General features: G+C 46.6%; 55 protein-coding genes and 3 pseudogenes (1 of these 58 cut by a window edge). 7 read left to right on the top strand and 51 right to left on the bottom strand.

Going from position 1 to position 54,735, the window contains the following annotated elements; translation table 11 throughout:
* The 4 genes from H8S44_RS06830 to H8S44_RS06845 all read right to left on the bottom strand — a co-directional run.
* On the bottom strand, positions 1 to 495 hold the 5' end (the start) of the coding sequence (locus H8S44_RS06830) for an FtsK/SpoIIIE domain-containing protein (RefSeq protein WP_186871835.1). 741 nt of this gene lie to the left of the window's left edge; only the first 495 of its 1,236 coding nucleotides appear in the window; the start codon lies at positions 493 to 495; its stop codon lies beyond the left edge, outside the window.
* On the bottom strand, positions 492 to 848 hold the full coding sequence (locus H8S44_RS06835) for a hypothetical protein (protein WP_186871836.1): 357 nt from the start codon (positions 846 to 848) through the stop codon (positions 492 to 494). The genes H8S44_RS06830 and H8S44_RS06835 overlap by 4 nt, the downstream gene beginning before the upstream one ends.
* 250 nt (positions 849 to 1,098) lie before the next feature.
* Positions 1,099 to 1,593: a hypothetical protein gene (locus H8S44_RS06840; RefSeq protein ID WP_186871837.1), complete on the bottom strand. Its 495-nt coding sequence runs from the start codon at positions 1,591 to 1,593 to the stop codon at positions 1,099 to 1,101.
* A gap of 14 nt (positions 1,594 to 1,607) precedes the next feature.
* Positions 1,608 to 1,787, bottom strand: coding sequence for a YlcI/YnfO family protein (locus H8S44_RS06845; protein WP_118482341.1), 180 nt, complete (start codon positions 1,785 to 1,787; stop codon positions 1,608 to 1,610).
* A 138-nt stretch (positions 1,788 to 1,925) separates the two neighbouring features.
* On the opposite strand from H8S44_RS06845, the gene H8S44_RS06850 reads away from it, so the two are divergent.
* Both H8S44_RS06850 and H8S44_RS06855 read left to right on the top strand, forming a co-directional pair.
* Entirely contained in the window at positions 1,926 to 3,362 is a 1,437-nt protein-coding gene (locus tag H8S44_RS06850; RefSeq protein ID WP_186871838.1) for a DUF6994 family protein, read from the top strand.
* Between the two features lie 17 nt (positions 3,363 to 3,379).
* Positions 3,380 to 4,147: a hypothetical protein gene (locus H8S44_RS06855; RefSeq protein ID WP_186871839.1), complete on the top strand. Its 768-nt coding sequence runs from the start codon at positions 3,380 to 3,382 to the stop codon at positions 4,145 to 4,147.
* Positions 4,148 to 4,386: 239 nt separating this feature from the next.
* Here H8S44_RS06855 and H8S44_RS06860 read toward each other — a convergent pair whose 3' ends face one another.
* From H8S44_RS06860 to H8S44_RS06895, 8 genes are all read right to left on the bottom strand, one after another.
* Positions 4,387 to 5,589 carry a class I SAM-dependent rRNA methyltransferase gene (locus H8S44_RS06860; RefSeq protein ID WP_186871840.1) on the bottom strand — a complete coding sequence of 401 codons (1,203 nt, stop codon included), beginning with the start codon at positions 5,587 to 5,589 and terminating at the stop codon, positions 4,387 to 4,389.
* 4 nt (positions 5,590 to 5,593) lie between these two features.
* Positions 5,594 to 6,235: an endonuclease III domain-containing protein gene (locus tag H8S44_RS06865; protein ID WP_186871841.1), complete on the bottom strand. Its 642-nt coding sequence runs from the start codon at positions 6,233 to 6,235 to the stop codon at positions 5,594 to 5,596.
* A 71-nt stretch (positions 6,236 to 6,306) separates the two neighbouring features.
* On the bottom strand, positions 6,307 to 7,290 hold the full coding sequence (locus H8S44_RS06870; RefSeq protein WP_279288086.1) for an aldo/keto reductase: 984 nt from the start codon (positions 7,288 to 7,290) through the stop codon (positions 6,307 to 6,309).
* A gap of 315 nt (positions 7,291 to 7,605) precedes the next feature.
* On the bottom strand, positions 7,606 to 7,881 hold the full coding sequence (locus H8S44_RS06875; protein WP_186871843.1) for a hypothetical protein: 276 nt from the start codon (positions 7,879 to 7,881) through the stop codon (positions 7,606 to 7,608).
* A 20-nt stretch (positions 7,882 to 7,901) separates the two neighbouring features.
* Positions 7,902 to 8,483 (bottom strand): InlB B-repeat-containing protein, encoded by a 582-nt coding sequence (locus H8S44_RS06880; protein WP_186871844.1) that lies wholly within the window; start codon positions 8,481 to 8,483, stop codon positions 7,902 to 7,904.
* Between the two features lie 34 nt (positions 8,484 to 8,517).
* Positions 8,518 to 9,600, bottom strand: a complete 1,083-nt coding sequence (locus H8S44_RS06885; protein WP_186871845.1) for a galactose/methyl galactoside ABC transporter permease MglC — start codon at positions 9,598 to 9,600, stop codon at positions 8,518 to 8,520.
* A gap of 14 nt (positions 9,601 to 9,614) precedes the next feature.
* The gene (locus tag H8S44_RS06890) at positions 9,615 to 11,114 is read right to left on the bottom strand and encodes a sugar ABC transporter ATP-binding protein (protein ID WP_186871846.1); all 1,500 of its coding nucleotides are present in this window, start codon (positions 11,112 to 11,114) and stop codon (positions 9,615 to 9,617) included.
* 98 nt (positions 11,115 to 11,212) lie between these two features.
* Positions 11,213 to 12,385: a galactose ABC transporter substrate-binding protein gene (locus H8S44_RS06895; protein ID WP_186871847.1), complete on the bottom strand. Its 1,173-nt coding sequence runs from the start codon at positions 12,383 to 12,385 to the stop codon at positions 11,213 to 11,215.
* 214 nt (positions 12,386 to 12,599) lie between these two features.
* Between H8S44_RS06895 and H8S44_RS06900 the strand changes: the two genes are divergently transcribed.
* Positions 12,600 to 13,880, top strand: coding sequence for a galactokinase (locus H8S44_RS06900; RefSeq protein WP_186871848.1), 1,281 nt, complete (start codon positions 12,600 to 12,602; stop codon positions 13,878 to 13,880).
* Between the two features lie 14 nt (positions 13,881 to 13,894).
* Here H8S44_RS06900 and H8S44_RS06905 read toward each other — a convergent pair whose 3' ends face one another.
* The 16 genes and pseudogenes from H8S44_RS06905 to H8S44_RS06975 all read right to left on the bottom strand — a co-directional run bounded on the left by H8S44_RS06905 (position 13,895) and on the right by H8S44_RS06975 (position 28,764).
* The gene (locus tag H8S44_RS06905) at positions 13,895 to 15,202 is read right to left on the bottom strand and encodes an ATP-binding protein (RefSeq protein WP_186871849.1); all 1,308 of its coding nucleotides are present in this window, start codon (positions 15,200 to 15,202) and stop codon (positions 13,895 to 13,897) included.
* A gap of 139 nt (positions 15,203 to 15,341) precedes the next feature.
* Positions 15,342 to 15,590: a DUF5685 family protein gene (locus H8S44_RS16835; protein ID WP_243167495.1), complete on the bottom strand. Its 249-nt coding sequence runs from the start codon at positions 15,588 to 15,590 to the stop codon at positions 15,342 to 15,344.
* Positions 15,591 to 15,641: 51 nt separating this feature from the next.
* Positions 15,642 to 17,147, bottom strand: coding sequence for a GH25 family lysozyme (locus H8S44_RS06910; protein WP_186871850.1), 1,506 nt, complete (start codon positions 17,145 to 17,147; stop codon positions 15,642 to 15,644).
* Positions 17,148 to 17,161: 14 nt separating this feature from the next.
* A complete protein-coding gene (locus H8S44_RS06915) occupies positions 17,162 to 19,330 on the bottom strand; it encodes a M56 family metallopeptidase (protein WP_186871851.1) in 2,169 nt (722 codons plus the stop codon).
* A 4-nt stretch (positions 19,331 to 19,334) separates the two neighbouring features.
* A complete protein-coding gene (locus H8S44_RS06920) occupies positions 19,335 to 19,706 on the bottom strand; it encodes a BlaI/MecI/CopY family transcriptional regulator (RefSeq protein WP_158363241.1) in 372 nt (123 codons plus the stop codon).
* A 691-nt stretch (positions 19,707 to 20,397) separates the two neighbouring features.
* Positions 20,398 to 21,048, bottom strand: a complete 651-nt coding sequence (locus H8S44_RS06925) for a helix-turn-helix domain-containing protein (protein WP_186871852.1) — start codon at positions 21,046 to 21,048, stop codon at positions 20,398 to 20,400.
* A gap of 523 nt (positions 21,049 to 21,571) precedes the next feature.
* Positions 21,572 to 22,531, bottom strand: a complete 960-nt coding sequence (locus tag H8S44_RS06930) for an Rpn family recombination-promoting nuclease/putative transposase (protein WP_243167497.1) — start codon at positions 22,529 to 22,531, stop codon at positions 21,572 to 21,574.
* A 366-nt stretch (positions 22,532 to 22,897) separates the two neighbouring features.
* Complete coding sequence (locus H8S44_RS06935; protein WP_186871853.1) at positions 22,898 to 24,142, bottom strand: site-specific integrase; 1,245 nt, start codon at positions 24,140 to 24,142, stop codon at positions 22,898 to 22,900.
* 176 nt (positions 24,143 to 24,318) lie between these two features.
* Positions 24,319 to 24,486 (bottom strand): annotated as a pseudogene (locus H8S44_RS06940) (SDR family NAD(P)-dependent oxidoreductase); the annotation flags it as partial.
* Between the two features lie 153 nt (positions 24,487 to 24,639).
* Positions 24,640 to 24,798 (bottom strand): annotated as a pseudogene (locus H8S44_RS06945) (rubredoxin).
* 75 nt (positions 24,799 to 24,873) lie between these two features.
* On the bottom strand, positions 24,874 to 25,620 hold the full coding sequence (gene yaaA, locus H8S44_RS06950) for a peroxide stress protein YaaA (RefSeq protein ID WP_005421606.1): 747 nt from the start codon (positions 25,618 to 25,620) through the stop codon (positions 24,874 to 24,876).
* A complete protein-coding gene (bcp, locus tag H8S44_RS06955) occupies positions 25,620 to 26,075 on the bottom strand; it encodes a thioredoxin-dependent thiol peroxidase (RefSeq protein WP_186871854.1) in 456 nt (151 codons plus the stop codon). Before bcp ends, yaaA begins: the two co-directional genes overlap by 1 nt.
* Positions 26,076 to 26,078: 3 nt before the next feature.
* Positions 26,079 to 26,291, bottom strand: a complete 213-nt coding sequence (locus H8S44_RS06960) for a DUF6219 family protein (protein ID WP_005421604.1) — start codon at positions 26,289 to 26,291, stop codon at positions 26,079 to 26,081.
* Positions 26,292 to 27,075: 784 nt separating this feature from the next.
* On the bottom strand, positions 27,076 to 27,678 hold the full coding sequence (locus H8S44_RS06965; RefSeq protein WP_186871855.1) for a Type 1 glutamine amidotransferase-like domain-containing protein: 603 nt from the start codon (positions 27,676 to 27,678) through the stop codon (positions 27,076 to 27,078).
* A 165-nt stretch (positions 27,679 to 27,843) separates the two neighbouring features.
* Positions 27,844 to 28,086, bottom strand: a complete 243-nt coding sequence (locus H8S44_RS06970; RefSeq protein WP_186871856.1) for a sporulation initiation factor Spo0A C-terminal domain-containing protein — start codon at positions 28,084 to 28,086, stop codon at positions 27,844 to 27,846.
* A gap of 243 nt (positions 28,087 to 28,329) precedes the next feature.
* Complete coding sequence (locus tag H8S44_RS06975; RefSeq protein ID WP_186871857.1) at positions 28,330 to 28,764, bottom strand: bacteriohemerythrin; 435 nt, start codon at positions 28,762 to 28,764, stop codon at positions 28,330 to 28,332.
* A 255-nt stretch (positions 28,765 to 29,019) separates the two neighbouring features.
* Here H8S44_RS06975 and H8S44_RS06980 point away from each other — a divergent pair, with 255 nt between their 5' ends.
* On the top strand, positions 29,020 to 29,190 hold the full coding sequence (locus H8S44_RS06980) for a toxin-antitoxin system protein (protein ID WP_186871858.1): 171 nt from the start codon (positions 29,020 to 29,022) through the stop codon (positions 29,188 to 29,190).
* A 295-nt stretch (positions 29,191 to 29,485) separates the two neighbouring features.
* Here H8S44_RS06980 and H8S44_RS06985 read toward each other — a convergent pair whose 3' ends face one another.
* From H8S44_RS06985 to H8S44_RS07025, 9 genes are all read right to left on the bottom strand, one after another.
* Positions 29,486 to 29,815, bottom strand: a complete 330-nt coding sequence (locus tag H8S44_RS06985; protein ID WP_186871859.1) for a type II toxin-antitoxin system RelE/ParE family toxin — start codon at positions 29,813 to 29,815, stop codon at positions 29,486 to 29,488.
* Entirely contained in the window at positions 29,812 to 30,120 is a 309-nt protein-coding gene (locus H8S44_RS06990) for a type II toxin-antitoxin system RelB/DinJ family antitoxin (protein ID WP_186871860.1), read from the bottom strand. The genes H8S44_RS06985 and H8S44_RS06990 overlap by 4 nt, the downstream gene beginning before the upstream one ends.
* Positions 30,121 to 30,192: 72 nt before the next feature.
* The gene (locus H8S44_RS06995) at positions 30,193 to 30,900 is read right to left on the bottom strand and encodes a DNA cytosine methyltransferase (protein WP_330593413.1); all 708 of its coding nucleotides are present in this window, start codon (positions 30,898 to 30,900) and stop codon (positions 30,193 to 30,195) included.
* Between the two features lie 105 nt (positions 30,901 to 31,005).
* Entirely contained in the window at positions 31,006 to 32,679 is a 1,674-nt protein-coding gene (locus H8S44_RS07000) for a recombinase family protein (protein ID WP_002604471.1), read from the bottom strand.
* A gap of 77 nt (positions 32,680 to 32,756) precedes the next feature.
* The gene (locus H8S44_RS07005; RefSeq protein WP_002604472.1) at positions 32,757 to 32,930 is read right to left on the bottom strand and encodes a transposon-encoded TnpW family protein; all 174 of its coding nucleotides are present in this window, start codon (positions 32,928 to 32,930) and stop codon (positions 32,757 to 32,759) included.
* Positions 32,931 to 33,388: 458 nt separating this feature from the next.
* Positions 33,389 to 33,631 (bottom strand): helix-turn-helix domain-containing protein, encoded by a 243-nt coding sequence (locus H8S44_RS07010; protein WP_002604473.1) that lies wholly within the window; start codon positions 33,629 to 33,631, stop codon positions 33,389 to 33,391.
* A complete protein-coding gene (locus H8S44_RS07015; protein WP_002604474.1) occupies positions 33,615 to 34,052 on the bottom strand; it encodes a sigma-70 family RNA polymerase sigma factor in 438 nt (145 codons plus the stop codon). Before H8S44_RS07015 ends, H8S44_RS07010 begins: the two co-directional genes overlap by 17 nt.
* Positions 34,053 to 34,521: 469 nt before the next feature.
* Complete coding sequence (gene rlmN, locus H8S44_RS07020) at positions 34,522 to 35,508, bottom strand: 23S rRNA (adenine(2503)-C(2))-methyltransferase RlmN (RefSeq protein WP_006774449.1); 987 nt, start codon at positions 35,506 to 35,508, stop codon at positions 34,522 to 34,524.
* Positions 35,509 to 35,524: 16 nt separating this feature from the next.
* The gene (locus H8S44_RS07025) at positions 35,525 to 35,710 is read right to left on the bottom strand and encodes a cysteine-rich KTR domain-containing protein (protein ID WP_003431289.1); all 186 of its coding nucleotides are present in this window, start codon (positions 35,708 to 35,710) and stop codon (positions 35,525 to 35,527) included.
* Between the two features lie 398 nt (positions 35,711 to 36,108).
* Here H8S44_RS07025 and H8S44_RS07030 point away from each other — a divergent pair, with 398 nt between their 5' ends.
* The 3 genes from H8S44_RS07030 (at position 36,109) to H8S44_RS07040 (ending at position 38,291) form a co-directional block, all read left to right on the top strand.
* Positions 36,109 to 36,465, top strand: a complete 357-nt coding sequence (locus H8S44_RS07030; RefSeq protein WP_002584957.1) for a helix-turn-helix transcriptional regulator — start codon at positions 36,109 to 36,111, stop codon at positions 36,463 to 36,465.
* A 201-nt stretch (positions 36,466 to 36,666) separates the two neighbouring features.
* Entirely contained in the window at positions 36,667 to 36,996 is a 330-nt protein-coding gene (locus H8S44_RS07035; protein WP_002584958.1) for a plasmid mobilization protein, read from the top strand.
* Positions 36,957 to 38,291, top strand: a complete 1,335-nt coding sequence (locus H8S44_RS07040; RefSeq protein ID WP_021749504.1) for a relaxase/mobilization nuclease domain-containing protein — start codon at positions 36,957 to 36,959, stop codon at positions 38,289 to 38,291. The genes H8S44_RS07035 and H8S44_RS07040 overlap by 40 nt, the downstream gene beginning before the upstream one ends.
* Before the next feature lie 201 nt (positions 38,292 to 38,492).
* Here the strand turns inward: H8S44_RS07040 and H8S44_RS07045 are convergent, their stop codons facing one another.
* The 14 genes and pseudogenes from H8S44_RS07045 to H8S44_RS07110 form a co-directional block, all read right to left on the bottom strand.
* Positions 38,493 to 38,702 carry a transposon-transfer assisting family protein gene (locus H8S44_RS07045; RefSeq protein ID WP_002584960.1) on the bottom strand — a complete coding sequence of 70 codons (210 nt, stop codon included), beginning with the start codon at positions 38,700 to 38,702 and terminating at the stop codon, positions 38,493 to 38,495.
* Between the two features lie 4 nt (positions 38,703 to 38,706).
* Complete coding sequence (locus H8S44_RS07050; protein WP_021749503.1) at positions 38,707 to 42,057, bottom strand: YodL domain-containing protein; 3,351 nt, start codon at positions 42,055 to 42,057, stop codon at positions 38,707 to 38,709.
* 124 nt (positions 42,058 to 42,181) lie between these two features.
* The gene (locus H8S44_RS07055) at positions 42,182 to 42,550 is read right to left on the bottom strand and encodes a cysteine-rich VLP domain-containing protein (protein ID WP_002584962.1); all 369 of its coding nucleotides are present in this window, start codon (positions 42,548 to 42,550) and stop codon (positions 42,182 to 42,184) included.
* On the bottom strand, positions 42,547 to 44,622 hold the full coding sequence (locus H8S44_RS07060) for a type IA DNA topoisomerase (RefSeq protein WP_021749501.1): 2,076 nt from the start codon (positions 44,620 to 44,622) through the stop codon (positions 42,547 to 42,549). Before H8S44_RS07060 ends, H8S44_RS07055 begins: the two co-directional genes overlap by 4 nt.
* The gene (locus H8S44_RS07065; protein ID WP_021749500.1) at positions 44,619 to 45,350 is read right to left on the bottom strand and encodes a DUF4366 domain-containing protein; all 732 of its coding nucleotides are present in this window, start codon (positions 45,348 to 45,350) and stop codon (positions 44,619 to 44,621) included. The genes H8S44_RS07060 and H8S44_RS07065 overlap by 4 nt, the downstream gene beginning before the upstream one ends.
* Positions 45,340 to 45,606, bottom strand: coding sequence for a DUF4315 family protein (locus H8S44_RS07070; protein WP_007709576.1), 267 nt, complete (start codon positions 45,604 to 45,606; stop codon positions 45,340 to 45,342). Before H8S44_RS07070 ends, H8S44_RS07065 begins: the two co-directional genes overlap by 11 nt.
* Positions 45,607 to 45,627: 21 nt before the next feature.
* Positions 45,628 to 47,595, bottom strand: coding sequence for a C40 family peptidase (locus tag H8S44_RS07075; RefSeq protein WP_021749499.1), 1,968 nt, complete (start codon positions 47,593 to 47,595; stop codon positions 45,628 to 45,630).
* Positions 47,592 to 48,548 carry a DNA-methyltransferase gene (locus H8S44_RS07080; protein ID WP_021749498.1) on the bottom strand — a complete coding sequence of 319 codons (957 nt, stop codon included), beginning with the start codon at positions 48,546 to 48,548 and terminating at the stop codon, positions 47,592 to 47,594. The genes H8S44_RS07075 and H8S44_RS07080 overlap by 4 nt, the downstream gene beginning before the upstream one ends.
* The gene (locus H8S44_RS07085) at positions 48,545 to 50,941 is read right to left on the bottom strand and encodes a VirB4-like conjugal transfer ATPase, CD1110 family (protein WP_036630487.1); all 2,397 of its coding nucleotides are present in this window, start codon (positions 50,939 to 50,941) and stop codon (positions 48,545 to 48,547) included. Before H8S44_RS07085 ends, H8S44_RS07080 begins: the two co-directional genes overlap by 4 nt.
* On the bottom strand, positions 50,901 to 51,293 hold the full coding sequence (locus H8S44_RS07090) for a PrgI family protein (RefSeq protein ID WP_006774460.1): 393 nt from the start codon (positions 51,291 to 51,293) through the stop codon (positions 50,901 to 50,903). Before H8S44_RS07090 ends, H8S44_RS07085 begins: the two co-directional genes overlap by 41 nt.
* Before the next feature lies 1 nt (position 51,294).
* Positions 51,295 to 52,191 carry a radical SAM protein gene (locus H8S44_RS07095; RefSeq protein ID WP_181974208.1) on the bottom strand — a complete coding sequence of 299 codons (897 nt, stop codon included), beginning with the start codon at positions 52,189 to 52,191 and terminating at the stop codon, positions 51,295 to 51,297.
* Positions 52,192 to 52,207: 16 nt separating this feature from the next.
* The gene (locus H8S44_RS07100) at positions 52,208 to 53,059 is read right to left on the bottom strand and encodes a VirB6/TrbL-like conjugal transfer protein, CD1112 family (RefSeq protein WP_021749495.1); all 852 of its coding nucleotides are present in this window, start codon (positions 53,057 to 53,059) and stop codon (positions 52,208 to 52,210) included.
* An 82-nt stretch (positions 53,060 to 53,141) separates the two neighbouring features.
* Positions 53,142 to 53,225, bottom strand: a pseudogene (locus tag H8S44_RS07105) (Maff2 family mobile element protein); the annotation flags it as partial.
* A gap of 91 nt (positions 53,226 to 53,316) precedes the next feature.
* Positions 53,317 to 54,735, bottom strand: a 1,419-nt coding sequence (locus tag H8S44_RS07110; RefSeq protein WP_186997533.1) for a recombinase family protein, incomplete at its 5' end; no start/stop codon positions are given.

Below are 54,735 nucleotides of genomic sequence, written 5' to 3' on the forward strand. Positions count from 1 at the left end.
AGACGAAATAACAAGAGCTTTTTCCTGCTCTAATTCAAACAGATATTCTATGTAGCCCCTTTTTTCATATATGTTTAGGCATACCTTTTCCAGACGGTCAGCTAACCCTGTTTCCAGTCCCCGTAGATTGATTTGGTTTCCAGACAGCCGGAAGCGGATATGCAGCGTATTAGAAGCTGTGTCCATACACCAATCCGTTTGCGGGTAAAATGTGTACACTCTCTTTCTTCCCCGAAATGCAGTTTCATATAATTGATTTTCTTCGATATGCTTCTGGATAAGGCAGGAAATTTTTCCCGCCTTGTAGAAGTTGGTATGTCGTACTACTGTAAAGAACATGACCAAAATCAGAAGCATGACAGCCAATGCGATTGCAAAACTTATGTTTCTGGTTACTACATAAGCTGTCAAAAAGATAACCATGAGAAACATATACAGGCTACAGCACCATTTTAACCACCAAAAGGAATGGGCGGTTACTCTGTGGTATTTCATGCCTGCGCATCTCCCTTATTTACCCGCAGTCTGGGTGGATTGACAATCTCAATCTGGTCAGCTACGGCACTGATTTTGATTTCATTGCTTCTAAAATCCTGCCAGAGTTTCGCATCCAGATTGTTAAAGATAACCGGAGTCGGTTTTCCGTTAAATTCTACAGACGGAACAGTCTCTTTTACTTTAACCACGAACTTTTCCCACTGTCTTGTAGAAATAACCGGGTAGCCGATAGCTTCCAGTTCATTTGTACGTTTTCCATCTGCATAGACATAGACTTCTTTCGGTTCTCCGATTAACATCAGTTCTCCAAAGGTTTCATTAAAATCAAAAACTACTTCACTTAATCTCATGTATGTATCCTCCAAAATTTGAATTTTTCTAAGTCGCGCAACTTATGAATCGGATTATAGCGGAAAATGAAGCCGTTGGATATTACAAGACAAGTAGAAGCGGAAAGGCGCATAAAATAAGAGCTTTTCCCAAAAAGGAAATTCAGAGTGATGAAAAAACGTGATAAACAGGTGGATTTTTTTACAGACCATGTAAAAAGATGTGAAAGAAAAATGCACGCTGATGATTCAACGTGCATGAAACAGATATTTATGAGTCTTTTTTCTTGCGTTTTGTAACTTTTCTTCTGCAATAAGTACCAAGCCAGTATTTTTGTTCGATACCAAGTTGTCCTAGTATCTCGTTACACTGATCTATGCTCCTGTCACGACACTGGGTTAAAAGAAATGTATAAGCATAGTCTCTTTTGTTAAAACGATTGAATCCCAGTCCAAGACTATAAAGCAGGGCTTGTGCCATCATTAAATCTAATTTGTAGGCAATACAAACCGTAATAAGCGTATTTCTCTGTGGCGGGTCTTTTTCATCAATCTGTTTCTTTAACCGATAAAGCATATTTTCACTTAATCCTGTCTTATCAGCAAAAGATTTATAGGTCTCATTTTCAAGGACATCACTAATCAGTGCGCTAAATGGTTTGTTGTATCTGGTTGAATTTTCATAGTCTTTAAGAAACAGACTTTCCAGACGTACCCATTCTTTGTAATCGTATCCTGCAATCATTTGGTCATTTGTTGTAGACATATTGTATCCCCCTTTCACTGGTTTTTAGAAGTATCCATATCATTTAAGGCATATTCACACGCCTGAATGACAAAACTGGAAAATGTCACATCCTGATTGACGATTGCTTTATCTATTCTATCAATTAGTTCTACGGGGAAGCGTATAGTCTTATTTTCTGATTCTTTTCGGTTTGGTTTTAGTTGAAAAGCCATAAGCATTACCTCCTGTCATTACTATCATATTGCTAATCACTATATAAATAAGCATTGCGTATTGCATTGCAAAATATGTTGCAAATTACATTGCAAATTAAATTCAGTATGGTAGAATTGACAAAAAGGAGGGTTCGCATGGTTTACAGATATGATTACGATGTAAAAAATAATTTGATTGATTTACTGGAAACAAAGCAAGACTTTGCCGGTGTACTGGAAATGCCATACTATTTAGAAAAGTATCATCAAGAAACAAGCACAGCAAGACAGAATTTGCAAAGATTCCTGATTTACAAACTGTCATATTATTTGAATGATTCTGATTTAAAACAATTTGATTGCGATGTATGTGAAGAAATGACTACTTCTTATCTGAAAACATATCATTGGCTTGACGGATACCGGAGTGAGCAACAACCATCTACGGCGGTCAAATATGAAGTAACAAACGGGGATATAACCTATAGAGGAGATACCATGACCAGTGCATGGATTCCCATGGAAAATTATATTCAGTTAAAAATGTCTGGTCAGATTAAAATGCAAGGGAATATGTGGGAACTTTATTTTCTTAGGAATATGGAAAAAGTAAGATTGTCACCGGAAGCCGGACGTTTTTTGCAATTAACGCATTCTATTGGTAATTTTATACCTGTTCCGAGAGGATTTAATACTGGACGGAGTGGAGAATATGCTAAATGGGATTCATGGGATTTAACACTGGCACAGATATTCCAATGGTACACGGATAATTCTGATATGGCGACTATTTGTAATCATGGAGCATTAGAGCATTTGTTTACCTATGCAAAAAATAAAGAATCGACTATTCAGTATTGTGAAGCATGGTTACAACTATTTGGAACATGGAAAAATTTTGTGAAAGAAAATTATTTAGAAGCATTTGTAGATAAAAAAGGAGTGCCGAAGAAATTTTTTCCGGGACATTCCTTAGAGAACCCGCTTCCGAAAACCTTAAAAGAATATGAGACATTTTTTCAAACGGTAAACAAGTGCATTGAACAGCGAGGAAAACAGATTGCCAATTTTCTTATGAATAGAGAAAATGGAGCAGAATCAATGGGTAAAGGGGCTTCAACATTCAGTTTTTCAGATTTACAAAATGCGAAAGAGACTTTTCTGGAATATGTATACAGTTTTTTGTCGATAAGTACCTGGAAACTTAAACTTCTGGGATTTTTCCTGTTCTATATCATTTTCAGTCCGGTTATGATTAAAATGGAAGTGCATTCACTTTATCAAGTGATTTTTTCTGTTGCTGTTATAATTTTTCTTGCATTTCTTATCATTTATTTTTCTTTAGGGGCTATGTATAAGTGTCCTACTTGTAAGAAACGGTTTGTGTTAAAACGGATAGAAAAAAATCTGGTTAGTTCGGAACGTATCTCTATTTTGCAGGAAGTAAAAACAAGAAATCGTAATGGAAATGTTGTTGGAACGCAGGAGCAATATATTCCGGGAACCAAAAGAATATACGAGATTCATTATGTCTGCAAAAATTGTGGCGAAGATTGTTACAGACAATATGAAAAAGAAACACCCAACGTATAAAGGAGATTTGACAATTTATGAAATTAACCAGAAGATTAGGCTTCCTTATGCTGACAGGAATACTTGCAAGCTGTACTGCCTGTGGTTCTGAAACAACCCCTGTACCTGTGAAAGAGAGTATTCAGGAAGAAACAGACAACAGTGTTAGCAGTTCCGAAGAAACACCAGTTTCGGAAAGTGCGGAAAATTCTGATACGCAGGAATTAAAATTAGACCACACCTATGTAACACAGTTTGGAACGGTAAACGCAGTATCATATCCCTGTTTTTTGTTTGATTATCTGGGAAATTGGACGGTAACGAATGAAGAGGTATCGCAGACTGATGAAACAGTGGTGCTTACAAACGAAAGAGGTTCAACCATAACATATACTTATATCGGTGGTGTTGCAGAAGGACAGTTAGGGTCTGGTTCGGCAACTGATATGACAAGGATTGAGCTTTCTGCTGTGGCAGATTCCCAGTTTATTCCCGGTTATGTGGATGCAAGAAATTATGAGGATTTAGGGAAATTTGTAGTAGCTGAAACTAAAATCACAGGTACAATGGATATGCTTACAGATTCAGATTTTGTAGATACGGATGGAGCAGTTTCTTTTGCTGTTTTGCCGGAAAACAGAACCGGGACAGAAGAAACAACAGATCTTCCTTTGCGTGTTCAAAATACATTCTGGTATAGTGGCTATGTTTCATTCACAGCACAAGCACCAGACGGACAGTTCACAGAAGCGGAACAGACAGAGGTCATTGCTATATTGTCAAGTTTCAGAGTAGAGGATAATTAAGTATCAAGTTGAATGAAGTGGTATCAGACCGGAGATAAGGAAAAATAATATATAAGGGATATTCCAAGAGAGTGATTTGGGATATCCCTTTTTACATCTGCATACCCTTTGATTTACACCATTTACTACACCATCTGGCTATAAAATTACACCATTTTCCGATAAATTACGATAGTTTCACATTTTTAACAAATGCGCTGTAAACCGTATAAACCAAGGATTTCTGCCATTTTGAAAGATTACTTTTCATCTACCACCTGGAAGATGATAAACTTCAGATAATAAGACTCGTCTGCCGCCCAGAGAATCGGATGATCCGGGGCCTGGGTCCGGTATTCCACCTGACGAATCCGCTTGTGTACGCTCTTTGCCGCCTGGGCAATGGTCTGGGTAAACAGCTCGTAGCTCATGAAATGAGAGCAGGAACAGGTAGCCAGAAAGCCGCCGTCCTTCACCAGCTTCAGGCCCCGCATATTGATTTCCCGATAACCCTTGGTGGCATTCTTAACGGAATTCCGGGACTTGGTAAAGGCGGGCGGATCGAGAATCACCACATCGAACTTTTCACCCTTCTTCTCCAGTTCCGGCAGCAGATCGAAGACGTCCGCGCATGTAAAACGCACCGTATTCTCCAGTCCGTTCAGCTTCGCGTTCAGATCTGCCTGATGGACGCCAAGCTCCGACGCATCCACGCCAATGACCTCTTTTGCTCCGGCCAGCCCCGCATTCAGGGCAAAGGATCCTGTATGGGTAAAGCAGTCCAGCACCCGGGCGTCCTTGCAAAGCTTCTGAATGGCCAGACGGTTGTATTTCTGATCCAGAAAAAAGCCTGTCTTCTGGCCATCTTTCACATCGACCAGATAGCGAACGCCATTTTCCACGATCTCCACATTGGTGTCAAAGGGTTCGCCGATGAAGCCCTTCACACGTTCCATGCCCTCTTTTTCCCGTTCCTTGGCGTCGCTTCGCTCATAGATGCCGCGAATCTCCACGCCATCCTCGGCCAGTACATCCTTTAATTCCTCAATAATCGTTTCTTTCATCCGGTCGATACCCAGCGCCAGTGCCTGTACCACCAGCACATCCGAGAACTTATCTACGACCATACCCGGAATCCAGTCTGCCTCGCCGAAGATCACACGGCAGCTGCTGGTATCCACAGTCTTTTTCCGGTACTCCCATGCCGTTTTTACACGGTTGTGTAAAAATTCCCGGTCAATCTCCTGCTCCGGATTTCTCGTCATCATGCGGACGCGGATTTTGGAATGGCGGTTAATAAAGCCCTTTCCCAGACCATAACCGTCAAAATCCCGTACTATCACCAGATCTCCATCCTCAAAATGCCCCATGACGGACTCGATTTCATTATCGTAAATCCATGCTCCGCCCGCCTTTAAGGCACGGCCTTCGCCCTTCTTCAGGGTCGCGATTGCATATTCCATAATTTTACTCCTCTACTCCATTCTTTGCGCAGATATCCTTTAAACAGCAGCGGTCACAATAGGGCTTCGTCCGCGCCGTACAGACTTCTCTGCCGTGATTCACCAGCCGATGGCAGAAGTCGCTGCCTTCCTCTGGCGGAATCAGCTTCCACAGAGCCATTTCCACTTTTTTAGGATCCCTGACGCCATCCACCAGCCCCATCCGGTTCACCAGCCGGATACAGTGGGTATCGGTGACAATGGCAGGCTTGCCAAAGACATCGCCCATGATCAGATTAGCGCTTTTTCGTCCTACCCCGGGCAGCGCAAGAAGCTCGTCAAAGGTAGTCGGCACATTTCCGCCGTACTTTTCCTCCAGTACCTTCATACAAGCGCTGATGTCCCGGGCCTTGCTGTGTCCCAGACCGCAGGGCTTCACGATGGCCTCGATATCCTCCACCGGAGCCGCCGCAAGAGACTTCACATCCGGATATTTTTCATAAAGCTTTTCCACTACCACATTGACCCGTGCGTCGGTACACTGGGCTGCCAGGCGCACACTGACCAGCAGCTTCCAGGCCTGGTCATAGTCCAGGGTACAGTCCGCGTCCGGATATTCCTTCTTCAACCGGTCGATGACAGTAAGCGCAAGTTCCTGTTTTGTCATAATTATCTGTCGTCTCCTTTATCGCTTGTACCCCGCCGTCCTTTTCGGATTGCGGGGTATTCGCTTTTTTGTTAAATATAGTCTATGATTCTTAATTCTTCCTCTGTAAAATGCGTATTTTCCAACGCCTTAATATTATCGAGAATCTGCTCCGGTCTAGACGCGCCGATCAGCACGCTGGTCACGATACCGTCCCTCAGAATCCAGGCAAGAGCCATTTCCGCCAGGGTCTGACCGCGTTCTGCCGCCAGATCATTCAGCTTCCGGATCTGTCCCAGCCGCTCCTCAGTCAATGCGGTTTCCTTCAGGAACCGGCCGTCCGTGCGGATCCGGCTATCCTCGGGAATTCCATGGAGATACCGGTCCGTCAGCATGCCCTGAGCCAATGGGCTGAAAGCGATGATACCCTTATGAAGCTTCGCCGCCGTCTCCTTCAGACCGTTCTGCTCGATGGTTCGATCAAAGATGGAATAGCGGTTCTGGTTGATAATAAACGGACAATGCAGTTCCTTTAAAACGGCCTCTGCCTGGGCCAGTTTCTCTCCGTTATAATTGGACAGTCCCACGTACAAAGCCTTACCGCTCCGCACAATCTGCGCCAGAGCCTCCATGGTCTCCTCCAGAGGCGTCTCCGGATCCATCCGGTGATGGTAGAAAATATCCACATAGTCCAGCCCAAGACGCTTCAAGCTCTGGTCGAGACTTGCAATCAGGTACTTGCGGCTGCCCCAGTTGCCGTAAGGTCCCGGCCACATATCGTAACCGGCCTTGGTACTGATGATCAGTTCATCCCGGTAAGCGCTCAGCTCGTCCTTTAGAATCAGTCCCAGGTTTTTCTCGGCACTGCCCGGCTCCGGTCCGTAATTATTGGCCAGGTCAAAATGGGTAATGCCGTGATCAAAGGCCGTAAAGCAGAGCTTTTTCATATTTTCATAACAGGCAGTGTCTCCGAAGTTATGCCAGAAGCCCAAGGACACTGCCGGTAACAACAGTCCGCTGTCCCCGCAGCGGTGATAGGGAATCGTCTCATATCGTTTTTCATTTGCCTGATACATCAAAAAGCCCTCCTCTTTCTATTCTGTAATTCAGTATACTTGATACACCGGGAAATTTCCAGCCCCAAAGTAAGTTGAAAAAGAATGTGACATGGTATTTCCTATAGAGTAAAAAAGAATGTGCCGTTGGCACATTCTCGCGCCGAGGCGCGGTTGCCTTGGCAACCATCTACCACTGCGCCGAGTGCGCATCCCCCCGGAGGGTTTTTTGCTCTATAGGAAGCATAACTTTCGTGTTTTAACGTGACACGGTATTTCCTATAGAGCAAAAAAGCCGACCGCGGGTTTCACCGCAGCCGACTCTTTATTTCCATATTATTCACTTTTATTCTCATCGGATCCATCTTCCGTGTTCTGAGGATCTTCTTCCGTTTCCGGCACCGCTGTCCGGCCTTTTACCGTCTTCCAGCTGCTGTACAGTCCCCAGCCCGCTAAGCCTGCGCCCACAATCGCAAAAAAGATCGTAAACACAATCATCAGCGGTTTTTCCGAACCGGCTGTGGGAAGCTCACTGAATAGCTGCCAGGCCAGATACAACAGGTACACGCCTCCCAGCGCATAGACAGCCACCCTCGCTTTGTCTCGATTCATTGATCGTCTCCTTTTCCGTCTTAGTCCATCGGAATCCACCGGGCCGTCAGCACATGCTCGCCGGTCATGGTTACTGTGGTATCCGCCTGAATCACAACACCGCTGTAAATCCAGCCATCAAAGCGGAATCCCTCTTTTTCCGGTACCGGAAGCTCCCCGTAGGGCTCGCCGTAGGTCACTGTTTTATCCGGTATAAAAGCCTCACCGTCTGCCTTTCCTCCGTCCAAGTCAAACTTCACCGTCACCTCTGCCGGTGTCCAGACCGCATAGAGAGTCTGATCGTTTTCCACTTTGTCCTCGGAAAAATTCCATTCCTTCGCCAGGCTCTCATCTTCTGAGGTAATCCAGCCACAGAAAGTATAACCGGGCTTCAAAGGCGTCTCCGGCTCCTCTGCCAGTTCCCCATGCTTCAGCCGCTGGGCGGCGATCTCCGATCCGCCTTTTGTATCAAAGGTCACATTGTAACCCCCATGGGTGGCGAACCAGAACACCAGAATCACCACGCAACAAATCGCGCCTATAATAAATCCGTCTAAAATACGGATGGGGACATCCTTACTTCTGTAGATGCCCCTTCCGAACCATTTCTTATCTTCTGCCATAGATTTCTGTCAGTTGTCCTTTTCTGAAAATGGATTACTTACGCACCAGATACTTTCTCATATCAATGGAGCAGGCAATCAGGATAATCAGACCCTTGATGATATACTGCAGGTTCTGGTTGATGGAAAGGAACTGCAGCGCTACAAAGATAATACGAAGCAGGAATACTCCCATTACTACGCCGCTGATCTTACCGGTACCACCAACAAAGGAAACGCCGCCGATAACGCAGGCCGCGATTGCGTCACACTCGTAGTTCAGACCGGTACCTGCCTGGTTAGAACCGATACGGGCGGACTCAATAAATCCGGTAATACCATACATACAGCCTGCCAGGGTATGTACCAGAATGGTAGTCTTCATAACATTGACGCCGGATACGTTTGCAGCCTCCGGGCTGGAACCTACCGCGAACATATTCTTACCGAAGGTTGTCTTATTCCACATGAACCACATGAAAATAACAACTACGATTGCGTAGAATACATAATTCGGAATTGGAACGCCTGCCACAGACAGGTGGCTTCCGGTTACAAAATCTTTGAAGGACTGGTCAAGTCCGGAAAGCGGCTGACCATTGTTGCCGTTAATCATAATGTACATCAGCAGGCAGCCGTATACGATCAGCTGTGTTGCCAGTGTTACGATGAACGGATGCAGTGAGAATTTCGCCACGAAGAAACCATTGACCCAGCCTACCAGACCGCCCACTGCGATGGCAATCAGAATAACCAGCCAAATCGGCATAACCGGAAGATCCGGGAACATTTTTGTGGCATAAGTTACAGACTGCAGCAGGGATGCGGAAATACATGCGGTCAGACCTACTACTCGTCCGGCAGAAAGGTCTGTACCGGTCAGTACGATACAACCAGCAATACCGCAGGCAATGGGAATATTTGCCGCAGAAAGTGAAATAATATTGACGATAGAATCCGGCTTCAGGAAATAGCTGTTCTTCGCCTGTGTGTAAATAATCGCCACAAGAATCAGAATATACATGGCGTTGTTGATCAGTGTCTCTTTCCAGAAGGTTTTCTTATCCTTGCTGTCCAATGCCTGATAACTGGAAATCTTTGCGTTCCAGCTGGATTTCATATTAGAAAAAACGTTCATATCGCGCCGCCCCCTTATACGTATTTCGCAGCATGAGTCATAATCTCTTCCTGCGTCGTCTCACTTGCATTTACTTCGCCTGCCAGCCGTCCGCCGGACATAACCAGGATCCGGTCGCAGATACCAAGAAGCTCCGGCATCTCAGAGGATACCACGATGACACATTTGCCCTTATTGGCCAGGTCTATGATAAGCTGGTAGATCTCGTACTTCGCTCCTACGTCAATTCCTCGGGTAGGCTCGTCCAGAAGCAGTACTTCCGGCTCGGTCAGAAGCCAGCGTCCCAGAATAACCTTCTGCTGATTTCCACCGGACAGGGAACGAATCTTCGTCTCCTGGGTCGGGGTCTTCGTATGCATAGCATCAATGGACCACTGGGTATCCTTCTTCATGGACTTTTCATCCAGCCAGAACCCCATGCGCAGATGCTTCTTTAAGCTGGAAATAACGGTGTTCTCCCGGATATTCAGGATACCAAAGATACCGGTGGCACGACGTTCCTCCGTCAGCATGGCAAAACCATTTTTGATGGACTCCCGGGCATTGCGGTTCTTTACTTCTTTGCCATAAAGCTTTATCGTTCCGGAATGGCGGGTAGCGATACCAAAGATATTCTCCAGGGTCTCTGTTCTTCCGCTGCCGTCCAGACCTGCCAGACCTACGATCTCTCCCTTTCTTACATTGAAAGATACATCCTTCAGCAGGGAATACTGAGCTGTCAGATTCTCTACCTCCAGCGCAATCTCACCCGGCGTATTGGTCTTCGGCGGGAACTGGTTGGTCAGCTCACGGCCTACCATCAGACGGATAATCTCATCGGTAGTCAGCTCACTCGACGGACGGGTTGCCACATACTGACCATCCCGCATGATGGTAACTTCATCAGAAATCCGTAAAATCTCTGCCATCTTATGGGAAATATAGATAATGCCGCAGCCTCTGTCACGCAGCATATTTATAATCTCGAATAAATGCTCTACCTCCTGCTCTGTCAGTGAAGAAGTAGGCTCGTCAAATACGATGACCTTGGAATTATAGGAAACGGCTTTCGCAATCTCCACCATCTGTCTCTGGGATACCGGCATGGTACTCATAATCCGCTTCGGATCCACGTCAATGCCCAGTTCCTTAAAAACAGCCTTCGTATCATCGTATATTTTTTTCTCATTTACCATGACGCCTGCAATCTTGGGATAACGTCCCAGCCACAGGTTGTCCATTACATTACGCTTCAGTGCCTGATTCAGCTCCTGATGCACCATTGCCACACCGTTTTCCAGTGCTTCCTTCGAATTCTTGAAATTAATTTCTTTGCCTTCCAGAAAAATCTGTCCGCTATTCTTGGCATACATACCAAACAAGCATTTCATCAGGGTGGATTTTCCTGCGCCGTTTTCTCCCATCAGCGCGTGGACGGTTCCCCTCTTCACTGTCAAAGAAACATGATCCAGCGCCTTGACACCGGGGAATTCTTTACAGATGTCTGTCATTTGTAAGAGAACATCATGCTCCATACTCTTCCTCCCATCTCGTTGACACAAAGGCGGACGTAACTTACGGCCGCCTTTGTTGTATCCTTACTTTGCTATCTTTTTCAATCGTTTCCTGTGATTTACTCTCCTGTGTACGGTGCGTACGGAACGTAAATCTTGTTGCTGATCTCTGCGTCTGCATTGTAGCTGTCAGTTCCGTCTGTCAGAGCTGCGCCCTTAGCTGCGTTCTGAGCCATGATGGAGATACAGTCTGCCATACCCTCTGCGTCCTGCTTGATGGTACCAACCATCTTGCCGTCGCTGATAAGCTGCTTCGCTGCGTCTGTAGCGTCTACGCCGAATACCGGAATCAGAGTGGAATCAGCTGTTCCCAGGTTATATCCCTTATCGTTCAGTGCGGAGATAACGCCCTCAGCCATACCGTCGTTGTTGCAGATAACCAGCTCGATCATGTTGCCGTTACCCTCGTTGTACTGGGACAGGTTGGTGGTCATGTAGTTATTTGCAGCGGTTGCGCTCCATGCGCCATCCTGGTCTACCTGATACTTGTCTGTGTTGGTCGGGTCGAAGTACTCAAGCTCCGGCTTACCAGCCTCGGTAAGAACTGCGTTAGCGTCCTCTACTGCGAACTGAGTACGGTAAATAGCCTCTGCGTTACCAAGCTGACCCATCATCATAGCGTAGGAAATCTTGCCGTCGCCGTTCAGGTCAACCTTGTCAAAGTTCTCAACCAGGTAATCGCCGATCATCTTGCCCTGCATATGTCCTGCTTCCGGAGCGTCTGTTCCAACGAATGCGCACTTGTCATAGGAACCAAGAACCTGTCCTGCTGTAGCATCATCCTCAACTGCTCTGTTGAAGAAGATCAGGTCAACGCCCTTAGCGGATGCCTTATCAACAACTGCCTGGGAAGCGTCTACAGAACCGGAGGTAACGATGTTTACGATCAGGATGTTTGCGCCCTGTGCAAGAGCGGTATCGATCTGCTCGTTCTGTGTGGTCTGGTTGTTGTTTGCGTCATAGTTCTGATACTTTACTCCAAGGCTGTCCAGCTTCGCATCCAGTGCGGTACGAACAGAAGAGATATATGTGTCAGAGTAGGTGTAATAGAATACTGCGATGTTAGCGTCGGAGAGATCTCCGGTTGCCTCTGCAGCGTCTGCTACATCCCCTGCTTCTGCCTCTGCAGTAGCGTCAGCTGCCGGAGTGTCCTCCTTCTTGCCGCCGCAGCCTGCCAGCATGGATAATGCCATAGCGCCGCATAATACAACTGCTAAAAGTTTCTTTTTCATAGTGAATCCTCCCTTTAATATGGTTGCAGTTACGAACTACATTGAAATTATAACATAATCCCAAATAAATCAAATGTATTTTTTTACTTTTTTAGGTTAATATTTTACGTTTTGAAGTTTGATTTCTGTTGGTTTTCCCAGTGATTGACAAGCAATTCAAAATCGTTTACTATGAAATCATGTATAAATTTCACATAATATAAGGAGAGTTCTAATGAAAACAACGGGAGAAGTAAAAAATCTGTTACAAAACCGGGAGTTGGATTCCACATTACTGGACATTTACCTGGACGAAAGCCGTCTGGATTATCAGCGTCAGCGTTACATCGACGCCCTGACACGCTATGAGGAGCTGTATGGGACCGGAGAAATCGCTATCTTCAGCGCGCCGGGCCGCAGCGAGATCGGCGGCAATCACACCGACCATCAGCACGGTGAAGTACTGGCTGCCTCTATTAACCTGGACGCCATCGCCATCACCGCGCCGCTGGCAGAGCCGGTTGTCCGCGTGGTATCTGACGGTTACGACATGATTACCGTATCCCTGGACGATCTGGGGGTAAAGGATGAGCTGATGGGAACCACCGATTCCCTGATCCGCGGCGTGCTGGAAGGAATCAAAAACCATGGCGGCAAAATCGGCGGCTTCCAGGCCTATGTGACCAGCGATGTACTGATTGGCGCAGGCCTGTCCTCCTCTGCCGCTTTCGAAACCATCATCGGAACCATTGTATCCGGCCTCTACAATGAGATGAAGCTTTCCCCGGTTGATATTGCCATCATCGGCCAGTATGCGGAGAATGTCCACTTTGGCAAACCCTCCGGCCTCATGGATCAGATGGCCAGCTCTGTGGGTAATCTGGTACATATTGATTTCGCGGATGTGGCTCATCCGGTCATCGAAAACGTAAGCTGCGACCTGGCGAAATACGGCTATAGCCTGTGTATCACCGACACCAAGGGCTCCCATGCGGACCTGACCCCGGATTATGCAGCCGTTCCCGCTGAGATGCGCGCCGTAGCTGCTGTACTCGGTCAGGAGCTTCTGCATGGTATTACTCTGGAGCAGCTTTTCTCCCATGCTGCAGAGATTCGTGAAAAGACCGGCGACCGCGCTTACTTACGCGCCATTCACTTCGTAACGGAAAATGTGCGGGTGCAGGAAGAGGTGGCTGCTCTGAAGGCAGAAGACTTCGACGCTTTCCTGAAAACCGTAAAGGCCTCCGGCGATTCCTCCTTCAAGTATCTCCAGAACGTATACACCAACCACGACACTACCCACCAGAACGTGTCTGTGGCCCTGGCAGTCAGCGACGCCATTCTCGGTAGCAACGGCGTCAGCCGTGTCCACGGCGGCGGCTTTGCCGGAACTATCCAGGCTTTCGTGAAGAATGAGGCTGTAGCCGGGTACAAGGCTGCCCTTGACGGTGTATTCGGCGAAGGCGCCTGCGATGTACTGATGATTCGGAAGTACGGCGGAATGCAGGTTCTGTAAATCCAGATTCTGAGTCAAAAAACGATGGGCTCCGGTTTCCATGCCGGTTGGCCCATCGTTTTTTTGTTGTCCTCAAAGCCAAAGTTTTTAGTAGAGAGCTTAATCGCATAAGCGGGTTTGTGGGTATCCATATAGACCTTTAAGCTCTTGGCTCTGGTGTTATCGGCAGATTTGACTTCAATGGGAATGAGCTGCCCGTCACGCTGAATGATAAAATCAACCTCTGCCCCCCGCTCTGACTCCCAATAATAAGTGTGATAGCTGTTTATGGAGAGCTGCACATTGACATAGTTCTCCGCCATACCGCCCTTAAAATCGTTAATTTCCTCGACCATATAAAGAATGTCATTGGCAGCTAAATCCTTCTTTGCACAAAGTAATCCCAAGTCAGACACATAAATCTTAAACGCATCAATATCACGATAGTTTTCCAGCGGCTTTTTGATTTGCTCCACCTTGTAAACCCTTGACACGATGCCAGACAGGCAAAGCCATTCGATCGCATTTTCAAATTCAGAAGCCCGTCCGCCCTTCTTAATCAGCTTATATTGGAAACGCGTATTCTTCTTGGAGAGCTGAACGGTAATATTGTCATAGGCAAGCCTTGTTTTCTTGATTTCGTTCAGGTTGTTATATTTGCTCATATCATTCAAATAGCTTACAAGTATCGTATCCTGCGTATGACGGACAAGAATGTAATCCTTCGTCTCCGCAAACTGCATCACGCACTCCGGCATACCGCCGACCACAAGATATTGACGGTAAAGCTGCATTGCGGCGTCATGCAAAGCAGATGGCAGCGGTGTATCGGTTTGGAAGGACTCTTTTATCTGTTCCACTAAATCGTTCTTACCGAGAGCCAACATAAATTCTTCCATATCCATAGGATAAAGCGTTTTCATATCAACCTTTCCTACGGGGAAAGAGAATTTCGCTCTGCCCACCGCAACGCTGAGCAGGCTGCCTGCGACAATAATGTGGTAATCCGGAGCATCCTCGCAAAAATATTTGAGAGAAGTCAACGCCCTTTCACAGAGCTGCACCTCATCAAAAACGATCAGAGTCTTTTCTGTGACGATGGTCTGACCTGCGATATGAGATAAAATCGGTATCAGATAATCTGGACTGATGTTTTCTTCAAAAGTTTTGTTCAACTTTGGATTCGTTTCAAAGTTGAAATAAGCCACATTTTCATAGTGGGTGCGCCCGAACTCCAGAATGGAATAGGTTTTTCCGACCTGTCTTGCACCCTGTAAAATAAGGGGCTTGCGGTGTTCGTTTTCTTTCCACGCTTTCAAGAAGCCCATAATCTTTCTATACATAATCCGTCCTCCTTAAAGGTACTGACCATAGCATAGCAGATATTCATGTAAAAATCAGCGTAATTTTCTTTAGTTTTCACACTAATAAGCACGATTATTTTCAATAATATATCACAATATGACACGAATACCGTGATTTCTACACTCTACATTTAAAGAATAAAAAGTTTCTCAAGGGATGTACAGGACAGCGGAATTCCTCCGTTATCTCTTCCGGTTCATATAAAGAAGAAAGGAACAGAACCACAAAAGCCATATCGTAATTCAGCATCATACCGGACATCTGTCCGTATCGCTCCCGCAGCACCCGGCAGAGCCCGCAGTATATGTTCTGATATCGGGCAATTTCTTCTTTGCCGCAAAATTCAAGGTTTGTGACCTGTTCCAACCCTTAATTTTTTATAAACTGCATGATGGATTTTTTATATTTTACTGCTTATTACTCCACCACATTCAGATAGCTGCTTACGCAATACAGAGTCTGTCCATTGTATTCCACCCTGGACCATCCATAATCTGTATTGATTCCGGTCCGCACAAAGACTTCGCCTGCAGTGACCGTTGCCACCACAACCGCATCCGGATTCGTCACGCTAGGAAGCTTCCGCAGGTTTACTTCGATCTTCGGTGTCACATTTTCCGAAACCTTCGTAAATTTCGTCTTCAATCCGTCATCCGGCTCCTTCACCGGCGTCTGATGGGATAAATCCGTCGTCAGATAGTTGGATACTGCATAATAGCGTTCGCCGTCAATGAGAAGCCGGGACCAGCCGCTGTCACTGATGCCGGTTCTGGTGGCCGTCTCTCCATTGGTCAGGGTCCGAAGTACCGTACTGTCGGAGCCCTGGCTGGGCATATCACGCAGGTTGGTCACGTCTTTAGACGTAACTGTTTCTTCTACCTCCTGAAACTTCATCAGTGCCTCCACATCCGCCTCGGCCTCTTCCGGTGCTTCCTGGTTCTGTGCCTGGGCGCTGCTCTCATATCCGAAATACGCCACATTGGCGTCCACCGGCTTTGGAACGCCTGCTACCGTACCATTGTTGGTATACTGCCACATGGCATGCGTGCCGCTGTAGCTGGATGTAGCTGTCTGGGGATAGGGCGCCGCCGGATACTGGGATACCCAGATCTTAAAGCTCTTGTCAATCCGGGAGGTTTCCCATTTCAAATCTTCTTCCATTTCGTTTTTGGAAGCGTAAAACACCGGGGTGTAGCCCTGCTTGTAAATCTCATTCAGAAAGGCAATGGCACAGTCGGTCCGCTCCGTTTTGGTAAGACTGTACAGCCGGTTCTCCGGATTTCCAAACCCCTCGCAGTTGTAGGCTACCGGGTAGGTAATGGGATACTGGGAAATGATATCTGCTGCCCACTGTGCTTCCTCCACTGCTTCTGCTTCCGATACTGCTGTGGAGAAAAAGTAAGCACCTATTTTGATTCCGTTTGCCGACGCTTCCTGCATGTTATACCGGGCATTGCTGTCCTCCACAATCTCTCCGCTGCTCTGGGTACGATAGCCCACCCGTATCATGGCAAAATCGATGCCTGCATCTGCAACTGCTTTCCAGTCAATAGTTCCCTGAAACCGGGAAACATCAATACCAAGGGTCACTTCATCCGTTTCTGCTGCATGTTCGGAAATCAGAATTTTTGAAACTGCCGTTTCTGCCCCGGTCTCATCGGGAGTCAGATTCTCCGTGCTCTGCGGATCTTCATAATCCAGCTCCTCTTTATCCACTACTTCCTCTTCCGTATCGGCAATGACCTGAACTTCCTCGGCTTTTTCCGGTTCTTCCTTTTCACCCCGGAAAATCAGAAAATACAGAACAACACATAGTCCCAGCACACACAGGATGGCCGCCAGAACTGCAAGCACAGTTCGTACGGAAAAACCACTCTCCTCCTCATCCCATTCATTAAAATCCTGTCTGCTTTCTCTTTTCATACGTCTTGTCTCCTCTATTCTTCTATAATTTCTACCGGGAGAAAATACGGCGAATAACTCCGTACATAATCCTCCGGACGTTCGGAGTTTTCTACATATAAGTCTCCAAACAGCTTGACCGACTTCACGAAAGCCCCCAGATCCATCCCGCAGGCATACATCTGTCCATCTGTTTTTCGGATGAACGTCGTATAGGAATGTATGCAGTCTTTTTCAGAACTGCCATACGGGTTCATTCCCATCCACTCTGCCGGATCAAACACATTCTGGCGGGTGCTCAGAAAATCGGTCCAGACCATTTCCACATCTGTACAGGCCATATAGGGTTCCTCCAGATAGTCCTCTCCTTCTGTGGCACATTGTCCCCAGACATTACAGCCCCACAGCCACAGACGATTCTCTTCATCGATGGCCGCCGCAGTGGCAAGGCCACAGACCGTATACCTGGCGTTCTCCACCATCAGCCTGGGTTCCTCTGCGAACAGACTGCCAAGCCCTTCGGTTCCGGTGGTAGCCTGCATCCGTCCCCACCACCAGACCTTTTTGTCCTCCGTCAGCACAGAGATACATTCCTGACCTGCGGAAGCATAGGTGACATGCTCCATCAGAAGCTGAGGTTCCATTGTCAGATTCAGCCAGGGATTCCATGGTTCATTTTCTTTCATGGGAAGCCGGAGTGCCCCCCAGGTATTGGCTCCCTGTCCATACAGATTTCCATCCTCTGTTATCCAGATCACAAAGGTACTGTTCACATTCGCATCCACATGCACCACATGCTCCGCTATTTTCACCGGCTCCGTATAGGTCACATCCAGGTTATTGATATCGCTTTCCTTTGTGATGCCCAGCTGCCAGCTGTCATTTTCCCCGGTTCCCCAAAGGGTACCGTTCTCATCAATATAGTAATGATTAAAACCTGTAAACCGATCCGTAATATAAGAGCTTTTCGCATCCTTCTGCCGGTTCAGCGCCTGCAGATCGTCCGTGGGATAAGTTCCTGCGATGACTTCCTCTTCCTCCCAGTTCACAGGCGTCTGCTCCGCAGCTGCCTCTACCGGAATCTCTTTGACAGATACCGTAATCCCCATTTCCAGAAGTCCTACCCCCAGAAGCGCCAGCAGGAATGGAATGAAGCCTCCACGCCAGTTTCGGAAAACGAACAGATTATTCATCCGCTTCTTTATATCCTTTTTCCGAAGGGCAAAGGGAACCAGGGCAGGTGCCGGTTTTCCTGTGCTGTACCTGGCTGCCTTTAAAATAGTTTCGCCGTACTGCTTCTTTTCTTCCGGTTTCATTTCCCTGGTGACCCGTTCATCACAGACATACTCCACGTCCCGGAATGCCAGTTTTTTCATCACCCAGAAAACCGGATTGAACCAGTACAGATCGCAGACCAGAAGCAGGATGGCCTTGTACCAGGAATCCCTGTATTTCAGATGCATGAGCTCGTGCCGCAAAACCAGTGGCATTTCCTCTTCTTCAAAGAGTTCTGGCGGAAATACCAGTTTTTTCCGGAAATATCCAAAGGTCACAGGGGTAGGAAGCTGCTCCTTCCAGAGAAGCTCCGGCACTTTTTTGATATGATAGCTTCTGCACCAGCTTCTCACAAGACCTGTCACTTTCTCATCCTGACAGGTTCTGGAATCTTCAAAAAAGAAATCCCTAAGCAGGTAATACTGCAGAATATGATAAAACAGCAGCACCAGGAAGCCCAAAAGCCAGATACCGGACAGAATCAGCGTTTTCTGCTTCCACAGAAAACCAGAAAAAGCTTCCTGCTTCTCTGCTTTCGCTTCTTCAGATATGTGATTCTTTTCTGAGACCGCTGCTTGTTCTTTGTCACCCTCTGACGCTGACTGCACCGAAGCAGTATCAGCGGATGGCATCTGTGCATAAGTCGATTCTCCATTTAGGAAAATCTCTTCCTCCGCTTCCCTGTCTGTCCGGGAAGCATCATCCGTTTCCACTTCCAGCTGAACCTGCCAGCCTTTCCAGGACTGATTCAGATCCTCAAGATGGAACTCCACCGGAAGCAGCATCCGTATACACACAAGCAGCCACAGCCATTTCCGCCAAAGATGCCCCGATTTCCAGGAAAAACGTCCATCCAGCAGCCACAAAATCAGAATCAAAGCATCCAGTACAAGAAGATTCTGCAATGCATAGATAAAAGACTCTCTCATAGCGCTACCTCTTGACCTTGCTTTCCAGAAATTCCATCAGCTCTTTTGCATCTTCTTCACTGAGTTCCTCTCCATCATAAAGAGCAGCAGCAAAATTTTTCAGAGAACCCTGAAACATCTGCTTCAAAATTCCCTTGCTGGCTTCCTTCATATAGGGCTCCCGTTCCACCAGGGCACTGTAATGATTGATCTTCCCATCCCGCTCTTTCTTTACAAATCCCCGTTTTTCCAGACGGGACAGCAGAGCCAGCACCGTATTCGGCAGCACGTCTCTGCTGTCATCCATCTTTTCTTCAATCTCCGCTCTGGTTACAGGTCTGTCTGCATCCCAGATAATCAGCATCAGTTCCAGTTGCGCATCGGGTAATTTTTTCAAACCTCCACCCCATTTCTTCTTATCTTGTCTTATGTTAGACTTTTGTCTAATTTAAATATATACATATATATTGACATTGTCAATATCAAATCTACATTCCTGTACGTTACCTTTTCAGTTATACCATATTGGGATTGCACTTTGACATAGAATTAGAGATAAGAAAAGAATACTTACGTCTTGATAAAATTAATCATGTATTTTCCATACAGTCAGATCTTCCTTAGAGTCCCCCATTGCAGTCTAACACAGCTTCAATATAGAAACATTAGAATTATAAATATCAAATTATGCTACAGTTCTGATTCTCTTGTCCTATTAACCACACTATTTTTTTCTTTTTCTTTTTTTCCAAAAACAGCGTGTTGTCTATGAAATAGACCGACATACCGTCCATCAGATTTTATCCTGCTTCTTTTCCGCATAAAATCGGGCTTTTCCGGTGATTTTCGTTTTATCACATTTTATCCTGTGTTTTTCAACCATTTGCTCTTTTGTAGGCGCAGTGTCTAAATACCAATTCGCGTCTATGTCTACTGTATGCCGCGTCTCCTCCGTATATCCTGCTTCCATCAGATATGCTTTCATAACCATGGAGCCTTTAAAGCTTATTGGTATGCCACTGTCCTATATCGCTTTCATAACGCTATATATTAATTTTTCTTCCGCTGTTATATTCAAGGCACATCCCTCAACTCTCATAATAATCTATGGCTTCATTCGCCAATCGTTCAAACTGTTCCTGATATTCCGGCGCGACATAGATTCCATCGAAACTGTCTCCATTGGAATAATAATATCGACTTACCGCCTCTGTAATTCCCTGCATATCAAGAATCGACTCATTAGCCAGTGCGTCACATAGCGTTCTATTAAAATTTGTAAAATCGAGACCATTTCTGTTATTCACATAATATTGGCTGATTTGATTTCCAAGTACAACTACACCATTGAACCGGGTAACAGAATCATTTCCATACACCCAGACAAGGTACTCGTCGCTACGTCCTCCGAACTTTCCCTGACACATCAATGCCTCATCTAATGCAAATACCACGGGCTCCCCAATGCATTCCCGAACAGCCTTGAGCCAGGAAATTGCTCCTACAAACTCGCTTCTTCTGGGCAGATCCTGCTTTTGCGGATCATACTTCGGCAATTCGGTTGTTTTTCTATTAATCAAATCTTCCTGTATACGATATTCTAACAGACTTATAATATATTCTGGCGGTTTACGTACCCCAGTTTCCCAATTCTGAATTGTACGACGCGGGATATGATATCGCGCCGCAAACTCACTCTGAGTATCTCCCAGACGCATTCTCATTCCACGAATATCCATAGCAATCACCTCATCTTTATAATGCACTCAATGAGTGTATTTGTAAACAGTTTTACCGGAAATCACTTGAAGTATTCCGCTATCTGGATTCTTTACCTACCCCTGTCAGAGTTGCCGCTCTGGCAAGGGTTTTTCTTCATGCGATTGTAAACCGGCGGCTTGTGCTGGCCTTACAATACTGCTTGTAAATCTCCAGCAGTGCCGCTTTCAGGGTCTTTCCGTCAAGCCTGCTGCTCCATAATCTTCTGGAGCTTCGTCAATCTGTTCTGCAATGCTTTTTCTCCCATGTCGGAATCTCCTTTCTTGAGGCCATCTAGCCCAGCCCCGGCAGGCCTTAAACATCTAGCTCCATGTGAGCATCTCAATCTCTCTTATCCTGCTGCCATTGGATGGAAAGAATCTAAGATGCCCTTATTTATATATATACGAATTTGCATTCCTATTTCCCATGGTTTTGCCATGAAAAAAGCATTTACTGCATACCTGTCTGATACGCAATAAATGCTTTTTCTTAGTGGTACTTCTATTTGCTTTCGTCATTCCAGTATTTTTCCAGAACTTTCATAGCTTCTGCATCATTCAGGGAAAAATCATGCTTCAGTTCCTCCAGCGTAGCCTCTTTCGTCATGTGGAATTTCCGGCACAGCCGAATGCTGGAGATGTATCCTTCGGTACGGCCTTCTGCGCGGCCTTCTGCGCGACCCTTTTCTACATTTTCTCTGTCCCGCATCAATAACGTCATATACTCACGCCTCCATTTCTCATTTTTCTTTGCCTTTACTACTGCTTCATCCAGTTTTTTCACAAACGGATCTTCACTCTTATTTCCTGCCACATACTCTAAGAATGCCCGGAGACTCGGACTTACATTTTTGCTTGCTCCCTTTGCATTCAGAAAAATCTTGTGGGTTTCATCCCCCAGGGATAAGCCTTCCACCTCTTTGCACATATTTTCAAATGTGTAAACACTTTCCCCCTTTCCAAAGGCATCAAAGGTGCAGATAAAAATCACATAGCTCTTATTCAGCTTCGTATAGGGCTCCCCTTTTTCTATCAGTGCCAAGTCAATCATGCCCTGATAGTAACGGCTGCGCTTGGGTAAGCCTTCCTCCTGGACCGTCTGCATCTCGATATCATATACTGTATTATTTCCATCTGCCACATATACATCCAGCCGGACACTCCGGGCATCCTGTGCGATATCGATGGTCTTTTGTTCTTCCGGATACTCGACCCGCTCTATCGGAACATTTAAGATAACTTCCAGAAGCTCTCTGCACAGCTCCGGATCCCGCATGACCTTTCCAAAAAGAAAATCATTGCTTATCCCGATCTCATTCCATTCTTTTCCCAATGCCGCCACCTCTGTCTTTTTTATTATTATACTTGATTTTCCGCAGAAGCACAACGTTTTCCAGGCACTTTCTTTTCCCTGATATTGTGCCGCAAACTCGCTCTGTGTATCTTCCAGACGTCTTCTCATTCCACGAATATCCTTAGTAATCATCTCTGTTTTATAATGCACTCATTGAGTTCATCTATAAAAAGTTTTTCCAAAAATCGTCTGGAGGATTTAACTTCTTTTCCGCCAAATCTGGTAAACCCGCCAAAATCGGCATTAAAAAAGGGCTTCTCATTTCTGAGAAACCCATGTTTACGAGGGAGTGGGGGCTTCCTCCCGGAAGTCCCCGAGTGTTATGAATGAAATACTTTCAACTACCCTTTATCTCCTCTTGTCAAACGCCATTTTTCCTTATAAAATAAGGCTTTTTCAGCATTTTGCTTCTTATCTCGTTTTGTCTCTTTTTTCGAGATTGTCGTCAGAATTGTCGTCAGTTCTGTCGTCAGTTTAGACCACATACTCCACCTTCAACACCTCATTTTTCATTCGTTCATTATCTACATGATCATAAACTTTTAAGGTAATAGCAGGATCACTATGTCCCATAATTGTTTGCAGAACTTTGATATCCATTCCTGCCTCTGCCATTCTGGTACAGCCTGTATGCCGAAGAATATGATTTGAAATATGTGGTAAAAGAAGCGGTTTTCTTTTTTCCTTCTCTGCTTTCTTTTGCTCTTCCTTGTTATAATGGGTAACTATTCTCCCTAAAACAGCATTGAATCCCGTAGTTGTATATGGCCGGTTCCAATTATTCAAGAATATAAAATCCTTGTACCCGTCTACCTCTACAACACTTCTCCTTCCAAGCCTGATGCAAAGCGCTTTTTGTTCAAGAAATGCATTTCTTACCTGGGAAGTCATTCCTATTGTTCGATTTCCACTTTCTGACTTAGGTGTATCAATATACAACGTCGCCTTCCCATCCACCTTTTCATAGACTAACTGATGGTTAATATGAATTTCCCGCTTCTTCATATCCACGTCCTCCCATGTAAGACCGGATATTTCTCCGATTCTGCAGGCCGTTCCTATCATAATTTGAAGCATTGGAAGATATACATTGTAATATTTACTATTCTTTACAAAATCAAGAAAGATTCTCTGCTCCTCTCGCGTCAGGGCATTTCGCTTTTTGCAATCGGTATATCCGTCCAAACACCCCTTTGCCGGATTTTTTCTCAACAAATCATTGTCAACAGCATATACCAGTGTCGGCTGAATCAAATTGTTATGATACATTCGTATGGTAGTATCAGACAGTCCTTCATCGCTTAGCCCTGCATAGAAATGTTGGATATTCGCTTTCTTCATTTTTCCCGGTGCCATTAGCCCAAGAGGACTCTCCGCCACATGAAGCTTCCAAAGCTGACGATATTTTGCCTTAGTCTTGCTGCTCAGTTTTTTCTTGCTTCTAAGATACATTTCAAACATTTCATTCAGATTAATCTGATGTGCCAGCGTGGTATTGATTCCATCATCTAAGTCTCGTGAAATTTCTTTTTCTTTTTCACGCAGGGAAAGATCGTACTTTTTACCTTCTGGATTTTTATCTGTTGCCAGTAGCCGCCAACTGTATACCGTTTTTCTTTCTCCGTTTTGCGTATACTTATACTCGTATTTGCCGTTTTTTCTCTGAAACTCTCCTTCTTTTAGCACACGGCCTTTGCTATCTTTTCTTTTTTCCGCCATAGTGTTAAAACATTCCTTCCTTCTTGCAGGAATGTCCATCCTATGATACAATATTTCATGGTATGGACATTCTATACCATTTGTCATTTGGGTTAGCCATTCGCTTTGGTCGGGGAGTGGCTAACCTTTTTAAGTGTCTAACAGTAAACCCAATGCCTTTCTGATTGCTTCTCCTTTGCATTGGGATATTTTTCTTTTAATTTATCTACAGCAACATCTGCTGATTCCTGTGAACTTGCTGCCAACACAACTGAAGCACCTTCCTTCAAGAATTTATCAGCTGTAGCAAATCCTATACCACGACTGCCACCTGTAATGATTGCAACTTTATCTTTTAATCTCATTTAGACTACCTCCTTACTTAGTTTGTAGCTACATTATAAGCAAAAGGTAAATTATTTTCTGTGATATCATCACAAAATATCGCAATAAAAAACCCTGTTGCTCACACGCACCAGGGTTTTTGTTTATCTATCCGTATTTAAATAATCAGAATTTTATTCAACTTCTGAAAACTGATCTTTTCCAACATTACATAATGGGCATTCAAAATCTTCTGGAACGTCCTCCCACTTTGTTCCTGGTGCAATACCACCTTCAGGATAACCTTCCTCTTCATCATATTCCCATCCGCAAACGTCACATACATATTACATTAGTTTGTTCCTCCTTCTATTATTATAATAATCAATATTACTGATTACCTTTTATTTAAAATAATCATTCAATCATCATTTTTTCCGTTCAAAAACATATTCTGCATCTGATGATAAATCAGAGCGGAATGAATAGCCTAGTCTATCAAATTTCTTAATATCCTCAGGATTTTCAATTCTGTTTTCAGCCATGAACCTAACCATTTCACCACGGGCCATCTTAGCATATGTACCTTTTGTCACCAGTTTATCTCCTGATAACTCACAAAATGTAATCGTAATGTATCTATCCTGTCGTGTCAGATATTTTTCTATGCACTTAGAGTATTCTTTCGATGCCAGATTGATTATAATCCTGCTGTTATCAATCACTGAGCGGTATAATAAATCTCCCCAGTACTCATACAGATTTTTTGTTTCTCCTATTCCAACCTTCGCCTGCATTTCCAAACGATAAGGCGTCACACCATCCCTTGGTTTTAACACACCATAAAATGCAGATATTATTCTCAAATGATTTTGTACATACTCGAACTGACTGTCCTCAAACACGGATGGAGCCATATATTGAAAAGCAATTCCTTCATATGATAAGACAGCTGGGGTAAGTAAATGATAAAGATCCATGTTTTCCAATCTATTGAAGTTCTGTTCTGTAATTTTGTCATTACATTTCCAAATAGTCTTCAGTTCTTCTTTTGACTTACTTTTCAACCAACTTTGTATCTCTGTCGTCTTTTCAATAAATTCAGGCAATCCATCCGGCGCTATGCTGTCAGTATCTGTAATCATCTTTTTAGCAGGGGATAATATTATCTTCATTAATCTAATTCCTTGAGCATATTTTCAGGATCATCTGCAGCCTTGACTTTATCATTTGCCTTTATAATAATCCCCTGTTCATCAATAAGATATGTGGTTCTTACTACTCCCATAGAGACTTTGCCATAATTTTTCTTTTCTTTCCATACATCATATTCTTCAATAACTTTCCGCTCTGGATCTGCTAAAAGTGTAAATGCCAATCCATATTTTTCCTCAAATCTCTTATGAGAGGATACAGAATCCTTACTGACTCCAAGAATAACTGCTCCTTTTTCGGTAAACTGAGGGTATCGCTCAGAAAACCCACATGCCTGTTTCGTGCATCCCGCTGTATTATCCTTGGGATAGAAATATAAAATCACTTTTTTTCCTGTATAATCCGATAATCTATGTATTTTCCCATTTTGATCTGGCAACTCAAAATCCGGTGCCTTAACCCCTACTTCCAACATTATTTATCCCTCCCTTTCTGTATCTTTCTCTTTATTCGCCTTTTTCTTCCTATTCCCGGTAATCATTTTATGACCTGTATATATCGCCATTACCATACATAACATAGAACTTAAAGCAAAGTATTTGTGACTTGATTTTTGCTTTTTATATCCAGTGTAAAAAGTCCCAAGCATTGTGATCAATGCTCCTACTGACCAATATTTATGTGCTTTCATGTAATTCCTCCATTTTTCAGTGTATTCAATTCTAATTATACTCTACCATATTCCTATGTCAATTTGATAATAGAGCATTCCTATAAAATTTTTCAAAATATCATTGTCAAAACTATGTATTGTTATCCTTTAATTTTTCTTTGAAATAATTGACAAAAAGCTTGCTTTCAGGAGATTACCATTTAATCTCTTTTCCATATAGATTTTATCTGTATTCATGGCTTGTTGCCTCCTTCATTTGATGGTTCTATGATACCAGCAAAGAACGAGCAACAGAACAACACTGACAGCAGTTTGTGTTGAGTTCAAGAATTGTGCAAGTTCCGACTTACCGAATTCTTCCTTCACATCAATTCCACCGCCTGCAACCACCCAAAATGGTTGAGTTGCCGGATTGGTTGTCATCCTTTTTCATTTTTCAAAAATCAGCCCGAAATGCCTGACATCTAATCCACTGTCTCAAATCGTGACATCTAATCCGAGGTTACAACCTGACACACATTTCGCAGTAGATATGTTTCCATATAAGAAAACCGAGCTTTTTTCAGAGGTTAGGCTTTACATCCCAACTTCCGAAAAAGCCCGGAAATACGCCGCTTTCTGGCACTTATTTATCTTTTCTTGACATCAAGACTACCGTTTCGACATGCGTTGAGACGACTGAACTGCTCTCTTTTTTACCTCATCGGTTTGTGGAAACATGTCCAGTGCCTCATCGGTTTGCGGGAACTTATCAATAGTTACCGCCTCTGCTCTGCATCAACAAAAAACAGGAATTTTCAAATTAGTCTTTGCAAATAACCTTTGAATCTTCACCATCAATTACAATTCCCTGACGGTTGTTAATTGGGCATAGATTCAAATCCGAAAACTCAGTCATTATTTTCTCGGTAACTTTTTTAAATGGTGCTGTAAGATAATGCGGAAGAACATAGAAATCAATCAAATCAATCCCTGCATCATCTTCTTGTGAGTAGTCCTCCGGCTTTTCATCCATTTGCTCGATATATTGGATGCTTGGAGCGCATATAATTGCGCCTGCCGACTCGCCGATCATCAATTTTCCATTTACCAATTCCTTTTTCAGCAGTCCATCAGTTCCCGTTTTACGGAGCTGGTCCATAAGAAAGAAAGAATTTCCGCCGGTAAAATATATCACATCTGCTTCTTCAAAAACAGACTGTATCGTTGAATAAGCCTCCGTTGAAATATCAATTTCAGTTACGATTGCTCCCAACTTTTTGAATAATTTTCGAGCCGAGCCGACATAACCGGTGTAGCCTTCACGCAGTGAAGCTGTTGGAATAAATGCGACTTTCTTATTTTCAATTTCTTCCTTTATCAGACTTCCTACACTTGAAAAGTGCGAACATAAAAATAGTTTCATCAATATTCTCCTTTATAAATTCCGATTTGTATAACAGTAGTCTAACACACGTTGTTTAAAAATACTACAGCCAAGCCAATGTCTGTAATTTGCCCTAAAATTTCATTTTATGGAATTTGGACTACTTGATTTTCTAATTGCATACGCAATTCGTGAAATGTATCATTATACTGTTGATACATCAGACACACAAATGTAAATAGGGACTAATTTTTTTACTGCGTAATTGATTACTTCTTCCGGTGTGGGCCTGTCTCCTTTAAGTGCCATTTTCTTCCATTCTTCCTGCACAGCCGGGTCAGGATTATCAAATCCTGCATCTATGGCTATCTGCATTTCTCTGCGTACTTCTTCTGGTGTTGTGTTATACTTTTCTGCAATCTTCTCATATATAGTTTTCTCTCTCATTCATTTTCCTCCGATATATAAGTGGAATTATATCTTGTTCTATAAAATCAATTTAGTATATTTTTGTTGGCATGAAAAGAGACTTTACAACTTAAAATTGGATAAAAAGGACAAAAAAGAAGAGCTGCTTGCTCTTCCCAAATAGTAGTAGTAAAATAATATGTCATGCCAGCGCAATATATTACCTAGAATATCGCTATAACAGGAAAGGGGCTGTATTTGTGTAACAGCCCCTAGTTTATTTTAGCATCGGTCTGGATTTTGTCTCATAAAGATAAATTCTGCCACAGAGCGGTCGTATGTTTTAATGTGTCCAAACAGCCAGTCGATTACATTTTTCTGTACAAGTTCACTAAACCGATCTGTTGGTCCTTCATACTCCTGAAGGTATTCATACAGTTCCTGAATTGTCTTTTTAAACTCTTCATGTCTTTCATAATGTTTTTCACGCTCTGGATAACCGGCTTTTTTCTGAAGTGCTTCTTCTTCTTTAAAATGAAAGTCAGTATACTCATTAAGATAATCCAGAAGTTTGATCGCCTTTACCTTGCTGTCGCCATTTTGACAGGCAATTACAAAGTTCTGAATACGGTCAATCAATTCTTTGTGCTGTGTATCGATTGTTTTATTTCCTGTTACTAAATTGTCATCAAAGGTAATGTTTAAATCGTAAGTCATAATTTGACCTCCATTTCTTTTATAAATACTTTGTTTCTTGTATATCTGTATTATACATGATAATTATTCTTTTGTCAATAATAGTAATTATTATTATTTTCTTTCACACTTAGCATAAACTGCTATTTGAATTGCACATTTACATATTGTATATATCATGGGAATAGTTTATAAAAAATCTTACTTTTCATTTCCTTCGCTCCATATTTATTACTACTTTATGCAATAGTAAAGTAGCAAAAAAGGAGAATTAGTATGAAAAATAAACCTTATAAAGTTAAAGTATCCGTCTCCCCGGATGAGGATATTATTCAAATAATAAAAGCCCTCGCTGAACAGGATGACCGGAATTTCAGTTCCTATATCAACAAGGTCTTAAAAGAGCATATTCAAAAATTTACCTTTGACAAAAAATTCCCCACCTAGGAATATAGCCTTTCCCACTCCCTATGGAGTTACATAGTTTCCAGTATTTTGCTCACTTCACTTACCAACGGTAATACCTCTCTTTTACTTTTAGCAATATATATCATGTTCATACGCACTCAGCAGCTAGTACTTTGGGCTGTTCTGAATAGCTACAAAATTTTTATTTATTTTTCTTAACTATAGAGCTACACCTGCTACAGGTACAATCCAGAATATCTTTGAAAGCTGATTTCACGCCAAAATGAAAAAGGTGTGTATGGAAAATTTTTTTCCATACACACCTCACTGGTTTTTATTGCTTTGTATAAAGATTTAATTGCTTATCAATATTGCGTCCGCCATACATCACACGCAGGATCTCAACTGTTTTCCTATCTTCATCCGGAATATACAATACCACATAGTTATCTACTGGTAATATACGAAGTCCCCTACTTTTCCATGGTTCCGTTTCATATCTCCTGTATCGTTCCGGCATGGTTTCCAAACTTATGATTTGTTCTTCCAGGCGTCGAACTTGTCCGGCTGCATTTTCTGGTGCTTGTAATTCAAAGGCAATATATTCATAGATCCCTCTTAAATCAAGCTCCGCCTGCCCCGTCATTTTTACTTCATATATCATAAGCCATAATCCTTACGTATCGCATCAAATACTTCTCTTGCATTTTTTGTGCGTCCCGCCTGCACATCTGCATATCCCTTTTCCAATTCTTCATGGAAATCTGCTTCCGATAATGCGCTGATATCAACAGGTCTTGCAGATGGAATTTTTACTTCAAACGGAAGTCCTCTCTGTAAAATAATCTGTTTATAAAACATATTGATTGCATTAGAAGCCGGAATCCCAAGGGTAGATAAAATGCTTTCCGCCTGCTCTTTCACATCCGGTTCTATTCTCGCATATAAATTCGCTGATTTTGCTGCCATATAGAATGTCTCCTTTCTTATGCTGCATTTTCTTCTACCCTTATTATACGCAAATGTCCGCACAATAGCAAGTCATTTTTCAATCTCACAAATCCCCGCCATCACATACTCTGCGCATGGCAGAGCAATGGAATTACCCAGGGCCCGGTACCGGGCGCTGTCGCTGATCGTCTCTCCTTCGCACCCGTAGGCCGTCCAGTGATCCGGCAGTCCTTGCAGGCGCTCACATTCCAGTGGCGTCAGGTATCGGATACCTCCCTCTTTTCTCCAGTCTTCTCCTTCGTACCAGAAGCTAAAGCTATTTGCGCTGCTGGCAAGAAGTGTGGGAAAAGGCTCATCTGGCCGTCCAAAACTGACGAGGAACTTGGCTTCGTCTTTTTCTTTGACCGCTCCGCGCATTTGCCGCTCCTGTATCGGAAGGATGACGGGTATGTGCCGCCCTGTTTCTTCAAAAAATATTCCACTTTCTCCGGCGGACGGCGGCCCAGACTGGCCGCATACCTTAGAATCCGGGAGCACTGGGCGGCACTTAAATAATACCTGGGCGCTACGCTTTCCTCTAAAATCCGCCACAAGGAATATCCGTTTTCTCCGCTGCTGGAGCCTGGGGCTTCCCCAATACTGGGCGTCCAAGAGCCGCCAACTGATATCACTTTCGCCCCCTCGCACCATACCGGCGCTGGCCCAGTGTTCAGAAGGAGGCATTGGAACCGGGCAGCCTGCGAACGCTTCCAGCACGGCTCTAAAATCCATCCGGTCTCCCGATGAAAAAGCTCCCATGACGTTCTCCCAAACAGCGAAAGCTGGATATATGCCATTGGTTGCATCCCTCATTTCTCTGATAATACGTATGGCCTCGTAAAACAGGCCTGACTTTTGCTGAGGTTAGATAGCGATACTTTTTACATCTACCATGTTGCGGCGGTCATGGTTGACAACTTGCGTCGGCTCCTGCTCGGTATCAACCTGTCCGACAAAGCTGTAATGGATTTCGATTTTCCGGGTGTTGGTTTCCCGGTCTAATTCATGTATCAAAATACGGTCGATAAACTCATGGACGTTTTCATAGGTCAATTCCTGTATGTCGCTGTATTTCCCGACAATCTGAATAAACCTTGATATATCCCTTTTTCGCTCGGTAACGGTTGCGATCTGCTGTTGTAACTCGTCTATCCTTGCGGCAAGGGATTTCTTTTCGTCCTCATAGCCGGAAGTTAGAAACACAAACCGTTCATCTGTCAGTCTGCCTAATGCGTTGTCCTCATACAGCTTGCGGAAAAGCGTGTCAAGTTCGGTCATACGCGCCTGTGCTTTGAAAAGTTCCTTTTGCTGCTGCGCTAATGCCTTTCTCGCTTCCATGTCGCCGTACTCGGTAGCTTTACAGATAAAGTCCTGTTCGTGTTCCTTAACATACCGCAAAACCCGCCGCATATCTTCCAGCACTAAATCAAGAAGTACGTTTTTGCGGATATAATGAGAGGTACACTCGCTGCCTGTCCTTGCCCTGTTGCGCCATGCGCCGCAAGAATAGGAAAACTTGCGCGGCTCGATATTTACGCCCTGTTGGTAATACATCTTATGTCTGCAACCAGCGCAAAACAGCAAGCCGGAAAAAATATCAATCTCCGCTGCTTTTGTCGGGCGGTGGCGGGTAGCAATCCGCTTTTGCGCAAGTTCAAAGGTTTCCTCGTCAACAAGCGGCTCATGGGTGTTTGGGAAGAAATAGCGTTGTTCTTCTTCGTTCTTCCGGGTCTTTTTCGACTTGTAGGATACCTTGTGAGTTTTCGCGGTTATGGTATGCCCTAAATATTCCTGCCTTGCTAATATGTCATAGAGCGTTTTGTCCGGCCAAGTATAGGGGGCGATCATTGCCCGCTGATACCGCGCCTGTCCTGTACGCTGATAGCGCAACGCTCCAATCGTCAAGACTTTGTTTTCCGCAAGCCATTTTTGGATTTCGCACATACGCACACCGCTAACAAACATAGCGAAAACCTGTTTGACAATCGGCGCGGTTTCCGGGTCGGGTATAAGGTGGTGGCGGTTGTTCGGGTCTGGGATATAGCCGTATGGATATTCCCCGTTGACGCGCTCGCCTTTTTGCGCCTGTGCCTGTTTAACTGCGCGGATTTTCTTGCTTGTGTCGCGGGCGTAAAACTCGTTAAACCAGTTCCGCAAGGGGGTAAACTCGTTATCCTCCCGCGCTGTGTCAACTCCGTCGTTGATCGCGATATAGCGTACTCCGTTTTCGGGAAATACAATCTCTATGAGTTCGCCCGTTTTCAGATAGTTTCTGCCAAGACGGGAAAGGTCTTTGGTAATGACCGTCGCCACTCGTCCGGCTTCCACTTCCTGCAACATCGCTTGCAGCCCCTCGCGCTCAAAACTCACGCCGGAAAATCCGTCGTCCACAAAAAACTTTGTGTTCAAAAAATGGTGTTCGTCCGCATAGCGTTGAAGTATCATTTTTTGGTGCTGTATGCTTCCGCTTTCTCCGGCTTGCATATCCTCTTGACTTAAACGGCAGTAAAGGGCGGTGATTTTATTCGACTGTAACATTAGTCCTCCTTTCCGACAGCCGAATAAACAGGTATAATGTGTTGCTATCATTATACCATATCCCGCCGCCTAATGCACTACTCGGACGCTAAAAATCCCGGATTTCCGGGCTTTTTCTGCAAATCCTTTACAATGAGTTTCTCAATCTTTTTATGGATTGTATCGGTTGCCTTTTCACTCGGCAACGCTTGAACAAGATAGGTGATTTTCCCTATTTTGCGTTCGGTTGTAATTGTCTGTTTTTTATCCATTAGAAAAACCTCCTTTTCCTGTATGGATAAACTATATTCGTCAAAAGGCAAAAACGGGCGGTTGTTAGCTGCAACCTCACGGGAGTTTCACCCCGGCCCATGCTTATGGGTGCGCCGCGCAATACTTTGAGGGTGTTCAACGCGGGAGTATCATTGTGCCGCCTTGTATGTCGTCGCCCACAAGCTGCTAAACCTGTTTTACGGCGCGGTAGTTCTCGCTCGGCTTTTCCCCTACGGGGAAAAGCTGTCATGGCGTACCCGCCGACTGGCTCGGTACAGACGGAATGTACCCGTTTGCCTGTTATGCTGCGCACCAAAGGCCGCTTTCTTTGTCAAAGAACAATAGGCTTTGTCGGCCTGCAAAAGCACATCAACAGCGGATATGCTTTTGCGGAACGACAAATAGCCCATAACGGGAAGCGTGGAAAGGGGGCACGCTCCCCGCATGGGCTAAAAGATTATCCTACATGAAAAGCAAGGGTGCGGGTAATAAGGCGCACTTGCAGCCTGTTACGCATTTCCTCGTCCACATAGGAATAGGTATTGCCCGCGTCGTCTTTCAGCGTGCGGGTACAAAGTTTCGCTATGTAACCCTCGTAGTGCTTCAAGATCGCGCACATGGCGGTTGTGTCGCCGTTTGCCGCTGCGGAAATGACAGGGAACGGCAACAGATTTTCAGACTTCCTAACGGTATTCATCATCTGCTTTTCCCTCCAAATACTGTTTGATTTTCGCAAGCGCGGATTTCCTGTGCCGGAAAACCGTCGTGCGTACAACATTCAGCAGTTCGCCAATTTCCGCGTCGCTCATATCCAAGAAGTAGGACAAAAGGATAATGTCGCGTTTCCTTTCGGGCAAAGCGTTAAGGGCTTCGGCAAGCAGTTCATTTTTGACGAGTACATCAAAGCCGGACACTTGAAAACGGAAATAATCGCTTTCGTATTCGTCCGTTGTGAAAAGCTGCGCGAGTTCGCTTTCGCTCAAATCCGAAAAAGTAACTTCGCGTGCTGCGCGTTTCGCAAGAGTGCGGCGGTGGCTTTTCGCTTCGCCGACCAAAGTTTTCTTTGCTAATGCGTCGTACTGATGTTGTATTCTTTCCTTGTCGGAAGAAGATAGCTCCATAGAGTTCACCTCCTTCCCGCGTGGAGTAGAGGACGGGAGTTAAGGGCTTGTCCTCTCTGCCCCTTTCGCTCCGTACCCGTTCGGGAGATGGCTCTTGAGTGCGCTTTTCAGAAAAAAGTTGAAAAAAGCAAAATGCGCCCGTCCGCAAGACGCGGACGGGCGCAAAGGAAATGTAAGCAGTAGCTAAATGTATTGACAGTTCACATTCATAGCCGGAATATCCCGCTTGCGGAGCATAGCTTTTTTTGACCGCAAAGCATTAGGCGGGTTACAGTAAATAAAAATGGACACGGCGATACCTCCCCGATACCGCCGTATCCTTAAAAAAGGGCGACTTTAATACACTACCCGCAATCCATTCTATAATAGGGAACAGCGGCTTTTGCGCAATATTAAATAAAAAAGCCGATAACACATAGGTTTTTTGACCTAATGCGTTATCGGCTCTGCGTCTATGCGTCTGGCACTTTTAATCATTTTTTTTGAATTTATTATATGTGTTAGCTAACTGTCCACAAGCCGCGTTAATCTCTCTGCCATGAGAAACTCTCATAGTAACTTCAAGTCCTGCTTGCTCTAATTGATGTTTGAATGCAACTATTTCCCGTTTCTGTGGTGCTTTAATTCTTGAATTGCTTGTTGGGTTGTATTGTAACACGTTAATCATAACTTTTTTGCCCCGAAACCATTTTGCAAGTTGTCTTACATCTGAGGGCCGGTCATTTATACCCGGTAAAAGCAAATACGCAAAGACAATTTTGCGATTATGCCTTTCAGAATAGGATAAGGCTTGCTTAACAACATCTTCAATAGCATATATGCGCATGTGAGGAATAATACGATTTCTTGCAGATTGTGTTGCTGCGTGTAAAGATATTGTCAACTGAATTTTAAGATGTTCCTCGCGCAATTTTTTTAATTGATCGACCGGACCAACTGTTGATATGGTAATGCCGTCGGTTGGAAAGTTGAGCCCATATCTATCTCGGAGAATATGGATTGCTTTTATCAAGTTGTCATAATTGAATAAAGGCTCTCCCATACCCATAAAAACGATACGGTTTACTTTTCGACGCAACAATATAATCTGTTGTACGATTTCTGACGATGTTAGATTACGAACAAAGCCATTTCGCCCGGACTCACAAAAAATACAACCAACAGGACAACCGACTTGTGTGCTCACGCAAACAGTTCCACCATCTCGCCGCTTGATAAAAACCGTTTCAATGTATTTGTTGTCTTTCAGTTCGTAAACATACTTTTCAGTATCACTGCTTTTGCAAATATTTTTTACCAACATTGATAGATTTTTTTTGCGTGGTAATTGCTTATATAATTCTTCATATAAGGCTTTTGCTTCATTCTCGCCAATAACTTCCGACATTTCTTTGTAAGTAAATCCGTATGGATCATTCCGTACTTCCGCAGGCGTATATTTAGGTAAACGTTTCATTTTTATATCCTTTCTTCTAAATAATAAAAGTTTGTTTTTCTGTATTTTTGATTACAATCTCTAATTTTTCTACATCAATGATATGCGTCAATTTGCATTTAGGGCAGAAAAGAGGAAAATCTTTTAATACAGTATTATGAAATACTTGAACTCTCGTCTTTCCGTTACAAATCGGACATTTTATCCAATATTTTTTAAGCATTATATTTCACTCGTCCTTTTTACACAAAAAAATGCAGGTCAATCCTCAACATGAGCATTGACCTGCATTTATAATGCACAGAGCAGTACAACAAAACTAAGGCATAGCTTGCACTATGTCTATACTATATCTATACGTCGTTAGTTTTTTGTATAGCATCCGCAAAATAAGCATGACAAAAAAGCCCATGTTGAAAATGGGAAAATCCTTTTTTTCAATGCTTATCTAATACGCATGCTATGCAACATAAACGCCGCCTCCTTTTACATAAATTTTATTTTATCAGAAAATCAGTCTACTGTCAATACACAACAGGAAGTATTTAACCTAATGATATGAATTGTGTGGACATATCCAAAAAGAAAGGTGAACTGTAAAATGTAACAGGGTGAATGAAAATGGCAAAAAGACCCGTACCATTGTACGACTTTAAGGCTTTCGGGGCAGCTATAAAAGCCGCGAGAAATGAATACGGCGAGAGCCGCAAAAAGGTAAGCGACGAGTTATATATTTCCCCGCGCTACCTTGCGAATATCGAGAACAAGGGACAACAGCCGAGTTTACAGGTATTCTATGACCTTGTAACCCGGTATCATATTTCGGTAGATCAATTTTTCTTCCCGAACAGCAATGCGGAGAAATCCACCGGGCGGCGGCAGCTTGACGCGCTGCTGGACGGTATGAGCGATAAAGGCATACGGATTGTAACCGCAACAGCAAGGGAGATAACGGAAGTCGAAAAAGCAGAGGATTAACCTCACAATATGAGAAATCGGGAGATTGCAGCGCATGGCGGCTGCAATCTTTTTTTGCGTCCAAAATCAAAGGAACGCGCAACAAATACCGCCTTTCGGTGGGGGTATGGAGTAGATAGCAAGCACAGCAAACGAGTACCCGTTTGCGGAAAATGCTTGTTGGGATAATCCCAAACCCTTATACCGAAAGGCGGTGCGGAAATGGAAAACCGAAAGAGAAATATACAGATGAAGTTTTACGTTACGGAAGAAGAAAAGCGGCTGATCGACGAGAAGATGAAGCAGCTTCCCATAAAGCAGTATGGGGCATACTTCCGTAAAATGGCGATAGACGGGTATATTCTTGTCGTTGACCGAAGCGACACAAAAGCATATATCCGGGAACTGCAAGCGGTGAGCCGGAACATCAACCAAATTGCAAAACGCGCCAATGCGACGGGGACGGTTTACAGGCAGGATATAGAGGACATTAAAAAGGCGGTGGACGAGATATGGCGGTTACAAAGACGCACCCTATTAAATCAACCTTAAAGGCTGCGATAGACTATATCTTAAATCCCGAAAAGACAGACGGGAAGCTGCTTGCGTCCTCTTTCGGCTGCGGGCTGGAAACCGCCGATATTGAGTTTGCATGGACGCGGGAAGCTGCCGGAGATCGCGGCACACATTTAGGGCGGCACTTGATACAATCCTTTGCGGTGGGAGAAACCACACCGGAAGAAGCGCACAAAATCGGCATGGAACTTGCCGGGGCGGTATTAGGCGGCAAGTATGAGTTTGTTTTGACAACTCACGTCGATAAAGACCATCTGCATAATCACTTGATTTTCAACGCGGTTAGCTTCGTTGACTACAAAAAGTACCATTCCAACAAGCAAAGCTATCACTTTATCCGGCGCACCAGCGACAGGATATGTAAAGAGCATGGGCTATCCGTCGTCGTACCGGGACAGGACAAGGGAAAAAGCTATGCAGAATACACCGCCGAAAAGCAAGGGACAAGCTACAAAGCAAAGCTGAAAACGGCGATAGATACTCTCATTCCCCAAGTGAAAGATTTTGACGAACTGCTGCGCCGCTTGCAGGAAATGGGGTATGAAATCAAACAGGGCAAATACATTTCCTTTCGCGCTGCCGGACAGGAACGGTTTACCCGCACAAAGACGCTCGGCGCGGCCTATACGGAAGAAGCGATAAAGGAGCGTATCAAGGGCGTGTATGTTGCCAAAACAAAAACGCTGCGGGAAGATAAGAAAATCCGGCTTGTCGTCGATCTTGAAAACAGTATCAAAGCCCAACAATCGGCGGGCTATGAACGGTGGGCGAAAATCCATAATCTGAAACAGGCTGCGAAAAGCATGAACTTCTTGACCGAAAACAAGATTGAATATTATAGCGACCTTGAAAGCAAAATTGCGGATATTATGACCGCCCATGACGCGGCGGCAAAGGCGGTTAAGGAAGTGGAACAGCGTATGTCTGATTTGTCGCTGCTTATCAAGCACACCACCACATACCGACAGTTAAAACCGATTTACGATGAATACCGAAAATCGCCGGACAAGGAAAAGTATCTGCGGGGGCATGAAAGCGAAATTATCCTGTTTGAAGCTGCGGCAAGGGCATTAAAGGAAATGCAGATAAAGAAGCTGCCCGATCTCGCCGCGCTGCGCAAGGAGTATAGAAGCTTAAACGACAGGAAAACCAAATTGTATGAAGATTATCGGCAAGCCAAGAAGCAAATGCAGGAATACGGCGTTGTCAAAAAGAACGTCGATAGTATTCTTTACCCGTCCCAAAGCAGGGCGCGGGAGCAGGAGCGATAAGGCGCAAAACATGGGGTGGCAAGTGGAATGTTAAGGGCTGAAAACGCCTGTGTTTCTGCGGCTTCCAGCGCATGAAAACGACATAGACGATAAAGTATATTCAAACCCGCAAAAACGGCTTTCTAATTGTCCACGCAAGGACAAAAAAAGAACAGGGGCGCGGTGCCGGAAATCGGCAACCGCGCCCCTGTTCTCTATGGGCTATTCCTCGTCGGTCAAGATAAACTCCCTTTCGGAAAACTCGCTGTCCGTCATGGCTTGCAGCTTGTTCACCGCTGCGGCGGCAAGCTGGCGCATATCCTCGTCCATGTAGGGCATGGCGGCAAGGATATTTTCAAGCGTTGTTTCCCGGCTGTCCTCGGCGTAGATCGCAACAATGTTTTCTTCCTCAATGGTAAAGCGGGTATTCATGCTATCAAACCTCCAAATCCTTTTTATGCTCTTTCTGTTTATCTTTCGGCTGCTGCGCCGCCTGTTTCTTGTATTCGTCCAGCTTCTTCAAAATGGACGGTTTTTTCTGCGGCTGTTCCCGTTTCTCGGCTTTTACCGCTTTTGCAAGGTCGGTAACGGAAATCGCTTCCCCCGCCTTTGCCCGCTGCTCAAAATCTGCAACGGTGGGCGTTTGCGGCGTATTGTTGATAAGCCCGTCAAAATTGTTGTCGTTCTGCTCTATGGTGTCCTCGACGTGCTTTAAGGGATTATCCCGCTGCGGCTGCTCGGCGGCTATGGCATAAGCCTGTGTGCCATTCCCCATAATGAGATACTTCCCGTCCTCCGACGCATGGTGAAAACCAAATCCCGCCGCTTCGATCTGTTCACGGCTCATATCGGTAATATGAAAATTGCCCCTCGGCGTTCTAACGGTTTCACCCGTCAAAAGGCTGTCGGGGGTCGCTTCCGGCTGCTGCTTTTCAAGCTGCCCGTCCTTGTAGGAATATCCTTGCGCCGCGATTGCTTCAAGGGTCTTGCCCGTAACGTCGCCATAAATCCGCTTGTCTGCGTCAACCAGCATTTGCAAAGTGTCTTGTACGGTGTCGGACAAGGCTTGCTGCTGTTCGGGCGGCAGCTTGTCAAATACGGGGGTCTGCTGCTCCTGCAAAAACTCCGGCACTTGCTGAAAACCGATACTGTCTACATAGTGGGCGGTGTCCTCGTCGTTCTGATGAAGCACAACAATGTCGGAAACGGAAAGGCTATGCCCCTTAAAGTCGGCGGGGTGGTCGATATTAAACCTTTCCCAAATGTCGCCCAGCGTCATATCCTTTGTAAGCGGTGCAGTATAGACGAGTTCATAATTTACCCGGTCAATGGTAAGTCCAGCCGCTTGCAGACGGTCATAAGGCTCAAAGCGCAAGTCCCTTGTTTCGTCCCCGCGCTTTAACTGATAAATGGAAAAGGTATCGCCCTGCTCCTGCTCGGCTTGCCGCTGCTGCTGCAACTCGGTAAAATGCCCCTCAATCTCGGTAATGAGTTCCTTTGCGGTGGTCTGTATTGTTTCAAGGGACGCTTTTAACTCGGTCATTTCCTTGCCGCTGCTCCAACCAGCCACATAGCCGAAAGAGTAATCGGAAGTATCAAGGCCGAAATGCTGGCAAACCGTATAAGCGACGCTTTCCGCTTCTACCTCGCAGGTATGGCGGTCAACGCGGTTTTGCTGCTCCGGCGGGGCGTTTAAGTCTACGTCGTGCAGCTTCGCATGGGCGATTTCGTGAATGGCGGTCTTTACCGCCTGTAATTCACTCACGCCCTCTTTGATTGCAATACGCTTGTCGGTCAAACTGAAATACCCATTTGCGCCGTTTGTGATCTGCTCAAATGCAATCGGGACGGGGGACGCTTTTTCAAGGGCGGCGAAAAAATCCTCGTACTGCTCCACATCGGCAAGCAGCGGTTTAACGGAAAGGTCGGGAAACTCCTTGCCCTCGGTCTGCGAAATATCAAAGACGGTTATAACCTTAAAGGCGGGGACGGTGATTTCCTTTTCTTCCTTTACCACTTTTCCCTCGCGGTCAAGCATGGGCTTTCTCGTTTCGGGGTCGATTTTATCAACCAGCTTTTTCACCTTGTAGGGCGCGGGGGCAAAGATTTTAATGCCTTTCTCGCCTTTCTTTACATGGCGGTCAAACTCCTTTTCCCATTGACGGAAGCCCATTACCAAATTGCCGCCCTGCATAGCAATTAGGATAGTGTTATTCAAACTATAATCATGGAACTTTGACATAGCGGTTAGAAACTCTTTGTAGCGGTCGCTGTCAAAAATCGCCTGTACGCCCTGTTCCAAACGCGCGGTGATCTCCTTTACCTTTTCGGCGGGCTTTTCGGAAGTAAGGATAATGGGGACGACGGGGCGGGGCTGCTGCGGCTCTGCGGCCTGTGCGTCTGCTTGCTGCGTTTCGGCTGCGTCCATATAGGCTTTGTCCTGTTCGCCGCGCTCCGGCTGCGGGTAACTCATAATGCGGTATTCTTCCGGCACTTCGCGCCCCTCAAACTGACGCTCCCACTCGTCGCCGCTTTCCACGATATAGCCGTACTCGGTAAACGCGCCTTTTTCCTGCGCGGCAGCGTTCCTGCCAAAAGTAGAAAGGTCAATGCCGCCTTTCCATTCTTCGGGCATTTGTACCATGCCGGATTGATTTAAGTAATAGTCGCCCAAATCGTGGTAGTTATGTACTTCGGGGATATGGACGTAAAAATCCACGTTGTAGGTGAAGTCAATTACCTGTCCAATATTTGCAAGCCCGTTTTTCTGCTGCAAAGCTGCGTTCAGCTTGCCAACCTCGGCGGGGTCAAGCTGTTCGAGCCGCGCCGCAAGAAAATTGAGTTCGTCCACGTCGGCGGCGCATACCATTTCATAAGGCAAGGCAATATGTTTCTCCGGGTCGTCGGAAAAGCCGCGAATGGAAAAATCCTGCGGGTTATCGGCGGTAATGCCGACGCTCTGCATGGCTTCGTGAAGCTGCTCCTTTGTGGCGGGCATATCCAGCCAATAGCCGCTTGGGTCGCCCGCTTCAAAACGGCTGCGGTTGCCAATCATAATAGAAAACTGTTCGCTCATGTGTTCACGCTCCTTTTCCTGCCCGGTAGTTTCGGGGATAGCTGCCGCCTGTTGCTGCTGCTGCGGGGGTTCTTCGCCCTCTATGGTGTAGTCCGGCATGAGCATACCGTTTACTTTGAAATAGTCGGCGTACTCCTGCGGGATAGGCGGGGAGATTTCCGTAAACAAGCGGTCATACGCTTTGATACGCCCATTCAGATACTTTTCCATAGCTGCCTTGTCGGTGAAAACCTTTCTATCTTGTCCGGCAATCTTCGCTTGGGTTCTGCTTGGGCTGTTGGTGCGCACGCTCCATGTAAGCGTCCATGAATACGGGATAGATTTCTGCGCTTCTTTGTCGTAGCGGGTATTCTCGTAAATGTAGTAATTCATCTGATATACCCGGTTGCTGCGAATATGGCGGTTATGCTCGGTGGTCTGCCACTCGTTAGCGGTGTGCTGCACAACGGTTGTCCTTGTGTATTCAATCGCTTTGTCAAGCAAAAGCGTTTTGCCCGCCTGTTCCTCCCATGCGGCGGCGCGGCTTGAGAGATCGTTAAAAATCGCCTGTTCCGCTGCCGCGCTTTCCTCGCGCATGGCGTGTAGCTGCTCCGGCGGCAAGGAAACATAGGGGGCAATATCCCCGTCCTTTGCTTCAAAATATATCCGGCGTTCTATCCGCATGGTTTCGGCGGTTTCCAATTTGTCATGGTCGTATGAAGAATACGGCATATTGTTTCATCACGTCCTTTCTCGATTTTTAAGGGTTTGGGACTATCCCAACAAGCAAAATGCCCGCGCTCTCTATGGGAAGCGCGGGCATTTCTCGCAAACGGGTACTCGTTTGCTGTGCTTGCTATGTAGTTGTTTTTATCCGTAAACGCCTGTTTCTCTCGCTTTGGGCTTTCTGTCTGCGGCGTATCTTTGCCGCGCAATCGGGGCAGTATTTCGCCCGGTTGCTGCCCGCCGCAAACGTGCTGCCGCATACCGCGCAACGCTTCAAATCGGTTTCCCCGCTGCGGGTGATCTGTTCGCAAAGCTGCCTGTCGGCGGGTAATACCGCTTCGCGGAAATAGCGGCATAACAGCGAATAGCTGATACTCTGCACACACACGCAAGTTTCCCCGTCGTCCAGCAGCAGACAATTCCCGCAATCGTTGTTTGCACAAGCGGCGCGGGTCATTTTCTTTACGGCGCGGTATTGCTTTTCATCAAGCCTTATCATTTTCGGTTCTGCTCGACGCGGAAGTTTACATACTTGCCGCCTGTGTCGGCAAGCAGCACAACTCCGTCAAAGGTCTTTCCCGTCTTGGTCGAGTACATACCTTTGATTTTTACCTTTCCGTCTTTCAAAAGGGCGGCGGCAATCGCCTTTGTGAAAGCCTTTTTGCGCTGCTCAAAAAAGCGGTCATTCTTCCACATCACAAAGCTGCAAGCCCTGTCGGAGCAGTAAAAGTTTTTCTTGCCCTCGTAAACCGCCGCGCCGCAACGGGGGCAAGTGCCGATTGCTTCCCGCTGCGGGGTAAACAGCTTCGCTTTATCCTCGGAAATCGCGGAATAGGTCTTGACAAGCCCCGCTGTCATTTCCTCAATCCCGCGCATGAAGTCGGCGGGGCTGTCGCTGCCCTTTGCAATCCCGGTAAGGCGCGTTTCCCATTCTGCCGTAAGCTGCGGGGACGTAAGGCTGTCGGGCAGGATAGCGGCAAGGTTATACCCGTCCTTTGTGGGGATTAGCTTTTTGCCCTTGCGCTCGGCAAAGCCCGCACTAATGAGTTTTTCAATGATACCCGCCCGCGTTGCGGTAGTGCCTAACCCTTTGCGCTCTGCGTCCTCCGGCGTTTCTTCCTTGCCCGCGTTCTCCATAGCGGACAGAAGCGTATCTTCGGTATATGCTTTCGGGGGCTGCGTGTAACACTCGGAGATCTCCGCTGCCGGATTGTCAAAGGTCTGCCCCTCGGCAAGCGGCGGCAAAACGGTTTCCGGCTCTGCGTCCTCGTCCTGTTCCTCGGACGCGGCGCGGGACAGCTTTTCAATCTCACGCCACCCCTCGCAAAGCGTCGTCTTTCCCTTTGCGGTAAAGGTATAACCGCCGCAAGAGATAACCGCCGTAACCGCTTCATATTCATAGGGCGCGGCTGCGGCGCAAAGCAGCTTCGCGCATACAAGGGTCATAAGTTTTGTTTCGCTGTCGGTAAGGGAAGAAAAGCCCGTTTTCAAAAACTCGGCTGTCGGCAAAATAGCGTGGTGGTCGGTTACTTTGCTGTTGTCGCAAACCCTTGTAAGGTCTGCTTGCAGCTTCACGTCCCGCATAAAGGGAAGCAGCGAACAAAGCCCGGTAATGAGTTCCTTTGTGCTGTCCTGCATATCGGAAGTGATATATTTGCTGTCGGTGCGGGGATAGGTCAAAAGCCGCTTTTCATAGAGGGCTTGCGCATAATCAAGGGTCTGTTTCGCCGTAAACCCGTACAGGCGGTTGGCTTCGCGCTGCAACGCGGTAAGGTCAAACAGCTTCGGCGGTGCAACGGTCTTTTTCTCTTTTTTGAGGGAAGTACAAACGGCTTGCGATTTCTCGCAAGCCGCTTTCATCTGCTGCGCTGCCGCTTCGTCGTTCAACCTTTCGGACAAAGCCGAAACACCGCCCGCGTCCAGACGGACAACATGATATTTTTCTTTCTTAAAGCTGCTGATCGCATAGTCGCGGTTTACCAGCATGGTAAGGGTGGGCGTCTGCACTCTGCCGACATTCAGCGTTTTGTGATAGAGGATAGAGAAAAGGCGGGTCGCGTTAATCCCGACAAGCCAATCTGCCTTTGCTCTGCAAAGCGCGGATTGATAGAGGTTGTCATAGCTGCGCCCGTCTTTGAGGTTTGAAAAGCCCTCGCGGATTGCGCTTTCTTCCATACTGCTAATCCAAAGGCGGGAAAAGGGCTTTTTGCAATTTGCCTGTTCATAGACAAAGCGAAAAATGAGTTCTCCCTCGCGCCCGCTGTCGCACGCATTGACAATCTCGGAAACGTCGCTGCGGTGCATAAGGTCTTTGAGTACGGAAAACTGCTGCTCCTTGCCGTTGGCAACGGTAAACTGCCAATCCTGCGGGACAATGGGGAGATCGTCATACTTCCATTTTCGGTACTGCTCGTTGTAGGTCGCCGCGTCCGCAAGGCTAATCAAATGCCCGATACACCAGGACACAAGGTAGCCGCCGCCCTCAAAATATCCTCTGCGCTTTTCATTCGCGCCAAGTACGGCGGCAATCGCCGCCCCGACGCTCGGTTTCTCTGCAATTACAAGTTTCATACTTTCTCGTCCTCCTGCTCGGTTTCTAATTCTTCCTCGTCCTCGTCGTCCTCGTCAAAATCGAGATCGTCAAGGTTGCTGCTGCCTTTTGCCGCGTCCTTTTTGGGCTTCATAATCTTAAAGTAATAGAACGCGCCGCCGCCCACTGCGGCAAGAAGCAGCACGACAAGCAGAATAGCACCGCCCATGCCGCCGCCTTTATCTTCCTCCGGCTCCGGCTGCTCGGTTTCTTCCGGCTCCGGCTCGGCTTCCTTGCCCGCGCACTCGCTCATATTGACGCTGCAAACGGGGCAATCGGTGTTGACGCTTCCGGCAACGCATTTTTCAGTACAGCTACAAGCGGGGGCTTCGGTCTGTTCGTCCTCCATAAGCTGCAAAAGGTCTTTTTCATCAACTTGATTGAGGAAATGGACGGTGTTTTCTCCGTCCTCGGCGCGGTCAATGATGATGTAAAAATAGTTTCCGTTTTTCGTAACGACGGTAATAAACTGCTTATCGCCGGACGCTTCGCCCGTTATGTCGTCCACAAGGCTCATGTTGCCCTCCGGCGTTAAGGGCTGCGGCTCATAGCCGCCCGTCGTTTCTTCCGGCTCGGTTTCGGTTACGGGGGTAGGCGGCTCGTCGCTCACATCACCGCCGCCCGCAAAAGCGGTAACAGAAAAGCCGCCCATGAGTACAAGGGCGGCAAGCAAAGCGGTAACGCTGCGGAACAGTTTTTTATGCTTCATCTTCGGTTTCCTCCTGTTCGTCGGTATAGTCTGTGTCCGGCTGCGGCAAAATGATTTCGCCGTTGGCATAGGCGGAGAGGAACGCGGCAAGCTGCGCCCCGTCAAGGTGTACCGCTTTCACCATTTGAACGATCTGCGCGTTTTCTTCCTCGATTTTCTGCGCTTCAAGGTCTTTCAGCCTTTTTTGGTATTCAAGGACTTTCGCCCTCGTTTTCTCAATATCCCTTTCGATACGGTCAAGTTTCGTGTTTGCCATAGAAATAAACTCCTTTCAAAGTCAGTTGTAATGTAGCCGCCCATAGGCGTAAAAATGGGATTGCCAATAGCTTGTATCAAGTTTTGCGTATTGTATCGGGTCGCCACAATGCAGCATGACGGGGCTTCCGTCCCCGTCCTCGCCAACGTAGATACCCACATGAGATACCCCCGGTGTGTCATATGTACCCGTAAAGAAAACCAAATCCCCCGGCTGCGGGTTGGAAACGCGGGTTGAAATGTTGTAAAGCCCCTGCGCCCCAAGTCTGCCCGTATTGTATAAGCCGCTGTTCGTCAGCACATAGCTAACAAAACCGCTGCAATCAAAAGAGGTTTCCGGGCTGCTGCCGCCCCACACATAAGGAAAACCGACATACTTTTCCGCTTCCTCAATGAGCCGCGCAAACTGTTCATCTTCCAGATAGGCGGGCGGGATTTCATAATCCGCTGGCGGGTTTTCATAGTATTTTGAAATATAGCCGGATTGCGGGAAAAGATCGGGTCTGTTTCCCAGCGACGACATATACATAGCGTACATGGATAGCTGTTCCTCGCCCATAATGTAAACGGGAACATGGGAGAGGTTGAAGTTTTCCAAATCCACATTGAGAATGTAATAGTTATAGGCTACTTCAACGTCGTATTCGTTGCCTTCGCTGTCCGTCCGCGTTTCGGTGCGGTAGCGTACCTCGACTTCCTCCGTAACCGTCAAGATATACTGTTTATCAAAGAGCATTTCAAGGGTGCTTTGCGCTTCATCGAGAGTAAACACGCCCTCATGCCAAGCGGAGAGGATAGAGATTAGCACATACGGGTCATGCTCGATCTCGTCAGCCGTTACCCGGTATTCGTCATAGCCGGGGTATTCGCTTTCGATGTTATCCAGCATATCCTGTAACTCGGCTTCCATAGCGACATACGCGCTTTCTGCGCCTGTAATATCCGCGTCCTCGGAGAGATAGGACGACGCAATCAAGCCGCTGCCGCTGTTGCCGCCGAACAGGGAACAAGAGGACAAGCCGCCGAAAAACAGAAGCACGATAAAGGCAATCCCGCCCACAATCAAACAGCCTTTCCAATGCCGGACGACAAAGAACGTCGCCCGTTTGGTTTCCTGCGCCGTTTTCTTCGCCGCCTTTGCGGTGGCTTCGGCGGTCTTTTTCACCTTGCCGCCCGTTTTCAACGCCTTTGCATACTGCTTTTTAATGCGCTGTTTTTGCCAAAAACGGGAAATCGGGTTGGAGTGCGCAAGGGCGGGGTTATCATGCAGCGCCTTTTGGTAGAGGAAATCGGCGTTTGCCTTTGCTGCCTTTTTCTCGGCTGCTGCCGCCGCCCGGTAAGGTTTCAGCTTATGGCTGCGTATGCCGCGTTTTACTGCCCGCGTCGTCATGCCGCCCGCTTTCTCGCCCACAAGTTCTATCCTGTGTCCGCTTTCCACACCGACGTTTTCTTTCTCCACCTCATAGATTTTTCCATGTACGGCGGCGTCCAATTCCTGCGCCGGACGGGATAACGGGTTATGACGCAACTTGCCGTTTGGGGGCTTATCCGTTTTTTCAAAAGCAAGGCGCGTCTTTGCTTTGCCTTTGGCTTCGTCAAAAACGCGCTCTTTTGTGATTTTGGTCTGTTTGGGGATAGCTGCCCGCGCTTTGTCTAAACGGTCAGCCGCCGTATCGGATTTTTTGATTGCCTTTTGCAGGTCCGGCGTTGCCCGTTCCGCTTCGGAAAACTGCAAGCGGGACGTATGGGTTTTAAGCTGTGCTGCGTCAAGGGTCTTTTTCTCCGCGCCCTTTTCAAAGTGGCGGCTAACCTCTGTGCTGATACGTTGGGTTGTCTTTTCTGCTGCTCCCGCTACGGGGGCTGAATAGTTTTCCTCCGGCGGTCTTTCGCTGATACTCGTTGTTTCGCCCGTCGTAAGGTTTTCCGCAATCGCCCCGTCGCGGGTCATTTTCTGCGTTACCTTGTCGGGGGCTTTTAATTCCTTGCTCAATGTTCATCACCTCCAATACGCTGTTTTGCAAGGGTGCAGTATTCGGGGTTGATCTCTATACCCACATAGCGGCGGGAAAGGCTTTTTGCCGCCGCTGCGGTCGTGCCGCTGCCTAAAAACGGGTCAAGCACAATCCCGCCGACAGGACAGCCCGACAAAATGCACGTTTCCGCAAGTTTGGGCGGGAACGCTGCAAAATGCCCGCCGCGATAGGAAGCTGTGTTGATCTGCCAAACGTTGCGGCGGCTGCGGACGGGGGAAATCATTTCGTCGGTGTATGCGCCTTTCCTGCGGGGACGGTTGATTTTCTGCGGCTGGTTTTGCCCCGGAACGGTAGCGGCATATTTGTTGCCTTTCCCAACTCCGCTTTTCAGCCGTACCGCCGTTGTGGGGGCTATCGGCTCGGCTACTGCTTGCCAATCATAGTAATATTTCTTTGACTTGGTAAGCAGAAACACATATTCATAGCAGCGCGTCGGTCTGTCCCGCGTGCTTTCCGGCATGGCGTTTCCCTTGTGCCAAATGATAGAACTGCGCAAATACCAACCGTCGCCCCGCAAGGCAAGGGCTACAAGCCACGGAATACCGATTAGGTCTTTCGGCTTGCAGCCGGGGGCGCGGTGGTTTACCGCCACTTGCTGCCCGTTCCTGCCTTTGGGGTATTTCGGGTCTTGGTGGTCGGCTTTGCTGCCTGTGCCGCAATAAGTGTCCGCGATATTCAGCCAACAAGTACCCTCCGGCGTAAGCACCCGCTTTACCTCATGGAAAACCGCCGTAATGCGGGAAACATATTCCTCCGGCGTTGCTTCCCGCCCGATCTGCCCGTCTGTGCCGTAATCGCGCAAAGCATAGTAGGGCGGGGACGTTACGCAACAATCCAAACAGTTATCCGGCAAGGTTTGAAGCACCTGCAAGCTGTCGCCGCAATAGATTTTATCCGTTTCTATCCTCATGCCGACACCTCGCCGGGCTTGGTCGTCATTACGCGGTAGAGTTCCGTATCTTTCGGGAAACGGTCAATAAAGGGCAAAATCACGTTGCCATAGAAGATAAGTCCCTCGCCCGCTTCGGAATGGGTTACATAGGTCATTTGCTGCTGCGAAATGTTAAGCTGCTTGGCAAGGATTTCCCGGTCGCCCTGGGCTTGGTTGAGCATATAGACAAAATCGCTGTTTTCAAAAACGTTTGAAACTTCTCTGCTCGTCAAAAGGTCTTTGACGTTCTGCGTGATACCTGTCGGAATACCGCCCCACTTGCGAAAACGCTTCCAAATCTCGACGGAATAGGCGGCGGTCTGTTCCTCTTTCAAGAGCAAATGAAACTCGTCGATGTAATACCGCGTCGCCTTGCCCTCGCTGCGGTTTACCGTTACTCTGTTCCATACTTGGTCTTGGACGATAAGCATACCGACTTTTTTAAGCTGCGTACCGAGTTCCTTAATATCAAAGCAGACAAGGCGATTATGAATGTCAACGTTTGTCCTGTGGTTAAAAATGTTCAAGCTGCCGTTTACATAGAGTTCCAATGCCGCCGCGATACGCTGCGCTTCCTTTTCCGGCTGCTTCTTGATTTCGTCGTAGAGGTCGCCCAAAATCGGCATATTTTCAGGCTTCGGGTCGGCAAGGTAGTTGCGGTACACGCTGATAACAGCGCGGTCAATCAAGGTCTTTTCAACAGCTTCCAGCCCGTTTTTACCGCCCATAATCAACTCACAAAAGGAAAGGATAAAATCGCTCTTTAAGGCTATGGGCGTGTCGCCCTCGCTGTAATTGAGGTTAATATCCATAGGGTTAATGTACTGCGTGCTGTTCTGCGAAACCTTGATAACCTGTCCTTTCAAACGTCCGACAAGGGGGTAATATTCGGCTTCGGGGTCGCAAATGATAATATCATCTGCCGTAATAAGAAAAGCGTTTGTGATTTCGCGTTTTGCAGAAAAACTTTTGCCGCTGCCCGGTGTGCCGAGTATCAAGCCGTTGGGGTTTTTCAGCTTCTTTCGGTCGCACAAAATCATGTTGTTGGAAAGGGCGTTTAAGCCGTAATACAATGCTTCGCCGCTTTGGAACAGCTCTTGCACCGTAAAGGGAACGAAAACGGCGGTGCTGCTGGTCGTCAAGCCGCGCTGGATATGGATAAGGTTTTCCCCCAACGGGATAGAGGACATAAGCCCCTGTTCCTGCCGGTAGTCAAGGCGGGTCAAAATGCAGTTGTATTTCTGTGCGATTGCCGCCGCCCCAAATACTTCGTTATCCAATTTCTGCTTGGTATCTGCAAGGTTTAAGACAAGCAGCGTGAGCAGAAACATTCTTTCGTTGCGGCTCTGCAAATCGCGGAGTAGGTTTTTTGCTTCCCCGCCGTAGGTGGCAAGGTCGGACGGAATAATATCCATGTCATAACCGCTGCGGATTGCTTTCTTTTGTTCTTCAATCTTCATGCGGTCAAGGTCGGTGATCTTGCGCTTAATCGTCTTGATTGCTTCGTTGTGGTCGATACTCTGAATGTGCAGATTGACGATAATCCCGTTTTCCGCGTCCATGAAGTCGGCAAGCATACGGTCGGAGAGTTCCGGCGCGACGATCTGCAAAAAGGAAACCGCACCAAACTTGCCGCCCATTTGAAACATTCGCCCGTCGCCAAATCGGAAAGAGGACGGGGCGATAAAGTCCTTGACGGAAAGCCCGCTTGCGGGTAGCCATTCCCACGCAAAGTTAAAGCGTTCCCCGTCCGGGTGAAAAATCCCATGCAGCACTTCAAGACGCTGTTTCCCGTCCAATACCCGCGCCGCCGCGCCGATCACCTTAAAATGGTTGAGGGTGTCCGTTTCAATGCGGGCAAGACGCGCCCGCGCCGATCTAATGTCCTTTGCTTCAACGGTAAAGGTGAGAAACTTGGTTTTGATAAGCCCGTTGTTTCCGCGTTCAAGCTGCGTCCTAAGCATTTCGGTGTATTCTGCTCTGATACTGTCGAAGTCGTCATTCTGCGGTGCAATCGTGATACTGTTCTTAAAATCGTCCTTGTTCGCATGGCGGCTGATTAGGGAAAGCTGCACGCTGATAGAAGCGTCGAACGAGTTATACATATCGCAAAGGGCTTCAAAAATGGCGGTTTTGTCGTCCGGCTGCGCAAGCTGATAATTTATATCCTCAAACTCAATGCACTTGGAATACCGCCCGTTTGCAAGGCGGCAAATCCCGTCCTTATACATTCGCTCAAACGGTATGCTGTCCTGCGCCGTATGGGGCTTCCCGTCGCCCTTTGCCTGTCGGATAAGGGTATCTATCTGTTTTCTTTCCTGTCGGGAAAGTTTACGCTTTTCGTTTTGGGTGTTTTTCTTTTCCTTTGACAATCGCCCGTACCTCCTTATCTAATTGCTCTTGCCGCGCAAGGGCGGCATAAAAATTGTTGGTCTGATAAGGTCGCTCTTTGGGGCGAAGAAACTTCACTTCCACAAATTGCCGAATAATCACTTCCAGCGGTTGCCCGTTTTTCTCGTACATGGCAAGCAAAAACATAGGCAGCATGGCAAGCACCATGCACAATGCCGCTGCGCTCGTTCCAACGCTGCCTTTTACCAAAAAGAACAGCGGCAGTCCGATTGCCACCGCCGCGCTGAAACAAATTAGCTGTCGTTTCGTAAGGTTGAACATTACCTTGCTTTTGATTTTTGTTAAGTCCTTTGGGACGGTTACATACGCCATTTCATACCTCCTTTCTGCCCGGAATGTAATCTTCAAAGCGGGGAACAGCATAGAAAAGCCGCTTGTTGTTTACCCATCGTTGCAAATGGCGGGTAACAGGCGGGGCGGTTGGACGCTCGTAAATCATCACATACGGGTCAAAGCCCATAGCCCGCAAGGTGTTCACGCGGTATAAATCCTGTTCGTGAGTGCTGCCGTAGTTGGTAAGAACATACACGCGCCGCTGGCGGCTGCTTTTAATGGCTGTCAAATCCAAAAAACGTTGGAAATACCCGGTCAAGTCCTCGTCGGGATTATCCCATGCAAAATGTACCGCTTTTATCCGTACCCGATTTAACAGGCTGACATTATCCCTGTTCACAAGGCGAATATCCAGCCCTTGCGAAAAATCCACCCATGCGCGGCTTCGTATAAGCTGCTCAATGAGATTTTCATGGTCGGGACAGGCAAGCAGATTAGCGTCCATGATTTTTATTTCCGGCTGCCATTTCCAAAACTCGGACAAATCCGCAACCTTAACGCTTTTGCGCCCCTCTTTACCGCTGACAATGCAAAACCCGCAATTTCTCGGACAACCCCGGCTTAAAAAGCCGTAGGCAATCCCGAAAAACTGCGGGTAGATAGAATAATCCGGGTAACTGTGTTCCACTTCCGGCGGCAAGCGGTTTTTCGTGTCGTAGCCCGTACCGCCGAAAATAACCTGTTCCGCGTTGGTAACGGTTATCGTGTCTTTGGAATAGGTGTCCGTAAAGACGCGGCTTTTATATACAAGGTCGTACCGCCCCTTTGCGTTCCACCATTCCACCGTATGCCCCTTTGCTTTATGATACGCGGATAGCTTCATCAAGCAGAGGTTGGGGAAATTATGGCTGTCAACGTCGATTAAGCCGATTTTCAAATCATAACTCACCCCCTTAATGTGCCGAAAAGACGCTCTTTGCAAGGCTCCCCGTTTTGAAAAGGGTAAAGCACAAGAGGACGGTATAGCCCATGCAAGCCCAGATCGCGCCGGAAATGTCGTCGGTTGCTGCGATTGTCTGTATCAAGACCGCATAAATGCCCACGCACACCAAAATCAAAAACGCCTGAAAACCAAGCGCAAGCAAAGATTTTAAGTAATTCTGTCCCATGCTGCCCCATTCGTGATTTACCATTGTTGCCATAGGGATAGGGGCAACGCTCGTTACAAGATATATTTCAATCATGCGCCCATACACCACAAGCATAATGCAGATTGACAGGGCTTTCATGGTAAGCCCTACAAAGAGGGATTGAAACCATAACCCCAAAAGACCGCCCACGCTCATAGCGTCGAGTTTTGCTTCAATGTCGGTAATGACGGTGGTAACGTCTATGCTTGTATCGGATATGATAACCCCCGCGCTCTGATTGACGACGCTCTGCGTAACGTCGAAAACTCCCATGACGATGTTCCAAGTGTTTGTTACCAGCAGCACCGCAACAAAGGTCTTAAAAATCCATTTGAAGAAAATCCAAGTGTCGAGATCGTGCAGATTGTTTTTTTCAATTACAATCTGGATTAGTTCGTAGCACATGACAAAGGTAATGATAACGCCCGCAATCGGTACAATGACATTTTCCGAAAGGCTGCGTATCATGTTGAATATGCCCGCGTTCCACCCGGCGGGGGTCGTGCCGACTTGCGTTGCGATTTCTCCAACCTCTGTATTTACGCTGTCAAACAAGCCGGAGAGGTTCGATAAAATCCCGTCTGTCAAAATGCCACGAAACCAATCTTCAATCATCTGCCATATCAAAAGTTAATCCCTCCTTTCCCGCGCCCTCCCGTTTCCGAGAGGGCGCGGCGGGTGGTATTTGTTTTAGGCATTATCCAAAAAGTTTGGAAAGAAGCGGAACAAGGGTGCCGCCGATCAAAGCGACGCCGCCGCCCGCCATGAGCTGTTTTATCCCCAATTAGGTGTAAAAACTCTGCTCGATGGCGGGCGGCGGCGTACAAAAAATCTATATGGTGTTGTTAAGAGAACCGTCCCGGCGGGACAGGTCAGGCAGTGACCTGTTCCACCTCCGGGATGGGTTTGAGATTAAAATGAATTTCGATAGAAATGTGTCTTGTTTTATCTTCGTCAATGCGCTCATGCACGACGATTTCTTTGATTAAGCGGTTGAGGGTGGCTGCGTCCAGCTCTGTGATGTTGGCGTATTCCTGAATGGCTTCCACCCATTGTTTTGCGTCATTGGCAAGCTGGACTTCATCGGACAGCCGCTTCCTGCCCTCGGACACTTTTGTTTTAAGCTCCGTCTGCTCGGTCTGTGTCTTTTCCAGCATGGTGTTGAAATTCTGCTCACTGATACGCCCTGCAATCATATCCTCATAAAGCCGCATGACCATTTTGTCCAGAACCTCAATCCGTTCCTCGTCCCTTGTAAGGGAGCGTTCCATTGCTTCCCGCTGTTCCCGTTGCTCTGCTTCACAGGTATTGGTCAGGCGGTCGGCAACCGCTTCCCCGTCCATCAGGGCAGCTCTGGCACATTCCCGGATTTTCCGCAGCACATGGCTGTAAAGGGTGTCATAATCAATCCGGTGCTGGGTGCAGTGGTTCTTTCCAAAGGCGTTGTAGGTCTTGCAGGAATAAATCCGCTGGGGATGTTTTGCGTTTGTGTAGCGTACCGTCAGCGACTTCCCACACTCGCCGCATTTTAGCAGCCCTGCAAACAGGCTGATTTCATTGGTCTGCCCCGGACGCTGGCGGGATTTCAGCTTGTTCTGCACAATGTCAAAGCTCATGCGGTCAATCAGCGGTTCATGCTGTCCCTCCACCACAATCCAGTCCTCCGGCTTCTTTTCCCCAATCGTGCCGATTTTGAAGCGGTAGTCCTTTTTCTGGGAAGCAATCGCCCCGGTGTAGACGGGATTCATCAAAAGATCTTTGATAACGGAGAAGTCCCACATATACCGCCCGTTTTCCGGGTCTTTCTTTTCCCATTTGGTGCGGGTATTGCGAAGCCCCCGTTCCCGGTTCCACCATGTGGGGCAGGGGATTTTTTCTTCCTCCAGCCGTCTGCGGATATAGTTCGGACCATGACCGTTTAAGGCATACCCGAAAATCAGCCGCACAATCGGGGCGGTTTCCTCGTCAATGAGCAGATGGTTTTTGTCCTCCGGGTCTTTCCGATACCCAAAGGGGGCAAGACACCCGGTAAACTGTCCTTTCTGCGCTTTCAGAAGATATGAGGAATGGACTTTCTTGGAAATATCCTTGCTGTACATCTCATTCAGGATATTTTTGAACGGGGCAATGTCATTGTTATCCCGAAGGGTGTCGATACCGTCATTCATGGCGATATAGCGGACACCGTTTCTTGGGAAAAAGTCCTCAATCAAATGCCCGGTTTGCAGATAGTTACGCCCCAGTCGGCTGAGGTCTTTCGTGATGACAAGGTTGATTTGCCTGCGCTCAAT

This window comes from Anaerosacchariphilus hominis (genome assembly GCF_014290175.1).
Classification (GTDB): domain Bacteria; phylum Bacillota; class Clostridia; order Lachnospirales; family Lachnospiraceae; genus Laedolimicola; species Laedolimicola hominis.

Excerpts from the sequence above, each read along its gene's own strand:
- H8S44_RS06835 (WP_186871836.1), bottom strand. The coding sequence starts at position 848 with ATGAGATTAAGTGAAGTAGTTTTTGATTTTAATGAAACCTTTGGAGAA.
- H8S44_RS06840 (WP_186871837.1), bottom strand. The coding sequence starts at position 1,593 with ATGTCTACAACAAATGACCAAATGATTGCAGGATACGATTACAAAGAA.
- H8S44_RS06845 (WP_118482341.1), bottom strand. The coding sequence starts at position 1,787 with ATGGCTTTTCAACTAAAACCAAACCGAAAAGAATCAGAAAATAAGACT.
- H8S44_RS06850 (WP_186871838.1), top strand. The coding sequence starts at position 1,926 with ATGGTTTACAGATATGATTACGATGTAAAAAATAATTTGATTGATTTA.
- H8S44_RS06855 (WP_186871839.1), top strand. The coding sequence starts at position 3,380 with ATGAAATTAACCAGAAGATTAGGCTTCCTTATGCTGACAGGAATACTT.
- H8S44_RS06860 (WP_186871840.1), bottom strand. The coding sequence starts at position 5,589 with ATGGAATATGCAATCGCGACCCTGAAGAAGGGCGAAGGCCGTGCCTTA.
- H8S44_RS06865 (WP_186871841.1), bottom strand. The coding sequence starts at position 6,235 with ATGACAAAACAGGAACTTGCGCTTACTGTCATCGACCGGTTGAAGAAG.
- H8S44_RS06870 (WP_279288086.1), bottom strand. The coding sequence starts at position 7,290 with ATGTATCAGGCAAATGAAAAACGATATGAGACGATTCCCTATCACCGC.
- H8S44_RS06875 (WP_186871843.1), bottom strand. The coding sequence starts at position 7,881 with ATGAATCGAGACAAAGCGAGGGTGGCTGTCTATGCGCTGGGAGGCGTG.
- H8S44_RS06880 (WP_186871844.1), bottom strand. The coding sequence starts at position 8,483 with ATGGCAGAAGATAAGAAATGGTTCGGAAGGGGCATCTACAGAAGTAAG.
- H8S44_RS06885 (WP_186871845.1), bottom strand. The coding sequence starts at position 9,600 with ATGAACGTTTTTTCTAATATGAAATCCAGCTGGAACGCAAAGATTTCC.
- H8S44_RS06890 (WP_186871846.1), bottom strand. The coding sequence starts at position 11,114 with ATGGAGCATGATGTTCTCTTACAAATGACAGACATCTGTAAAGAATTC.
- H8S44_RS06895 (WP_186871847.1), bottom strand. The coding sequence starts at position 12,385 with ATGAAAAAGAAACTTTTAGCAGTTGTATTATGCGGCGCTATGGCATTA.
- H8S44_RS06900 (WP_186871848.1), top strand. The coding sequence starts at position 12,600 with ATGAAAACAACGGGAGAAGTAAAAAATCTGTTACAAAACCGGGAGTTG.
- H8S44_RS06905 (WP_186871849.1), bottom strand. The coding sequence starts at position 15,202 with ATGTATAGAAAGATTATGGGCTTCTTGAAAGCGTGGAAAGAAAACGAA.
- H8S44_RS06910 (WP_186871850.1), bottom strand. The coding sequence starts at position 17,147 with ATGAAAAGAGAAAGCAGACAGGATTTTAATGAATGGGATGAGGAGGAG.
- H8S44_RS06915 (WP_186871851.1), bottom strand. The coding sequence starts at position 19,330 with ATGAGAGAGTCTTTTATCTATGCATTGCAGAATCTTCTTGTACTGGAT.
- H8S44_RS06925 (WP_186871852.1), bottom strand. The coding sequence starts at position 21,048 with ATGGATATTCGTGGAATGAGAATGCGTCTGGGAGATACTCAGAGTGAG.
- H8S44_RS06930 (WP_243167497.1), bottom strand. The coding sequence starts at position 22,531 with ATGAGAAGACGTCTGGAAGATACACAGAGCGAGTTTGCGGCACAATAT.
- H8S44_RS06935 (WP_186871853.1), bottom strand. The coding sequence starts at position 24,142 with ATGGCGGAAAAAAGAAAAGATAGCAAAGGCCGTGTGCTAAAAGAAGGA.
- yaaA (WP_005421606.1), bottom strand. The coding sequence starts at position 25,620 with ATGAAGATAATATTATCCCCTGCTAAAAAGATGATTACAGATACTGAC.
- bcp (WP_186871854.1), bottom strand. The coding sequence starts at position 26,075 with ATGTTGGAAGTAGGGGTTAAGGCACCGGATTTTGAGTTGCCAGATCAA.
- H8S44_RS06960 (WP_005421604.1), bottom strand. The coding sequence starts at position 26,291 with ATGAAAGCACATAAATATTGGTCAGTAGGAGCATTGATCACAATGCTT.
- H8S44_RS06965 (WP_186871855.1), bottom strand. The coding sequence starts at position 27,678 with ATGAAACTATTTTTATGTTCGCACTTTTCAAGTGTAGGAAGTCTGATA.
- H8S44_RS06970 (WP_186871856.1), bottom strand. The coding sequence starts at position 28,086 with ATGAGAGAGAAAACTATATATGAGAAGATTGCAGAAAAGTATAACACA.
- H8S44_RS06975 (WP_186871857.1), bottom strand. The coding sequence starts at position 28,764 with ATGACTTACGATTTAAACATTACCTTTGATGACAATTTAGTAACAGGA.
- H8S44_RS06980 (WP_186871858.1), top strand. The coding sequence starts at position 29,020 with ATGAAAAATAAACCTTATAAAGTTAAAGTATCCGTCTCCCCGGATGAG.
- H8S44_RS06985 (WP_186871859.1), bottom strand. The coding sequence starts at position 29,815 with ATGATATATGAAGTAAAAATGACGGGGCAGGCGGAGCTTGATTTAAGA.
- H8S44_RS06990 (WP_186871860.1), bottom strand. The coding sequence starts at position 30,120 with ATGGCAGCAAAATCAGCGAATTTATATGCGAGAATAGAACCGGATGTG.
- H8S44_RS06995 (WP_330593413.1), bottom strand. The coding sequence starts at position 30,900 with ATGGGAGCTTTTTCATCGGGAGACCGGATGGATTTTAGAGCCGTGCTG.
- H8S44_RS07000 (WP_002604471.1), bottom strand. The coding sequence starts at position 32,679 with ATGTTACAGTCGAATAAAATCACCGCCCTTTACTGCCGTTTAAGTCAA.
- H8S44_RS07005 (WP_002604472.1), bottom strand. The coding sequence starts at position 32,930 with ATGGATAAAAAACAGACAATTACAACCGAACGCAAAATAGGGAAAATC.
- H8S44_RS07010 (WP_002604473.1), bottom strand. The coding sequence starts at position 33,631 with ATGATGAATACCGTTAGGAAGTCTGAAAATCTGTTGCCGTTCCCTGTC.
- H8S44_RS07015 (WP_002604474.1), bottom strand. The coding sequence starts at position 34,052 with ATGGAGCTATCTTCTTCCGACAAGGAAAGAATACAACATCAGTACGAC.
- rlmN (WP_006774449.1), bottom strand. The coding sequence starts at position 35,508 with ATGAAACGTTTACCTAAATATACGCCTGCGGAAGTACGGAATGATCCA.
- H8S44_RS07025 (WP_003431289.1), bottom strand. The coding sequence starts at position 35,710 with ATGCTTAAAAAATATTGGATAAAATGTCCGATTTGTAACGGAAAGACG.
- H8S44_RS07030 (WP_002584957.1), top strand. The coding sequence starts at position 36,109 with ATGGCAAAAAGACCCGTACCATTGTACGACTTTAAGGCTTTCGGGGCA.
- H8S44_RS07035 (WP_002584958.1), top strand. The coding sequence starts at position 36,667 with ATGGAAAACCGAAAGAGAAATATACAGATGAAGTTTTACGTTACGGAA.
- H8S44_RS07040 (WP_021749504.1), top strand. The coding sequence starts at position 36,957 with ATGGCGGTTACAAAGACGCACCCTATTAAATCAACCTTAAAGGCTGCG.
- H8S44_RS07045 (WP_002584960.1), bottom strand. The coding sequence starts at position 38,702 with ATGAATACCCGCTTTACCATTGAGGAAGAAAACATTGTTGCGATCTAC.
- H8S44_RS07050 (WP_021749503.1), bottom strand. The coding sequence starts at position 42,057 with ATGCCGTATTCTTCATACGACCATGACAAATTGGAAACCGCCGAAACC.
- H8S44_RS07055 (WP_002584962.1), bottom strand. The coding sequence starts at position 42,550 with ATGATAAGGCTTGATGAAAAGCAATACCGCGCCGTAAAGAAAATGACC.
- H8S44_RS07060 (WP_021749501.1), bottom strand. The coding sequence starts at position 44,622 with ATGAAACTTGTAATTGCAGAGAAACCGAGCGTCGGGGCGGCGATTGCC.
- H8S44_RS07065 (WP_021749500.1), bottom strand. The coding sequence starts at position 45,350 with ATGAAGCATAAAAAACTGTTCCGCAGCGTTACCGCTTTGCTTGCCGCC.
- H8S44_RS07070 (WP_007709576.1), bottom strand. The coding sequence starts at position 45,606 with ATGGCAAACACGAAACTTGACCGTATCGAAAGGGATATTGAGAAAACG.
- H8S44_RS07080 (WP_021749498.1), bottom strand. The coding sequence starts at position 48,548 with ATGAGGATAGAAACGGATAAAATCTATTGCGGCGACAGCTTGCAGGTG.
- H8S44_RS07090 (WP_006774460.1), bottom strand. The coding sequence starts at position 51,293 with ATGGCGTATGTAACCGTCCCAAAGGACTTAACAAAAATCAAAAGCAAG.
- H8S44_RS07100 (WP_021749495.1), bottom strand. The coding sequence starts at position 53,059 with ATGATTGAAGATTGGTTTCGTGGCATTTTGACAGACGGGATTTTATCG.